This is a genomic window from Cupriavidus sp. CuC1, assembly GCF_044627735.1.
Lineage (GTDB): Bacteria > Pseudomonadota > Gammaproteobacteria > Burkholderiales > Burkholderiaceae > Cupriavidus > Cupriavidus ulmosensis.
This window is the reverse complement of the sequence record NZ_JBIUHC010000040.1, coordinates 1-55,235: the sequence shown is the minus strand read 5'-3', so window position 1 is coordinate 55,235 and position 55,235 is coordinate 1. Positions and strand designations below refer to the sequence as shown.

Annotated in this window: 55 protein-coding genes and 1 other RNA gene (1 of these 56 running past the window's edge); 21 read left to right on the top strand and 35 right to left on the bottom strand. The window is 66.4% G+C overall.

The features are described from left to right. The 3 genes from pyrC to rnpB form a co-directional block, all read left to right on the top strand. Positions 1-817, top strand: partial view of a dihydroorotase gene (pyrC, locus tag ACGLHR_RS18830; protein WP_400095818.1) — the 3' portion only. The gene continues 218 nt to the left of window position 1, outside the view; only the last 817 of its 1,035 coding nucleotides appear in the window; its start codon lies off the left edge, out of view; its stop codon occupies positions 815-817. 38 nt (positions 818-855) lie between these two features. Continuing rightward, a complete protein-coding gene (locus tag ACGLHR_RS18825; protein ID WP_400095817.1) occupies positions 856-1,755 on the top strand; it encodes a DUF3025 domain-containing protein in 900 nt (299 codons plus the stop codon). 43 nt (positions 1,756-1,798) lie between these two features. After that, positions 1,799-2,140, top strand: an RNA gene (gene rnpB / locus ACGLHR_RS18820) — RNase P RNA component class A. Between the two features lie 82 nt (positions 2,141-2,222). On the opposite strand, the gene ACGLHR_RS18815 is transcribed toward rnpB, so the two are convergent. After that, positions 2,223-2,645 (bottom strand): OsmC family protein, encoded by a 423-nt coding sequence (locus ACGLHR_RS18815; protein WP_400095816.1) that lies wholly within the window; start codon positions 2,643-2,645, stop codon positions 2,223-2,225. A 778-nt stretch (positions 2,646-3,423) separates the two neighbouring features. Here ACGLHR_RS18815 and rplM point away from each other — a divergent pair. The 6 genes from rplM to erpA all read left to right on the top strand — a co-directional run bounded on the left by rplM (position 3,424) and on the right by erpA (position 6,203). Continuing rightward, positions 3,424-3,852 carry a 50S ribosomal protein L13 gene (gene rplM / locus ACGLHR_RS18810; protein ID WP_006156415.1) on the top strand — a complete coding sequence of 143 codons (429 nt, stop codon included), beginning with the start codon at positions 3,424-3,426 and terminating at the stop codon, positions 3,850-3,852. 11 nt (positions 3,853-3,863) lie between these two features. Continuing rightward, the gene (gene rpsI, locus ACGLHR_RS18805; protein WP_006156414.1) at positions 3,864-4,256 is read left to right on the top strand and encodes a 30S ribosomal protein S9; all 393 of its coding nucleotides are present in this window, start codon (positions 3,864-3,866) and stop codon (positions 4,254-4,256) included. A gap of 217 nt (positions 4,257-4,473) precedes the next feature. After that, entirely contained in the window at positions 4,474-4,989 is a 516-nt protein-coding gene (locus tag ACGLHR_RS18800) for a hypothetical protein (protein ID WP_400095815.1), read from the top strand. Next, positions 4,962-5,276 carry a hypothetical protein gene (locus ACGLHR_RS18795; RefSeq protein WP_400095814.1) on the top strand — a complete coding sequence of 105 codons (315 nt, stop codon included), beginning with the start codon at positions 4,962-4,964 and terminating at the stop codon, positions 5,274-5,276. Before ACGLHR_RS18800 ends, ACGLHR_RS18795 begins: the two co-directional genes overlap by 28 nt. A 34-nt stretch (positions 5,277-5,310) precedes the next feature. Continuing rightward, entirely contained in the window at positions 5,311-5,724 is a 414-nt protein-coding gene (locus ACGLHR_RS18790) for a polymer-forming cytoskeletal protein (RefSeq protein ID WP_400095813.1), read from the top strand. A 110-nt stretch (positions 5,725-5,834) separates the two neighbouring features. Next, positions 5,835-6,203, top strand: coding sequence for an iron-sulfur cluster insertion protein ErpA (gene erpA / locus ACGLHR_RS18785; protein ID WP_150987988.1), 369 nt, complete (start codon positions 5,835-5,837; stop codon positions 6,201-6,203). A 66-nt stretch (positions 6,204-6,269) separates the two neighbouring features. Here erpA and ACGLHR_RS18780 read toward each other — a convergent pair whose 3' ends face one another. Further along, positions 6,270-7,067: a phytanoyl-CoA dioxygenase family protein gene (locus ACGLHR_RS18780; RefSeq protein ID WP_400095812.1), complete on the bottom strand. Its 798-nt coding sequence runs from the start codon at positions 7,065-7,067 to the stop codon at positions 6,270-6,272. 92 nt (positions 7,068-7,159) lie between these two features. Between ACGLHR_RS18780 and ACGLHR_RS18775 the strand changes: the two genes are divergently transcribed. Continuing rightward, a complete protein-coding gene (locus ACGLHR_RS18775) occupies positions 7,160-8,074 on the top strand; it encodes a LysR substrate-binding domain-containing protein (RefSeq protein ID WP_400095811.1) in 915 nt (304 codons plus the stop codon). 16 nt (positions 8,075-8,090) lie between these two features. Here the strand turns inward: ACGLHR_RS18775 and ACGLHR_RS18770 are convergent, their stop codons facing one another. Beyond that, positions 8,091-9,233 (bottom strand): anhydro-N-acetylmuramic acid kinase, encoded by a 1,143-nt coding sequence (locus ACGLHR_RS18770; protein ID WP_400095810.1) that lies wholly within the window; start codon positions 9,231-9,233, stop codon positions 8,091-8,093. A 19-nt stretch (positions 9,234-9,252) separates the two neighbouring features. Next, positions 9,253-10,632, bottom strand: a complete 1,380-nt coding sequence (locus ACGLHR_RS18765) for a M23 family metallopeptidase (protein ID WP_400095809.1) — start codon at positions 10,630-10,632, stop codon at positions 9,253-9,255. Positions 10,633-10,858: 226 nt separating this feature from the next. Between ACGLHR_RS18765 and tyrS the strand changes: the two genes are divergently transcribed. The 5 genes from tyrS to ACGLHR_RS18740 all read left to right on the top strand — a co-directional run bounded on the left by tyrS (position 10,859) and on the right by ACGLHR_RS18740 (position 14,294). Then, the gene (gene tyrS, locus ACGLHR_RS18760; protein ID WP_318236705.1) at positions 10,859-12,100 is read left to right on the top strand and encodes a tyrosine--tRNA ligase; all 1,242 of its coding nucleotides are present in this window, start codon (positions 10,859-10,861) and stop codon (positions 12,098-12,100) included. Positions 12,101-12,119: 19 nt separating this feature from the next. Then, entirely contained in the window at positions 12,120-12,620 is a 501-nt protein-coding gene (gene dtd / locus ACGLHR_RS18755; protein ID WP_400095807.1) for a D-aminoacyl-tRNA deacylase, read from the top strand. Positions 12,621-12,642: 22 nt separating this feature from the next. Then, entirely contained in the window at positions 12,643-12,810 is a 168-nt protein-coding gene (locus ACGLHR_RS18750) for a hypothetical protein (RefSeq protein ID WP_400095805.1), read from the top strand. 47 nt (positions 12,811-12,857) lie between these two features. Continuing rightward, entirely contained in the window at positions 12,858-13,517 is a 660-nt protein-coding gene (locus ACGLHR_RS18745) for a YbhB/YbcL family Raf kinase inhibitor-like protein (protein ID WP_267605519.1), read from the top strand. A gap of 102 nt (positions 13,518-13,619) precedes the next feature. Further along, entirely contained in the window at positions 13,620-14,294 is a 675-nt protein-coding gene (locus ACGLHR_RS18740; protein WP_318236702.1) for a histidine phosphatase family protein, read from the top strand. A gap of 17 nt (positions 14,295-14,311) precedes the next feature. Here the strand turns inward: ACGLHR_RS18740 and ACGLHR_RS18735 are convergent, their stop codons facing one another. The 16 genes from ACGLHR_RS18735 to ACGLHR_RS18660 form a co-directional block, all read right to left on the bottom strand. Further along, a complete protein-coding gene (locus ACGLHR_RS18735; RefSeq protein WP_400095803.1) occupies positions 14,312-15,037 on the bottom strand; it encodes a queuosine precursor transporter in 726 nt (241 codons plus the stop codon). 129 nt (positions 15,038-15,166) lie between these two features. After that, positions 15,167-15,751 carry a YSC84-related protein gene (locus tag ACGLHR_RS18730; RefSeq protein ID WP_400095801.1) on the bottom strand — a complete coding sequence of 195 codons (585 nt, stop codon included), beginning with the start codon at positions 15,749-15,751 and terminating at the stop codon, positions 15,167-15,169. Between the two features lie 175 nt (positions 15,752-15,926). Beyond that, the gene (gene ruvB / locus ACGLHR_RS18725) at positions 15,927-16,985 is read right to left on the bottom strand and encodes a Holliday junction branch migration DNA helicase RuvB (RefSeq protein WP_318236699.1); all 1,059 of its coding nucleotides are present in this window, start codon (positions 16,983-16,985) and stop codon (positions 15,927-15,929) included. Positions 16,986-17,112: 127 nt separating this feature from the next. Further along, positions 17,113-17,694 (bottom strand): Holliday junction branch migration protein RuvA, encoded by a 582-nt coding sequence (ruvA, locus tag ACGLHR_RS18720; protein ID WP_006156399.1) that lies wholly within the window; start codon positions 17,692-17,694, stop codon positions 17,113-17,115. Between the two features lie 159 nt (positions 17,695-17,853). Beyond that, the gene (locus ACGLHR_RS18715) at positions 17,854-19,041 is read right to left on the bottom strand and encodes a glycerophosphodiester phosphodiesterase (protein WP_400095799.1); all 1,188 of its coding nucleotides are present in this window, start codon (positions 19,039-19,041) and stop codon (positions 17,854-17,856) included. A gap of 77 nt (positions 19,042-19,118) precedes the next feature. Then, entirely contained in the window at positions 19,119-19,664 is a 546-nt protein-coding gene (gene ruvC / locus ACGLHR_RS18710; RefSeq protein ID WP_267605525.1) for a crossover junction endodeoxyribonuclease RuvC, read from the bottom strand. A gap of 514 nt (positions 19,665-20,178) precedes the next feature. Continuing rightward, complete coding sequence (purH, locus tag ACGLHR_RS18705; protein ID WP_400095797.1) at positions 20,179-21,753, bottom strand: bifunctional phosphoribosylaminoimidazolecarboxamide formyltransferase/IMP cyclohydrolase; 1,575 nt, start codon at positions 21,751-21,753, stop codon at positions 20,179-20,181. A 17-nt stretch (positions 21,754-21,770) separates the two neighbouring features. Beyond that, positions 21,771-22,004, bottom strand: coding sequence for a Fis family transcriptional regulator (locus tag ACGLHR_RS18700; protein WP_006156396.1), 234 nt, complete (start codon positions 22,002-22,004; stop codon positions 21,771-21,773). After that, positions 22,001-23,104 carry a tRNA dihydrouridine synthase DusB gene (gene dusB, locus ACGLHR_RS18695; RefSeq protein ID WP_400095795.1) on the bottom strand — a complete coding sequence of 368 codons (1,104 nt, stop codon included), beginning with the start codon at positions 23,102-23,104 and terminating at the stop codon, positions 22,001-22,003. Before dusB ends, ACGLHR_RS18700 begins: the two co-directional genes overlap by 4 nt. Before the next feature lie 208 nt (positions 23,105-23,312). After that, the gene (locus ACGLHR_RS18690) at positions 23,313-24,554 is read right to left on the bottom strand and encodes a UbiH/UbiF/VisC/COQ6 family ubiquinone biosynthesis hydroxylase (RefSeq protein ID WP_400095793.1); all 1,242 of its coding nucleotides are present in this window, start codon (positions 24,552-24,554) and stop codon (positions 23,313-23,315) included. Then, positions 24,535-25,062, bottom strand: a complete 528-nt coding sequence (locus ACGLHR_RS18685) for a hypothetical protein (RefSeq protein ID WP_400095791.1) — start codon at positions 25,060-25,062, stop codon at positions 24,535-24,537. The genes ACGLHR_RS18690 and ACGLHR_RS18685 overlap by 20 nt, the downstream gene beginning before the upstream one ends. Next, positions 25,059-26,441, bottom strand: coding sequence for an aminopeptidase P N-terminal domain-containing protein (locus ACGLHR_RS18680; RefSeq protein WP_400095790.1), 1,383 nt, complete (start codon positions 26,439-26,441; stop codon positions 25,059-25,061). The genes ACGLHR_RS18685 and ACGLHR_RS18680 overlap by 4 nt, the downstream gene beginning before the upstream one ends. Positions 26,442-26,522: 81 nt before the next feature. Then, complete coding sequence (gene murU / locus ACGLHR_RS18675) at positions 26,523-27,263, bottom strand: N-acetylmuramate alpha-1-phosphate uridylyltransferase MurU (protein ID WP_400095788.1); 741 nt, start codon at positions 27,261-27,263, stop codon at positions 26,523-26,525. 17 nt (positions 27,264-27,280) lie between these two features. Further along, the gene (locus ACGLHR_RS18670; RefSeq protein WP_318237878.1) at positions 27,281-27,619 is read right to left on the bottom strand and encodes an AzlD domain-containing protein; all 339 of its coding nucleotides are present in this window, start codon (positions 27,617-27,619) and stop codon (positions 27,281-27,283) included. Then, a complete protein-coding gene (locus ACGLHR_RS18665) occupies positions 27,616-28,368 on the bottom strand; it encodes an AzlC family ABC transporter permease (protein WP_400095786.1) in 753 nt (250 codons plus the stop codon). Before ACGLHR_RS18665 ends, ACGLHR_RS18670 begins: the two co-directional genes overlap by 4 nt. Positions 28,369-28,399: 31 nt before the next feature. Beyond that, positions 28,400-29,434: an aminoglycoside phosphotransferase family protein gene (locus tag ACGLHR_RS18660; protein ID WP_400095785.1), complete on the bottom strand. Its 1,035-nt coding sequence runs from the start codon at positions 29,432-29,434 to the stop codon at positions 28,400-28,402. 156 nt (positions 29,435-29,590) lie between these two features. Here ACGLHR_RS18660 and ACGLHR_RS18655 point away from each other — a divergent pair, with 156 nt between their 5' ends. From ACGLHR_RS18655 to trpS, 5 genes are all read left to right on the top strand, one after another. Further along, positions 29,591-31,996 (top strand): LPS-assembly protein LptD, encoded by a 2,406-nt coding sequence (locus ACGLHR_RS18655; RefSeq protein WP_400095783.1) that lies wholly within the window; start codon positions 29,591-29,593, stop codon positions 31,994-31,996. 9 nt (positions 31,997-32,005) lie between these two features. Beyond that, the gene (locus ACGLHR_RS18650; RefSeq protein WP_267605535.1) at positions 32,006-33,496 is read left to right on the top strand and encodes a peptidylprolyl isomerase; all 1,491 of its coding nucleotides are present in this window, start codon (positions 32,006-32,008) and stop codon (positions 33,494-33,496) included. An 18-nt stretch (positions 33,497-33,514) separates the two neighbouring features. Beyond that, positions 33,515-34,564 carry a 4-hydroxythreonine-4-phosphate dehydrogenase PdxA gene (gene pdxA / locus ACGLHR_RS18645; protein ID WP_400095782.1) on the top strand — a complete coding sequence of 350 codons (1,050 nt, stop codon included), beginning with the start codon at positions 33,515-33,517 and terminating at the stop codon, positions 34,562-34,564. 20 nt (positions 34,565-34,584) lie between these two features. Next, a complete protein-coding gene (gene rsmA, locus ACGLHR_RS18640) occupies positions 34,585-35,406 on the top strand; it encodes a 16S rRNA (adenine(1518)-N(6)/adenine(1519)-N(6))-dimethyltransferase RsmA (RefSeq protein ID WP_400095780.1) in 822 nt (273 codons plus the stop codon). Positions 35,407-35,567: 161 nt separating this feature from the next. After that, positions 35,568-36,590: a tryptophan--tRNA ligase gene (gene trpS, locus ACGLHR_RS18635; RefSeq protein WP_400095778.1), complete on the top strand. Its 1,023-nt coding sequence runs from the start codon at positions 35,568-35,570 to the stop codon at positions 36,588-36,590. A gap of 755 nt (positions 36,591-37,345) precedes the next feature. Here trpS and ACGLHR_RS18630 read toward each other — a convergent pair. The 15 genes from ACGLHR_RS18630 to ACGLHR_RS18560 form a co-directional block, all read right to left on the bottom strand. Beyond that, positions 37,346-38,200 carry a DMT family transporter gene (locus tag ACGLHR_RS18630; RefSeq protein ID WP_400095825.1) on the bottom strand — a complete coding sequence of 285 codons (855 nt, stop codon included), beginning with the start codon at positions 38,198-38,200 and terminating at the stop codon, positions 37,346-37,348. A 55-nt stretch (positions 38,201-38,255) separates the two neighbouring features. Then, on the bottom strand, positions 38,256-38,663 hold the full coding sequence (gene gloA, locus ACGLHR_RS18625) for a lactoylglutathione lyase (protein ID WP_267605537.1): 408 nt from the start codon (positions 38,661-38,663) through the stop codon (positions 38,256-38,258). A 116-nt stretch (positions 38,664-38,779) separates the two neighbouring features. Continuing rightward, on the bottom strand, positions 38,780-39,667 hold the full coding sequence (locus ACGLHR_RS18620) for a M48 family metallopeptidase (RefSeq protein WP_400095776.1): 888 nt from the start codon (positions 39,665-39,667) through the stop codon (positions 38,780-38,782). Then, positions 39,664-40,416: a lysophospholipid acyltransferase family protein gene (locus tag ACGLHR_RS18615; RefSeq protein WP_400095774.1), complete on the bottom strand. Its 753-nt coding sequence runs from the start codon at positions 40,414-40,416 to the stop codon at positions 39,664-39,666. Before ACGLHR_RS18615 ends, ACGLHR_RS18620 begins: the two co-directional genes overlap by 4 nt. Positions 40,417-40,433: 17 nt before the next feature. Then, positions 40,434-41,012, bottom strand: coding sequence for a D-glycero-beta-D-manno-heptose 1,7-bisphosphate 7-phosphatase (gmhB, locus tag ACGLHR_RS18610; protein ID WP_043343769.1), 579 nt, complete (start codon positions 41,010-41,012; stop codon positions 40,434-40,436). A 28-nt stretch (positions 41,013-41,040) separates the two neighbouring features. Continuing rightward, positions 41,041-43,173: a glycine--tRNA ligase subunit beta gene (gene glyS / locus ACGLHR_RS18605; protein ID WP_400095772.1), complete on the bottom strand. Its 2,133-nt coding sequence runs from the start codon at positions 43,171-43,173 to the stop codon at positions 41,041-41,043. Between the two features lie 36 nt (positions 43,174-43,209). Continuing rightward, positions 43,210-43,866 carry a hypothetical protein gene (locus tag ACGLHR_RS18600; RefSeq protein WP_400095771.1) on the bottom strand — a complete coding sequence of 219 codons (657 nt, stop codon included), beginning with the start codon at positions 43,864-43,866 and terminating at the stop codon, positions 43,210-43,212. Beyond that, positions 43,863-44,831 carry a glycine--tRNA ligase subunit alpha gene (gene glyQ / locus ACGLHR_RS18595; protein WP_400095769.1) on the bottom strand — a complete coding sequence of 323 codons (969 nt, stop codon included), beginning with the start codon at positions 44,829-44,831 and terminating at the stop codon, positions 43,863-43,865. Before glyQ ends, ACGLHR_RS18600 begins: the two co-directional genes overlap by 4 nt. A gap of 455 nt (positions 44,832-45,286) precedes the next feature. After that, the gene (gene lnt, locus ACGLHR_RS18590; RefSeq protein ID WP_400095768.1) at positions 45,287-46,885 is read right to left on the bottom strand and encodes an apolipoprotein N-acyltransferase; all 1,599 of its coding nucleotides are present in this window, start codon (positions 46,883-46,885) and stop codon (positions 45,287-45,289) included. After that, positions 46,882-47,754: an HlyC/CorC family transporter gene (locus tag ACGLHR_RS18585; protein ID WP_400095767.1), complete on the bottom strand. Its 873-nt coding sequence runs from the start codon at positions 47,752-47,754 to the stop codon at positions 46,882-46,884. The genes lnt and ACGLHR_RS18585 overlap by 4 nt, the downstream gene beginning before the upstream one ends. Positions 47,755-48,158: 404 nt before the next feature. Further along, positions 48,159-48,917, bottom strand: a complete 759-nt coding sequence (gene ybeY / locus ACGLHR_RS18580; RefSeq protein WP_400095766.1) for an rRNA maturation RNase YbeY — start codon at positions 48,915-48,917, stop codon at positions 48,159-48,161. A 14-nt stretch (positions 48,918-48,931) separates the two neighbouring features. Continuing rightward, the gene (locus ACGLHR_RS18575) at positions 48,932-49,927 is read right to left on the bottom strand and encodes a PhoH family protein (RefSeq protein ID WP_267605544.1); all 996 of its coding nucleotides are present in this window, start codon (positions 49,925-49,927) and stop codon (positions 48,932-48,934) included. A 40-nt stretch (positions 49,928-49,967) separates the two neighbouring features. Further along, on the bottom strand, positions 49,968-51,320 hold the full coding sequence (gene miaB, locus ACGLHR_RS18570; protein WP_318236984.1) for a tRNA (N6-isopentenyl adenosine(37)-C2)-methylthiotransferase MiaB: 1,353 nt from the start codon (positions 51,318-51,320) through the stop codon (positions 49,968-49,970). A 103-nt stretch (positions 51,321-51,423) separates the two neighbouring features. Further along, on the bottom strand, positions 51,424-51,804 hold the full coding sequence (locus ACGLHR_RS18565) for a hypothetical protein (protein ID WP_400095764.1): 381 nt from the start codon (positions 51,802-51,804) through the stop codon (positions 51,424-51,426). Between the two features lie 112 nt (positions 51,805-51,916). After that, complete coding sequence (locus ACGLHR_RS18560; RefSeq protein WP_318236986.1) at positions 51,917-53,605, bottom strand: ClcB-like voltage-gated chloride channel protein; 1,689 nt, start codon at positions 53,603-53,605, stop codon at positions 51,917-51,919. Between the two features lie 307 nt (positions 53,606-53,912). Between ACGLHR_RS18560 and ACGLHR_RS18555 the strand changes: the two genes are divergently transcribed. Next, a partial coding sequence (locus ACGLHR_RS18555; RefSeq protein ID WP_400095762.1) for a DEAD/DEAH box helicase occupies positions 53,913-55,235 on the top strand: 1,323 nt, incomplete at its 3' end.

The following is a 55,235-nucleotide window of genomic DNA, read 5'->3' as shown; positions in this document are numbered from 1 at the left end:
GATGACGCTGTACCTGACCGACAAGACCACCGCCGAGGAAATCATCGCGGCCAAGGCCAGCGGCTTCGTGCATGGGGTCAAGCTGTACCCGGCCGGCGCCACCACCAATAGCGATGCCGGCGTGACCGACCTGCGCCACTGCGCGGCAGCGCTGGAAGCCATGCAGCGCGTGGGCCTGCCGCTGCTGGTGCACGGCGAAGTGACCGATCCGGCGATCGATATCTTCGACCGCGAGGCCGTCTTCATCGACAAGGTCATGACGCCGCTGCGCCGCGACTTCCCCGGGCTCAAGGTGGTGTTCGAGCACATCACCACCAAGGACGCGGCCGAGTATGTGCGCGACGCCGACGGCCCCGTCGCCGCCACCATCACCGCGCATCACCTGCTGTACAACCGCAACGCCATCTTCACCGGCGGCATCCGCCCGCACTATTACTGCCTGCCGGTGCTCAAACGCGAGACCCACCGCGGAGCCCTGGTGGCTGCGGCCGTGTCCGGCAGCGAGCGCTTCTTCCTCGGCACCGACAGCGCGCCGCACGCGCGCGGGCTGAAGGAACATGCCTGCGGCTGCGCCGGCTGCTACACCGGGCTGCACGCCATGGAACTGTACGCCGAGGCGTTCGAAGGCGCCGGTGCCCTGGACAAGCTGGAGGCCTTTGCCAGCTTCAACGGCCCGGCCTTCTACAGCCTGCCGCGCAATAGCGGCACGCTCACCCTGGTCCGCGAGGAATGGGAACTGCCGGCCGAACTGCCGTATGGCGATACCACGCTGGTGCCGCTGCGCGGTGGCGAGACGCTGCACTGGAAGGCCCGCTAAGCCGCGCTGGCGAAGTGGACGCGGCAGTGGAAGCGGCAGTGAAAGCAAAAGGTCATGTCCGGCCGGTGCCGGCGTCACAGGATGCCGACGCCGTAGCCAGGCTGGCGCTGGTCGCCGCGGTGGCGCAGATCGACTGGGCACAGCCGTGGTTCCGGCCGTTCGCCACCATCGGCACGGCGCTGGATAGTGCGCTGAAGGTCGGCGCCGACCTGCGCGCCGTCCTCAGCACAATGGCCACGCAACGTGCGCTGCGCAATGCCCGCGGCGTGCCGCTGCGTTTCGTTGCGCAAGCCGAACTGCCCGCCGGCACGGCCTACGAGGCACATATCTACGCCACCGGCGCCGTGCCGACGCGCGACAACCTGCACGATTTCTTCAATGCGCTCATCTGGCTGCATTTTCCCCGTTCCAAGCGGGTGCTGAACCGGCTGCAGGCCCACACCATCGCGGCGGCAGGCGTGCACGGCCGCCGTGGCAGCCTGCGCGACGCCGCCACCTTGTTCGACGAGAACGCCATCCTGTTCCTGAGCGCCGACAGTGGCCTGGAGTCCGTGCTGCGCGGCTTCGGCTGGGAGCATCTGTTCGTGGCGCGGCGGGATGTCTGGGACGGTAGCGAGCACGCCGGCAGCCGTGACGGCACAGCCCGCTGCAGCGTGGTGCCCTTCGGCCACGCCCTGCTGGAAAAGCTGGTGCGGCCCTACAAAGCGCTGACCGCGCATGCGTGGCCGCTGGCCGTCCCGCCGGCCGCCGGCGCTGCGCTGCCTGGCTCGCTCGACGATTCCGTGTGCGCCTCGCTCGACGCGGCCGAGTTGCACAGCGGCCGCTTTGCGCCATTGCCGGTGCTGGGCATCCCCGGCTGGTGCGAAGCCAATCGCGATCCGGCCTACTACGCGGATGCCACGGTGTTTCGCCGCGGGCGCCGCGCGCAGGCTGCATGAGGGTGGCCGTTTCGTGGTCAAACGGTGTTAGACTGCGGGCCGCAAAGCAGGCCAGACAATCGCTGCTTGCACCCTCGCGGTGCAAGGGGAGGAAAGTCCGGACTCCACAGGGCAGGGTGTTGGCTAATAGCCATCCACGGCAACGTGCGGAATAGGGCCACAGAGACGAGTCTTGCCATCGGGTTCGCCTGATGGGAAGGGTGAAACGCGGTAACCTCCACCTGGAGCAATCCCAAATAGGCAGGCATTGAGGCGGCCCGCTGAGCCTGCGGGTAGGGAGCTTGAGCCGGTCGGTAACGACCGGCCTAGAGGAATGATTGTCACGTGCCGGCAACCGCAAGGAAGCCGGCGCGCACAGAATCCGGCTTATCGGCCTGCTTTGCTTCCGATTCTTTAGTGTGGCGCGCACCCATCCCCAATGGGAGCGCCACAGCCGGCCCCCCTGGGGCTGGCCAGGCGCCAGGCGCCTACACCTCTACAATTTCCACCGTGTGCGTGATTTCCGCCGTCTTGGCCAGCATGATCGAGGCCGAGCAATACTTGTCGTGCGACAGGTGGATGGCGCGCTCGACAGCCCCGGGGTTCAGGTTGCGGCCGCTCACCGTGAAGTGGAAGTTGATCTTGGTGAACACCTTCGGGTCTTCGCTGGCGCGCTCCGCTTGCAGCTTGACGCTGCAGCCGCGCACATCCTGCCGGCTCTTCTTCAGGATCAGCACCACGTCATAGGCGGTGCAGCCGCCGGTACCCAGCAGGACCATTTCCATCGGACGCGGGGCCAGGTTGTGGCCACCGCCCTCGGGCGCACCGTCCATCGCCACGATATGGCCACTGCCCGTCTCGGCCACGAAGCTCATGCCGTCGGCGCCCATCCAAGTTACTTTGCATTCCATTTTGTTCGATCCTGCGTTCTGGTGAGTGCGTATTCGATCATGAACACGCGATTTCGAAGCTTGCTTTTTGAGTATAGGCCACTTGCTGGTAAGCGCCGTAACTCGGCTATTTTCCCGAAAACTGAAGCTTTCTTCTAAGATGACAGTACTGTGACAGTGCTGTCATCTTCTAAGACATTGATTTTATTGGGTAAAAAATTTCCATGTGCGGCTTCATGATTTTTTACAATGCGGAATACGATTTCGCACTGCAAATTTCCTTGCGCTGGGAGGGCGCCCGTGTATAATTTGAATCATTGAACGACGGCGCACAAGGCGGCGCAGAGTGCGAAAGCGAATCGGATGGTTACAGCCACATTCGCCGGCCCGCACCGCGACCGAGCCCCGTCGATCTCCCGGTGTCTCCTCCACCCTCCTCCTTTGGTGGATTCAAACCCAAGCTCAATAGCTTGGGTTTTTTTTATTCTGCGCCTGTGCCGGCCAGATGCGCGGCCAGATGCGCTTCCTGCGGCGAAGTGCCTCATGGCCTGCTTTCTTGCCGGTCGCTGCCGTTCCGGATAGCGAGCAGCACACTGCGTGGCACCATCTTGGCGTTCTTCCCTAACTTTCCTTGTGCTCAGGCCTCAGTCCGCAGTATACTCGTGGGCTTTTCCGTCATGCCCGCGGGAAGGAATTCAGGGAGAGCCTGCACATACAAGCAGGAAGGTCAGATCCTAAGGGTCGGCCGACGACGTAAAGTCAATGTTTCGGGCAGGTTCTACAAGTCTCAGGAAAAATCATGAAGACCTTTTCCGCAAAGCCTGCAGAGGTTAAGCGCGACTGGTACGTGATTGACGCGACGGACAAAGTCCTCGGCCGTGTTGCCAGCGAAGTGGCACGCCGACTGCGCGGCAAGCACAAGCCGGAATTTACTCCGCACGTCGACACGGGTGATTACATCATCATCGTCAACGCAGGCAAACTGCGTGTCACGGGTACCAAAGAAACCGACAAGAAGTACTATCGTCACTCGGGTTACCCGGGCGGCATTTACGAAACGACGTTCGGTAAGATGCAGCAACGTTTCCCGGGCCGCGCCCTGGAAAAAGCTGTGAAGGGCATGTTGCCGAAGGGCCCGCTGGGCTATGCGATGATCAAGAAGCTGAAGGTTTACGCCGAAGCCGAGCATCCGCATGAAGCGCAGCAGCCGAAAGCGCTGGAAATCTAAGGGGGCCATCCATGATCGGAAATTGGAATTACGGTACTGGCCGCCGCAAGAGCGCAGTGGCTCGGGTCTTCATCAAGTCGGGCAAGGGCGATATCATCGTCAATGGCAAGCCCATCAATGAGTATTTCGCTCGCGAAACCTCGCTGATGATCGTGCGCCAGCCGCTCGAACTGACTGCCAACGCACAGACCTTCGACATCAAGGTCAACGTGACTGGCGGCGGTGAAACGGGTCAAGCCGGCGCAGTGCGCCACGGCATCACCCGTGCACTGATCGACTACGATGCCACCCTGAAGCCGTCGCTGTCCAAGGCCGGTTTCGTCACGCGCGATGCGCGTGAAGTGGAACGTAAGAAGGTCGGTTTCCACAAGGCGCGTCGTCGGAAGCAATTCTCGAAGCGTTGATGTGTGTTCGGCAGGTCCGGTTCACCGGATCTGGCCGCGCCAGAAAAAAACCGCACGGTTCGCCGTGCGGTTTTTTTTCGCCCCCGGCGCTCGTGAAGACATGTGCAATAGCGCGCAACGGCTGGCTTTAACCACGTTTTACAAATACTTTGCATCTCCCCGGCTACAATCCCTGCTCCTGCCGCCCGGAGAACCCGACCATGATGCATAGGATGCGATGGCCAGCCGACCCGCACCGCGCCAGCCTGTCGGTGCCGCCCGCCCGCCGCGCATGAAGTATCGCTTGTTGCGCCCGCGCCGGGGCTCGCTGTCCGGGAGCCTGGCGGTGCGTTCGCACCTGCCGTGGCCACTGCGCGTGCTGGGCGCCGCGTTGATGCTCGTCGTCGTGCTCGTCGTGGCGGTGGTCGCCGCGGGTTGGGCGTACGACGCTGGCCGGCGGCTCACCGGCGCGCCGCATATGACGGCGCAGGGCAAGGCGCTGCACGAGCAGGTTGCGGCGATGACGGCTCAGCGCGAGCGCTTGCAGGCGGTGGCCAACACCGCCGAGGCGCAGTTGCAGATGGCGCGCAGCGCCCAGGAGGCGCTGGCCGGGCAGTTGAAGACGGCAGAAGGCGAGGTCGCCCAACTCAAGGAAGACCTGGCTTTTTTGAGAGCCTGCTTCCGGCCAGCGGCAATACCTCCGGCATCCATGTGCGGAGTTTTCGCGTGGGTCTTGATGAAGCCGACCCACTGAAGATGCACTATCGATTGCTGATAATGCAGGGTGGATCCAAGGCTTTTTCATCCTTGCCTGAGTTCCGCGGTGAGTTACAGTTGGTCGTTTCACTGCTGCGGGATGGCAAGCCAGTCACATTGAGCCTGCCCGCAAACGGCGCCGGCCCGTTGCCTGGCCTGCGGGTCACGCACTACCAGCGGATTGAAAGCGCCTTTGCGCTGCCTGCGGGCGCCGCGGTGCGGGCGGTCACGGTACGAATTTTGCAAAACGGTCAGTTGCGCGCGACCCAGACGGCCATGCCGTAAGGCTGCGCTGGGCTAGCAACGAAAAAAGGGACCTATGTTGTTTTCCAAGAAAAAAAGCCTGTCGATCGATACCCTGATCGGCCAGCACAGTGTGATCCAGGGCGACCTGACGTTTTCGGGCGGCCTGCGCCTGGACGGCCGGGTACGCGGCAACGTGATAGCGGCTGCCGACCAGGCAAGCATGCTGGTCATCAGCGAAAAGGGCGTGGTCGAGGGCGAGGTCCGGGTCGGACACCTGATCCTCAATGGCACGGTCACCGGGCCGGTGCACGCGACCGAGCTGCTGGAGCTGCAACCGCACGCCCGCGTGCAGGGCGAGGTGCACTACGCCGCGCTGGAAATGCACCAGGGCGCATTGGTGGAAGGCCGCCTGGTGCCGCTCGGCAGTGCGGAGCCCAAGGCGCTGCCCAACCTGGTCCTGGCATCCGGTACGCAGGAATCCGCCTGATACGGCACCTCTGGCCTGGTTGCACCAACAGAACCCCTTGAATTCACGGGGTTTCGGCACGATCTTCCCAGAGCGCTTAAAATACAGGCGTATCTACATAGGAGAACCCCATGAACGCAGTCGCAGAGGCACCCGTTACCGAGGACATGCCGGCCCCGTTCGTCTTTACTGACAGCGCTGCCGACAAGGTCAAGCAGTTGATCGAGGAAGAGGGCAATGCCGAGCTGAAACTGCGCGTGTTCGTGCAGGGCGGCGGCTGTTCCGGCTTCCAGTATGGCTTCACCTTCGATGAAGAGGTGAACGAGGACGACACCACGCTGGACAAGAATGGCGTCACGTTGTTGATTGACTCGATGAGCTACCAGTATCTGGTGGGTGCCGAGATTGATTACAAGGAAGACATCAACGGCGCACAGTTCGTGATCAAGAACCCCAACGCAAGCACCACCTGCGGTTGCGGCTCTTCGTTCTCGGTGTAAGGCTCGCAAGAGCGCCACGGATTCCGGCGGCAATAAAAAAAGCGCACTTCGGTGCGCTTTTTTTATTTATTTCTCCCGGCGCCAGACCACCGGGAACCAGTCTTCGCGCATCCGCTCGCCGCTGGCCAGCCCGATCCCGGGGAAGGGCGGCGAGGTACGGCCCGGCCGCTCCAGGTAGCGCACGTCGTCGCCCAGGAAACGTGCCGAGAAGGCGCGGCGCCGTCCCGCGCCGGTATTGCCCGCGGCGCCATGCACCGTGCGGAAGTCGAACACCACGGCATCGCCCGGCTCCAGCGCCGGCATCAGGATGGCGTGGTTGCCGTCGTCCACGTCCGGCATCTCCATGAACTGGTCGCTGCCGGCGTAGAAATTCTCATTGCTGGCCCAGCGCTTGGGCCGTACCAGCTTGGGCCAGCGGTGCGAGCCCAGCACCACGCGCAAGGTATTGGCGGTGGTGACCGGGTCCAGCGGGATCCAGTAGCTCGCGGTCTGCAGGCCATCCACACAGTAGTAGGGCAGGTCCTGGTGCCACGGCGTAGGCTTTGCCGTGTCCGGTTCCTTGACCAGGATGTGCTCGTGGAACACCTGGACGGCCTCGGCCTGCATGATGTGGCCGGCGACGGCGGCGGCCGACGAGCGCCGGATGAAATCGGCGAACGGCTGGATGCGCTCCCAGTTGCAGTAATCCTCGAAAAAACGGCCGCGTTCGCCGTTGCCAACGTTCTCGATGGCAAAGGGGCCGGGCTGGGCGAGATTCTGCTCGAATCCTTCGCGCAGCGGCGTCACCCAATCGGCGAAGGCGCCACGCAATACCAGGGCGCCGTCGCGCTGGAAGGTCTCGATATCGGCTGTGGTGATGTGCATGAGGGTCCCGTGGATGGCTGGCCTGGGACGAGTATCGGGGTAGGGCGGCAATAGGAAAAGAATATATTTCCTATGCTGTAGTATAGGAAATCATGATTGGATTCTCCTTCCGCCAGCTCGAGTATTTTGTCGCGGCCGCCGAGCACGGCAGCATCAGCGCGGCTGCCCGCGCGCGCCACGTATCGCAGCCTTCGGTGTCGCAGGCCGTGGCGCAGCTCGAGGAAACGCTGGGCGAGGCCTTGTTTCGCCGCCAGGTCAGCCGCGGGCTGGAACTGACGCCGGCGGGCCAGCGCCTGCTGGGCCGCGCCCGCGACATCCTGGCACTGGCGGCCGGCCTGGCAAGCGAAGGTGCGGACCAGGCGCAGGCGCGTGGCCTTAGCGGGCAACTGTCGCTGACGTGCTTTCAGGATCTTGGCGCCTACTACGCGCCGCGGCTGCTGGCCGGTTTCCGGCGCCTGCATCCGCATGTTGCCGTGACGCTGTTCGAGGCCGACCTGGCCACGGTGCATCGCACGCTCACTGCCGGCAAGGCGGAACTGGCGCTGACCTACGATCTCGGCTTCGACCAGCGCATTGCGCGCTGGATACTTGCCCGGCTCGCGCCTTACGCGCTGCTGCCTGCCGGCCATGCGCTGGCCGCCCAGCAAAGCGTAAGCCTGAAAGACCTGGCGGGCGAACGGCTGATCCTGGAGGACATTGCGCAAACACGTGAGTACTTCCTCTCACTGTTCTGGGCGCACGGCTTGCGCCCGCAGTTGCACCAGTACACGCAGACCTTCGAGATGCAGCGCGGCCTGGTGGCGCACGGCTATGGCGTGGCGCTGTCATGCACGCGCCCGGCGGGCGACCACAGCTACGACGGCCAGCCCATCGTCTGCCTGCCGCTGCGCGAGGCCGTGACGCCGCAGCGCGTGGTGCTGGCGCGTTCGCCGGCCATGCGGCCTTCGCCCATTGCCGAGGCATTTATCCAGTGGGTTTGCGAGGCAGGCCACGCCGGGCCGGCATGAGGGTCGGGAGGTTTTGCTACCGAGGGTAGAGCGCGCCCAATACGCGCGGGCCGGCCGCGCCGGTGACGGTGGGCACATTGCCCGGCGCCCTGCGCAGCATCTGGCGCGCCAGCCAGGCAAAGGCGATGCCTTCCACCTGCGATACCGGAACGCCCAGGTCGTCCGAGCTTTGCACCGTGACGCCGGGCAGCGCATGCGCCAGCAGCGCCATCACCAGGCCGTTGCGGGCGCCGCCGCCGCACACGATCAGCCGCGCCGCGTCGGGCGCATGCAGGCGGATATCGCGGGCAATGGCCTCGGCGGTCAGCGCGGCCAGCGTGGCCTGCACGTCGGCGGCATCGAGTGCCTTGCCGAGCTGGGAAAGATGATTTTCCAGCCAGGCGGGATGGAACAGGTCGCGGCCAGTGCTCTTGGGCGGGGCCACGCTGAAATAGGGCTCGGCCAGCAGGCGTGCCAGCAGCGCCTGGTCGATCTTGCCGCTGGCGCCCCAGGCGCCGTCGGCGTCGTAGGCCAGGCCGTGATGCCGGTCGATCCAGTAGTCGAGCAGCACGTTGCCCGGGCCGCAGTCGAATCCGGTAACCGGCCGCGCCGCGCCACCTGCGCTGGCGGCGGGCAGCACGCTGATATTGGAGATCCCGCCGATATTGCACGCCACCCGCGTCTCGGCGGCGTCTGCGAACAGCGCCTGGTGCAGCGCCGGCACCAAGGGCGCGCCCTGGCCGCCGGCCGCCACGTCGCGGCTGCGGAAATCCGCCACCACGTCGATGCCCGTCAACTCTGCCAGCAGCGCGGGTTGCTGGCTCTGGCGGGTATAGCCGGTGCCATCGTACAAGCCGGGCCGATGGCGCACGGTCTGGCCGTGCGCGCCGATCGCCGCGATGGCGCCCGGCGCCTGGCCGGCATCGCGCAGCAGGGCAGCCACGCAAGCCGCATAGACGCGCGCCAGCCCATTGGCCGCCAGTGCCTCGTGGTGGATTTCATCATTGCCGGGCTGCTGCAGCGCTGCGAACGCGTCGCGCAGCTCGGCCGGGAAGGGCTGGAAGGCCGCCGCCAGCACCGCGGGCCGTGGCCCGGAGAAATCGACCAGCACGCCGTCCGCGCCGTCCATGCTGGTGCCGGACATGATGCCGATGAAGCAGTCTGAGGACGATGTTTGCATGCTGGCCGGGCGGGCTCGATCAATTGCTGGCCGAAGCCACGTTGTAGGTACGCAGCGCGTTGATGCGGCTGAGCATCTCGCTGGTATAGCTCAGGAACTGCTGGCGCGCCGGCCCCGACAGCGCGGGCGTGTCGAGCGCGGCGATGGCCAGCGGGTTCAGCGGCACATCGTTGACGCGGAACTCGTAGTGCAGGTGCGGGCCGGTGGCCCAGCCGGTCTGGCCGACGAAGCCAATGACCTCGCCTTGCGACACATGCTGCCCGCGCTTCATCGTGGCAAAGCCGGACAGGTGCGCGTAGTAAGTGGAGTAGCCGCTATGGTGCTTGAGGATGACGATGTTGCCGTAGCCGTTCTGCTGGCCGACAAACTCGACTTCACCGTCGCCGGTGGCCATCACCTTGGTGCCCGTCGGTGCGGCAAAGTCCACACCTTTGTGCTGCGCCCAGTGGTGGTGCAGCGGATGGTCACGCCCGCCGAAGCCCGACGACACGCGCGAAAACTCCACCGGCGAGCGCAGGAACGGCCGCTTCATGCTGCGCCCGTCGAAGGTGTAGTACGCGCCCTGCTTGCTGCCTTCCGGTGCATACCAGAGTGCCTGGTGCAACTGGTTGTGGTTGATCAGCTCGACCGCGACCACGCGGCCGTTGCGCACGAACGCGCCGTCGCGATAGCCCGCTTCGTAGACGATGCGGAAGCGGTCGCCGCTGGTGATGTCGTGGTGGAAGTCGATCACGCCGGAGAAGATCGAGAGCATCTGCTGGACGATCTCGTCGGGCACGTTGGCCGCGTCCATGGCCTTGAAGAAACCGCCGTTGGCGATGGCGCCGGACAGCATCTCGTAGTGCAGCTCGTTCTTCACCGACTGCACGCGGGCCTTGTAGACCGGATCGGCAGGGTCGCCCGCGCGTTCGATCACCAGCTCGCGGGAGGCGTTTGCATCACCACCGAGGTTGGCTTGCAGCGACACCAGCAGGTTGTTCTCGTCGACCTCGGCCTGCACCGTCTGGCCGGGATTGAGGTCGAACAGGCCGCGCGCGGTGGTGTTGCGGCGGATAAAGGCCTGCGCATCGGGGTCGTCCACGCCAAGCCGCTTGAGCAGGCTGCCAATGGTGTCGCCACGCTGCATGCGCTCTTCGCGCACAAAGGTAGCGTCGGTTTCGGTAAGCTGTTCGAGTTGTGTGCGTAAATCGGGCAGGCGTATCGCCTCCCGGACACGCGGAGCCTGGGGATCGTCGAAGGCGCTACGGGGGGCCACGCCCATGGCGGCGGCCATGCCCAGCGTGAACACCGTACCCACCGCCGCTGTCAACTGCTTGCGCCGACGGGCGTGCAGGGCATTGGTAGGATCGACTAGAACCACCAGCTCACGCGCGAAAACTTCGCGGAGTCTGGACCACATCACGTAAAATTCACTCTTTGTTTCGGGCTGCGCTGCCGCGACGATTTGCCTCGTCTGCCTTCCTCCCCCGAGGTGCGGCGCCTGCCATATTGGTTTGCCGCCTAGAATGGCGGTTGGCCCACGGGAGCATTCCCGTTTGCACAAGAAGCGCGGATTATACCAAAGCCGGCCGCAAGCCGTTTTTGTGTCCCCGTCTGAATTCTCATGTTTTTCAAAGACTTACGTCATGACTGAAGTTTCCTCCGGCGCTGCCACCTCCTACCCCCTCACGCCCACCGTGATGCACGCCCTGGAGGTGTCCAAGCGCGGTTGCGACGAACTGCTGGTCGAATCCGAATGGCTGGCCAAGCTCGCGCGCAGCGAGGCCACCGGCGTGCCGCTGCGCATCAAGTTGGGGCTGGACCCGACCGCGCCCGATATCCATATCGGCCACACGGTGGTGCTCAACAAGATGCGTCAGTTGCAAGACCTGGGCCACCAGGTCATCTTCCTGATCGGCGACTTCACCTCCACCATCGGCGATCCGTCCGGGCGCAACGCCACCCGTCCTCCGCTCACGCGCGAGCAGATCGAGGCCAACGCCCAGACCTACTACAGCCAGGCCAGCCTGGTGCTGGATCCGGCCAGGACCGAGATCCGCTACAACAGCGAGTGGTGCGATCCGCTGGGTGCGCGCGGCATGATCCAGCTGGCGGCCAAGTACACCGTGGCGCGGATGATGGAGCGCGATGACTTCACCAAACGGTTCCGCACTGGGATTCCGATTTCGGTGCATGAGTTCCTTTACCCGCTCATGCAGGGCTACGATTCGGTCGCGCTCAAGGCCGACCTGGAGCTGGGCGGCACCGACCAGAAGTTCAACCTGCTGGTGGGCCGCGAGCTGCAGAAGGAATACGGCCAGGAGCAGCAGTGCATCCTGACCATGCCGCTGCTGGTGGGCCTGGACGGCGTGGAGAAGATGTCCAAGTCCAAGGGCAACTACATCGGCGTGACCGAAGCCCCGAGCGAGATGTTCGGCAAGCTGATGAGTATCTCGGACGACCTGATGTGGAAGTACTTCGAGCTGCTGTCGTTCCGCCCCATGAGTGAGATCGATCTGATGAAGCAGGAGATCTCGCTGGGCCGCAATCCGCGCGACTGCAAGGTGATGCTCGGCCAGGAGATCGTCACGCGCTTCCACAGCGCTGCCGATGCCGAGCGCGCGCTCGAGGACTTCAACCACCGCGCGCGCGGCGGCGTGCCCGACGAAATCCCCGAGGTCAGCCTTTCCGGCGCGCCGCTGGGCATCGGCCAGTTGCTCAAGCAGGCCAACCTGGTGCCCTCCACGTCGGAAGCCAACCGCAATATCGAGCAGGGCGGCGTCAAGATCGACGGCACCATCGTCAGCGACAAGGGGCTGAAGGTCGAGGCTGGCAGCTACGTCGTGCAAGTGGGCAAGCGCCGCTTCGCACGCGTGACGCTGGCCTGAGGCCGGGCAGGGACGGTTCATGATCGCGTTGATCCAGCGGGTCGCACAGGCCCGCGTCACTGTCGACGGCCGCACTACCGGGGAGATCGGCGCCGGCCTGCTGGCACTGGTCTGCGCCGAGCGTGGCGACACCGAAGCGCAGGCCGAGCGGCTACTCGCCAAGCTGCTGGCTTACCGCGTGTTCTCCGATGAGGCCGGCAAGATGAACCTGCCCGTGCAGGACATCGATGGCCGCGGCACGCGCGGCGGCCTGCTGGTGGTGTCGCAGTTCACGCTGGCCGCCGATACCAACAGCGGCACGCGGCCCAGTTTCACCCCGGCCGCGGCGCCGGCCGATGGCGAGCGCCTGTACAACCATTTCGTGACGCGCGCGCGCGCCGCGCATGGCGAGGTGCAGACCGGCGAGTTCGGCGCCATGATGCAGGTCAGCCTGGTCAACGACGGTCCGGTCACCTTCTGGCTGCGTGTGCCGCCGGCCGCGCCGGCCACCAACTCGCAGCCAGCGCAGGCCAGCGGCTGATGCGGCGACGGCCTGACCGGACATGACCCAGACAGTTACCCTCTACATCGCCACCAGCCTCGACGGCATGATCGCTTCGCCGGACGGCAGCGTGGACTGGCAACTGGCGGCGCACCGCGCCTTCGACGACGGCCTGCTGCAGCTCAGCTACCGCCGCCGCACCTCACCGCCGGGACCGGCCTCGGCCTGATCCCGCATGCCGCGCAGCGCGCGGCGCAACCCAGCAAGGAGAGAAACATGAAACTCTGGAGCAAGGCATTTAGCGACAACGGGCCGATTCCCGTCGAGTTCGCTTTCGGTGCGATCGACCCCGCCACCCACGTGACGCTGTCGAGCAACCGCAATCCCGACCTGCACTGGGATGAGGCGCCGGCCGAGACGCGTTCCTTTGTGCTGACCTGCCACGATCCGGACGTGCCCAGCCGTGGCGACGACGTCAACCAGGAAGGGCGCGAAGTGCCCGCCTCGTTGCCGCGCGTGGACTTCTTTCACTGGGTGCTGGTGGATATTCCGATGGGGCTGCGCACTATCTCGGCGGGCACCCACAGTGATGGCGTGATCGCGCGCGGCAAGCCGGGCCCCGAGGCCACCGGCGGCACCGCCGCGGCGGGCGGGCTGCGCCACGGCCTGAACGACTACACCGGCTGGTTTGCCGGCGACCCGGACATGAAGGGCGACTACTACGGCTACGACGGCCCTTGCCCGCCGTGGAACGACAGCCTGGTGCACCGCTACGTGTTCACCGTCTACGCGCTCGACCTGGACCGCCTGCCGCTCGAGGGCACCTTCACGGGCGCCCAGGTGCGCGAAGCCATCCAGGGCCACGTACTGGCGCAGGCCGCCTTCACCGGCACCTATACCCTCAATCCGAAACTCGCCGGCCAGCCGGCGAAGTAAGCATGGGCCGCGCGGCGCGCAAGCGCTGCCCGCCAGGGACGCTACGACCGCGTAGCGTCGCCTAAATCGCCTAAAGCGCCTGAGTCGCGTAGAGGAAACGGCATGTCGCAATTGCCCGGGCCGCATTCGCTGGCCTTCACCCACCTGATCCTGATCCGTCACGGTGAGACCGCATGGAACCGCGAACGGCGCCTGCAAGGCCAGCTCGACATCCCGCTCAACGCCACCGGCGCGGCGCAGGCGGATGCCCTGGCCCAGGCGCTGGCGGTCGAGCCGATCGATGCGGTCTACGCCAGCGACCTGTCGCGCGCGATGCAGACGGCGGCGCCGCTGGCCGAGGCGCTTGGCCTTGCGGTGCAGCCCGATCCCCGCTTGCGCGAGCGCTGCTATGGCTCGCTCGAAGGCATGACCTACGCGGAAGTGGCTGAGCAGCTGCCCGAGGATTTCGCCAGGTGGCAAGCTCGGGTTCCCGACTACGCGCCCGATGGCGGTGAGTCCTTGCTGGCGTTTCACGAGCGCGCGGTGGAAGCCGCGCTGGCGCTCGGGCGCCGCCATCCCGGCGAGCGCATTGCCCTGGTGGCGCACGGCGGCGTGCTGGACTGCCTGTACCGCGAAGCCAACGACATGACGCTGGAGGCGCCGCGCCGGCACGAGCTGCTCAATGCCAGCATCAACCGGTTGCGCTGCGACAGCGTACGGCTCACGGTCATGCAGTGGGCGGATGTGGGCCACCTGGAAGCGCTCACCCTCGACGAAGTCGACCGCAGGGTGCCCTGAGCCGCGCTGGCCGCGCGCTACACCCGCAGGCGGAAGGGCGTGAAATCGGTATTGCGGTCGTAGAAGTCTTCGCGCTCGGCGCGCTTGAGGAAGTTCACCACCTTGTAGGTGACCGGCGTCATCACCACTTCCCATGTGGTCTTGAGGATGTACTGGGCAATGGCGACCTGGATCACCTTCTCCAGCGGCCAGATGCCGTAGAAGGCGATCACGTAGAACAGCGAGGAATCGACCAGCTCGCCGGCCAGCGTCGAGCCGATGGTGCGGGTCCACAGCCAGCGGCCATTGGTCCACAGCTTCATTTTGGCCAGCACGTAGCTGTTGGTGAAGCTGCCGCAGCAGAACGCGATCAGCGAGCCCATCGCGATGCGCCAGGTATTGCCGAAGACGTCTTCCAGGCTCTTCTGGTAATCGCTCATGAAGGGCGCCACCGGCATCTTCAGCACCACCAGGCTCATGAAGGTGGCGAACGCCAGCGCGGCGAATCCGGCCCAGACCACGCGGCGATCCCGCCCGTAGCCGTAGACCTCGGTCAGCACATCCCCAAAAATGTAGGAGATCGGGAAGAACAGCACGCCCGCGCCGAAGGTCACCGCGCCGATCACCGGCAGCGTGACCTGGGCCGCCTTGGCCGCGCCGATCAGGTTGGAGCACAGCAGGACCGTGACGAAAGCCACCATCACAAGATCGTAGTAACGATAGACGCGCCCGCTGTGGGCGGGCGTGGCGCTTGACATGGTCATCGGGGTGTTCCAGGGGCGATTTTGCGCGATTATGCCAGCCGCGCCACCACCTTGCCCCGCCACACTGTAGACGAGCGGGCACCCTGGCCGGGTCGCCCCGGGCCAGGGCTGCCTGCGTGGGGGCTGCGGCTAGATGTTCAGCTTGCTGATCTTGGAGCCGTCCAGCGACACGTCGAACATCAGCCCGACATTGGTCTGCAGGAAGGCGATCACCGGCTGCTGGCCGGTGATCGTATCGAGTTTGCCGTTGGCACCGACCTTGGCGAGCGCCACGCCGGCATCCGCGCCGACCGTCCAGCCGCTGCTGTTGACGAACTTGTTGTAGGCATCGGGCGTCATGAACATCAGCACCACCGACTTGGACTGGCCGCCGGCAGTCAGGCCGACCGAGGCAGAGGTCGTGCGGTAGTAGCCCATCGGGGCACCGTTTGAGCGCAGCACGCCCTCGCCGTATTCGCCGCCAACTACCAGCCCAGCAGACAGCACACGCGGGAAAATCAGGATGCCCTGGGCTCGCGACGCCAGCTCGCGCGAGCCGTCGGCTGTCGTGAACAGCCGGTTGAGCGCGCCGTCGGCACCGGCATCGATTTCTTTCTTCTTGGCCGCCGCGTCGGTTGGCGCATAGGTGCCGGTCGTGGTGCAGCCAGCCGCGAACGCGGTGGCCACTACCAGGCTCGAGCCCGCCAGCCGGGTGACAAAGTGGCGTCGATTCATGTGCTCTCTCCTGTCTGGGATCCGTTAGCCGGCCGTCGGGCATCTGCCGTCTGTCGTCGCCTTGCCTTGGCGGTCGGGGCTAAGTCATTGTGGACAAGGAGGTTGCCCGCAGCAATGCATGACAAAAGAATTGTCTGGGGGCCTCGAAACTATTTAATGCGGATTTCGATGCCGCTCAGGCAGGCGCCGGATCGCCGCTGTCCCCGGGGGCGGCCAGCCCGAAGTGCCGGTAGGCGGCAGCGGTGGCCATGCGGCCCCGTGGTGTGCGCTGCAGGTAGCCCTGCTGGATTAGGAAAGGCTCGAGCACGTCCTCGATGGTGTCGCGCTCCTCGCCGATGGCAGCGGCCAGGTTATCCACGCCCACCGGGCCGCCGCTGAACTTGAGCAGGATCGCTTCCAGCAGCTTGCGGTCCATCAGGTCGAAGCCGACCGCGTCCACGTCGAGCATGGCGAGTGCGGCGTCGGCAATCGCGCGGGTGATGTTGCCGTCTCCTTTGACCTCCGCAAAGTCGCGCACGCGGCGCAGCAGCCGGTTGGCGATCCGCGGCGTGCCGCGCGCGCGGCGTGCGATTTCCAGCGCGCCCATCGGGTCGATGCGGGCACCCAGCAACTGGGCGGAGCGCGTGACGATGCGCGAGAGCTCCTCGGCGGTGTAGAACTCCAGCCGCGCCACGATGCCGAAGCGATCGCGCAGCGGGTTGGTCAGCATGCCCGCGCGGGTGGTGGCGCCGACCAGCGTGAAGGGCTGCAGGTCCAGCTTGACCGAGCGCGCGGCCGGGCCTTCGCCGATCATGATGTCGATCTGGTAGTCCTCGAGCGCCGGGTACAGGATTTCCTCGACGACCGGGGAAAGCCGGTGTATTTCGTCGATGAACAGGACGTCGTTGGCTTCCAGGTTGGTCAGCAGCGCGGCCAGGTCGCCCGGGCGCTCCAGCACCGGGCCCGAGGTCTGGCGCAGGTTGACGCCCATCTCGCGGGCGATGATGTGCGCCAGCGTGGTCTTGCCCAGCCCAGGTGGCCCGAACAGCAGCACGTGATCGAGCGCTTCGCGGCGGTTGCGCGCGGCGTGCATGAAGATGTCGAGCTGGCCGCGCACTTTTTCCTGGCCGACATATTCGTCGAGCAGCTTGGGACGCAGCGCGCGCTCGAAGGCCTCTTCGTTGGGGGAGACGGCGGTGGGGGCGATCACGCGATCGGGGCCCCGCTCGGTGGCTAGCTTGTCGGTTTCGATCATGTTACGGATGCGGGCAAAGTGGTTGGATTGTAGCCCTTCCGGGCGTGGCGCCGGCCGCGCGGGCCCTGTGCCGCCAGCGCGGGCTCAGCGTCGGGAGCGTCCTTGGCCCGCCCTCGATCCGGTCGGGTCAACCCTTGGATAGCGACTTCAGCGCCATCTTGATGCCGTCCGACACGCCAGTGCCGGCCGGCACCGGCTTGATCGCCAGTGCCGCCTCCTTCTCCGAGTAGCCGAGTGCCAGCAGCGCGTTGAGGATGTCGACGGCGTTGTCGTGCACCGGGGTGCTGCCGGGCGCAGCCCCAAGCTCGGCGCCCAGCTTGCCCTTGAGCTCTAGCAGCAGGCGCTCGGCGGTCTTCTTGCCGATGCCCGGCACGCGCGTCAGGCGCCCGGCTTCCTGCAGCGTGATGGCCTGCGCCAGTTCGCTGACCGACATGCCGGAGAGCACCGCCAGCGCCATGCGCGCGCCGATGCCGGTGATCTTGATCAACTCGCGGAAGGTGTTGCGCTCGGTGGCGCTGCCGAAGCCGTACAGCAGGTGCGCATCCTCTCGCACGATCTGCTGGGTCAGCAGGGTGACGGGATGGCCGACGGCGGGCAGGTTGTAGAAGGTGCTCATCGGCACGTCGATCTCATAGCCGACGCCGTGGCAATCGACCAGCAGGTGCGGGGGATTCTTCTCGATGAGGGTGCCGGCGATGCGTCCGATCATGGTGTGGTGTCTGCAGCGAATTACGGCGCGTGCGCCGGGATGGGAAGGGAGTGCGGCGGCGGGCACCGCAGGGGAAGGCCCGCCATCGCGAAGGCCGCCAGTGTAGCCCAGCGTGCGGCGTACCGGCGCTGCCGGGCCACATTGGCCGATGGCTATCGGCTATCGGCCCAGCGTGTCCACCGCCTGGCGTCCCAGCGCGGGATCGTCGGTGAAGAAGCCGTCGATGCCGGCGGCGAGGAATGCTTGCACCTCGCGCACCATGCCGCCGGGGCTGCGCGTGGCATCATCGCCGCCGGTGCGCAGGTTGCGCGGCAGGAAGGTGTTCTCAGGGCGGAAGGTATAGGGATGGACCAGCAAGCCGGCCGCGTGCGCGTTGCGCACCAGCGCGGTCGGCGTGCCGAGGTTGCCGTTGGCGTCGCGGGGCACCACGTTGGACTTCTCCGGGCCGATGCCGTTGGCGTAGCTGGCGACTTCGCGCAGGCCGATCGGGGTCATCATGTTGGCGAAGGTGCGGGTGTCGCCGGCCAGGCGCCAGTCGGCAGGCCGGTTCTTCGCGCCACCCATCAATTGGATGAGCTTCACATTGGGCATGCCCGGGGCCAGGCGCTGGCGCATCTCGCGCAGGTTGCCGGTCTCGAAGGACTGCACGAATACGGGCGCGCTGCGCGTATACGCATGGGCTTGCAGCGTGGCCACCAGCTTCTCCTCCAGCGGCAGCCCGATGCCGCGGAAATAGCTCGGGTGCTTGGTTTCCGGATACAGGCCGATCACGCGCCCGCTGCGTTGCGATGCCTTGGCCACCAGCTCGATGATCTCGTCGAAGGTGGGGATCTCGAACTTGTCGTTGTACTGGGTATTGGCCTTGCGCACCTGCGGGATGCGCTCGCGCGCGCGCAACGTCTTGAGCTCTGCCAGCGTGAAGTCTTCGGTGAACCAGCCGTCCAGGCGCTCGCCGTCGATCACCTTGATGCGCTTGCGGCTGGCGAACTGGGGCAGCTCCGCCACATTGGTCGTGGTGCCGATCTCGTTCTCGTGCCGGGCTACCAGCACGCCGTCGCGCGTCATCACCAGGTCGGGCTCCACCACGTCGGCACCGTCGTCGATGGCGCGCTGGTAGGACGCCAGCGTGTGCTCAGGGCGCAGCGCGCTGGCGCCGCGATGCCCGATCACCAGCGCCTTGGGCGCGGCTGGCGCCGGGCTGGGGGCCGGGGCTGCCGGGGCGGTGGCCACGGGCGGCTGCGCGGCGCAGCCGGCGAGGACCGCGGCGGCCAGCGCGGACAGCAGCGCTGGCAGGCGAGCGGAGCGGGGCGAATTCAAGGCGCGGAACGCGCGAAGCGAGCGGAGCATGCGGCATCCTTTGGCGGGCGATCGCTCGATTGTAAGAGACTTGAAGGTGCAGGCGGCTGCTTAGCCGCTTGGCTCACTTAGCCGATCAGGCGCCCACGCCGTACGCGCATGCCCTTGCGCACCAGGTCCGGGGCCAGCCCGGTCAGGGCGGTGAGCGTGTTGCTGCCATTGGCATGGCAGATTGCCATGCCCAGCGCATCCGCCGCGTCGGAGCTGGGCCGCCCCGTCAGGCTCAGCAGGCGCATCACCATTTCCTGCACCTGTTCCTTGTTGGCGCGGCCGTAGCCGACTACCGCCACCTTCAATTGCAGTGCTGTGTACTCGAACACCGGCAGGCCATGCGCCACCAGCCCGCAGATCGCCGCGCCGCGGGCCTGGCCCAGCAGCAGCGTGGATTGCGGGTTGACGTTGACGAATACTTTCTCGATCGCGGCGCAATCGGGCGCGTAGGTGCGGGTGACTTCGCTGATGCCGTCGAAGAGGGTTTTCAGCCTTGCCGGCAGGCCGCTGTCGCCGTCGCTCTTGATGGTGCCGGAGGCGATGTAGGTTAGCTTGTTGCCGTGCTTTTCGAGCACGCCGAAGCCGGTGGTGCGGAGGCCGGGGTCGATGCCGAGGATACGCATGAGGGTCGGGCTCGGCTTTTAATGGGTGATGGGGGATTGTAACGTTGGGAGGGTAGGGGCGGCTGTAACTGCAACTGCAACTGCAACTGCTTAAAGTCAACTGCAGTTTCACCACCCCTGCGGGGCGGCGACCTACTTTTTTGTCTTGCCAAAAAAGTAGGCAAAAAAGGCGCGCCGGATGGGGCGACACCCCCTCGGGATTCGACGAAAAGAGCGGCCGGGACCCAAACTCGCATCGCCTTAAGGCGATACTCAGACATGGGTCCCTCTTTTCCGCTCTTTTCGCCGAATCCCGAGGCGCCCCATACGGCCTTGGCACACCTTCACGGCTCGCTTCGCATCGCGCTGGGGTGATTCCCGCCTGGGGGCGCGAATCACGGCCGAACCGAATCGATGCTTCAACTCTCCTGCCGGTTTGCTCCCCTCTCCCGCGCAGCGGGAGAGGGGCCGGGGGAGAGGGCGGGCGCTTGCGATGCCGCGATGCGTTCAAGTGCCCAGCCTGGACCTCAATGCGTCAATGGCGGAAGTGACGAACGCCGGTCAACACCATCGCGATATTGCGCTCGTCTGCTGCGGCGATCACTTCGTCGTCGCGCATCGAGCCGCCCGGCTGGATGACGCAGGTGGCACCTGCATCCACCACCACGTCCAGGCCGTCACGGAACGGGAAGAAGGCGTCCGAGGCCACGGCCGAACCTGCCAGCGTGAGGCCGGCGTTTTGCGCCTTGATGCTGGCGATGCGGGCCGAGTCCACGCGGCTCATCTGGCCGGCGCCGACGCCGAGCGTCATGCCGCCGCCGCAGAACACGATGGCGTTCGACTTGACGAACTTGGCCACGCGCCAGGCGAACATCAGGTCGTCCATTTCCTTGGGCGTGGGCTGGCGCTTGGTCACCACGCGCAGTTCGTCCTGCTGGACGTTCCTGGCGTCGGGGCTTTGCACCAGCAGGCCGCCGCCGACGCGCTTGAAGTCATACGGGTTGAGGCCGTTGCCCAGCGGGATTTCCAGCAGGCGCACGTTCTGCTTGGCAGCAAACACGGCGCGCGCGCCGGCGCTGAAGGACGGGGCGATCAGCACTTCGACGAACTGCTTGGCCACGGCTTGCGCGGCGGCTTCGTCCAGCTCGACGTTGAAGGCGATGATGCCGCCGAAGGCCGAGGTCGAGTCGGTCTTGAGGGCTTTTTCGTAGGCTTCCAGCGCATTGGCGCCGACTGCCACGCCGCACGGGTTGGCGTGCTTGATGATCACGCAGGCCGCGCCGGTGGCGGCGCCGAAGGTCTTGACGCATTCCCATGCCGCATCGGCGTCGGCGATGTTGTTGTACGACAGTTCCTTGCCTTGCAGCTGCGTGTAGTTGGCCAGCGCGCCGTCGGAGGCCTTCAGGTCGCGGTAGAAGGCGGCCGACTGGTGCGGGTTCTCGCCGTAGCGCATCTCCTGCACCTTCTCGAAGGCCACGTTCAGCGTCTGCGGGTAGGCGCTGCGGGTCTGGTGCGACTTGTCCGCGCCGAGGCTGGTCAGGTAGTTGGTGATGGCGCCGTCGTACTGCGCGGTGTGGGCGAACACCTTGGTGGCCAGGCGGAAGTTGGTGTCGTAGCCGACGCTGTTGGCGTTGGCGCGCATTTCTTCCAGCACCGGCGCGTAGTCGGCCGGGTCTACGATGACAGTGACGTCGCGGTGGTTCTTGGCGGCCGAGCGCAGCATGGTGGGGCCGCCGATGTCGATGTTCTCGATGGCATCCGGCAGCGAGCAGTCATCCTTGGCCACGGTTTGCTGGAACGGGTACAGGTTCACGACCAGCAGGTCGATGGTGGGGATGTTGTGCTCGGCCAGCGCTGCCATGTGCTCGGGCAGGTCACGGCGGGCCAGGATGCCGCCGTGCACCTTCGGGTGCAGGGTCTTGACGCGGCCGTCGAGCATTTCGGGGAAACCGGTGTAGTCGGCCACCTCCGTGACTGGCAGGCCGGCTTCGGCGAGCAGCTTGGCGGTGCCGCCGGTGGAGAGCAGCGCGATGCCGAGCGCGTTGAGCTCGCGGGCAAATTCGACGATGCCGGTCTTGTCGGATACGGAGAGGAGGGCTTGCTTGATCATGGCTATGGGGAGACGCTTCAAAGTAAACCGTGCTGCTGCAACTTCTTGCGCAGCGTATTGCGATTGATGCCCAGGTAGGCGGCCGCGAGCGACTGGTTGCGCTCGGCGCGCGCCATCACTGCTTCAAGCAGCGGCCGTTCCACGGCTTCGAGCACCATGTTGTACATATTCGACGGCTCTTCACCGTCCAGGTCGCGAAAGTAGGCACCCAGGCTGTCCCGGATGCACTGGTCGATAGCGTTGCGGCTCATGCGGCAAGCAACTCCCCGTTATTGTTGTTGTTCGACTGGTTGCGTTTCTCGTTGTCGGCGTCGATCGCATCATCCGTGCCGTTGGCGCCTTCTTCCACATAGACCAGGCGCTCCGACAGCTGCGCCTGCTCATCGAAGAATTCGTTGACCGCGGCGAGCTGTGCCGTGGTGCTGTCCAGCGTGTTCATGCGGTGGCGGAACAGGTTGGCGCCGGCCAGGCCGCGCGTGTACCAGGCAATGTGCTTGCGCGCGGTGCGCACGCCGGTGAACTCGCCGTAGAAGTCGTAGTGGTCTTCCAGGTGCGCGTTCATGATGGCGCGGATCTCGGCCACTTCCGGCGACGGCAGCAGCTCGCCGGTGGCGAGGTAGTGCTCGATCTCGCGGAACAGCCAGGGCCGGCCCTGCGCCGCGCGGCCGATCATGATGGCGTCGGCGCCGGTCACGGCCAGCACATGCCTGGCTTTTTGCGGCGTGGTGACGTCGCCATTGGCGACCACGGGGATGGACAACGCTGCCTTGACCGCGGCAATGGTCTCGTACTCGGCTTCGCCCTTGTACAGGTCGGCGCGCGTGCGCCCGTGCACGGTGAGCATGCTGATGCCGGCGTCTTCCACCATGCGCGCGATGCGAAGCGCATTGCGGTTCTGGCGGTCCCAGCCGGTACGGATCTTGAGCGTGACGGGCACGCTCGGATCGACCTCGGCCACGGCGGCGACCACCGCCTGGACGATGCGCACCACCAGCGGCTCGTTTTGCAGCAGCGCCGAGCCGGCGGCCACATTGCACACCTTCTTGGCCGGGCAGCCCATGTTGATGTCGATGATCTGCGCGCCGCGCTCGACGTTATGGCGCGCGGCTTCCGCCATCATGGCCGGCTCGGCGCCGGCGATCTGCACCGCGATGGGCTCGACTTCGCCGGTGTGGTTGGCGCGCCGCATGGTTTTTTCGCTCTTCCACAACTGCGCGTTGGAGGCCACCATTTCGGACACCGCGTAGCCCGCCCCCAGCCGTTTGCACAGCTGGCGGAATGGCCGGTCCGTCACACCGGCCATAGGCGCGACGAACAGGTTGTTGCGGAGTTGGTGCGGTCCGATTTGCACGATAGCGACTGTAGCGGCTGACGAGGGGCCGCAAGGCGGCCCGCAACTAGACAAAAATGAAAATGGCATGCCCTGCCGAAACAGCGCTCGGCGTCATTCAGTGGGCATGTGTGAGGGCAGGATTTTACCGCCAAACGGCCCCGGTTGCTCAAGATTTGAGCAAATATTGCGCCGGGCCGCATTGCAAACAATGTTGTCGGCGCCGCCTTTAGCGGCGCATGCCGTACATCATCTGGCGCGCCAGCGTGTCCTTGAGCGGTCCCAGGCAAGCGAGCGCCGCCAAGGAAGCCCCACGCGCGTGGGCAGCGAGCGGGTAGGAAACGCCAAACACGCGGGGGAGCAGGTCGGTCACGCCGATGGTGACGGCCCGATCCAGCTTTTGTTGCGCCGCAAACGCCTGCAAGGCTTGCAGGCTGCAGTCGGCGCGCAGCGCGAGCGCCAGGGCAAAGGCATCGCGCAGGCCGAGGTTGAGGCCCTGGCCGGCTACCGGATGTAGCGTCTGCGCCGCATTGCCGACCGCCACCACGCGGCCCTGCACGGTGACGGGCGCCGCGTTCAGCCCGAGCGGGAAGGCATGGCGCTTGCCAATGCCGGTGAAGCGGCCCATGCGCGGGCCGAATGCTTGTTCCAGTTCAGCGAGGAACTCGCCTTCGGGCAGCGCGAGCCGGCGCGCCGCCTGTTCTGGCGGGCAGCACCAGACCAGGGCGTAGCCGGGCGTGCCGTGCTCTTCATGCGGCAGCAGCGCCAGCGGCCCTTCCTCGGTAAAGCGCTCCCAGGCCCAGCCAGGCTGCGGGCGCGAGCAGGCCACGTGGGCCACGATCGCGGTCTGCCCGTAGTCGCGCCGGTATTTCTGCGCCTGCACGCCACGCTGCGCGCGGGTGGACTGCTGGTGGAACAGGCCGCCTTCGGCCTGCACCGCCAGGCGCGCGCCAAGGGCGGCGGGCTGCCGGTCATGCCCATGGCCGGAGAGGTGCACCAGGCCGGCCGTATCGGGACCGGATTGCTCCAGGTGATCGATGCGTGTCTCATAGACCCGTGCCAGGCGCTCGCCAGCGGCGGCGGGGCTGGCCTGGATGGCCTGGGCCAGCGCGCGCTCAAGTGCCTCGCACAGCTCGCCGTAGCGCACCACATAGCCCAGCGCGGCCACGTCGTAGTCGTCGCTGTGTAGCCTGACGTGGCCGAACCGCCCGCGTTGCGAGACATGGATATGCTCGATCGGCGTGACGGCGCGGGGCCACGCGCCGATCTGCTCGAGCAGCTGGCGGCTGCCGTAGGACAGCGCGATGGCGCGCGGATCGCGGGACGCGCGCGCAGGCGTGGCGGCGTCGATCAAGGTCAGGCGCCACGGGCTCCTGCGCAGCAACAGGCAGGCCAGCGCGAGGCCTACCGGCCCCGCGCCGACGATGGCGATATCCGTGTCCGCAGAGACTTCAGTGCTTGCCGGGCTCATGCGCGCTGCCTGGCTGGGCGAACGGGTTGCTGTCGTTGCTCGCATTGCCCATGGTGTCCATGGCGTCCATGGCGTCCGATTCCGCCGGCTGCGCGCCGCGCTTCCAGCAATTGGCGTCGGTGCGGTGCTTGCCCGCCGCCGCGTCGCTCAGGGCGTTGTCCAGTTTCTGCTGGTTGAAGCCGGGAAATGCCTGCAGGCGTTCCAACAGCGCCGCGTGATTGGCCGCATCGAGCGGCACCACGCAGCCCCGGGGCGTGCCGTTGGACTTGGGGTCTCCCACCAGGATCAGCCATGCTTTGCCGGCCCACGGCTCGCGGTTCGAGACCCGCACCACCACGCGCTCGATCACATCCCATTCGAGTTCTTCGCGCTGGCCATCGGGGCGATGCACGACGAGGCGGTCGTCGTAGAGGTTGACCACGAACGGTTGCCCGGGATCGACGGAGCGCGCGCGGCTGGCCTGTGCGCGATTGCCCGCCGGAAGTATCTTGCGTAGCCAGCTGATCATCGTGCACCTCCCGCGTCGCGCATCAGCGCCTCGATTTCGTCGGCCTTGACCGGGACGCCTCGCGTCATCAGTTCGCAGCCGCCATCGGTGACAACCGCATCGTCCTCGATGCGGATGCCGATATGCCAGAAGCGCTCCGGCACGTCCGGTGCCGGGCGCACGTAGATGCCGGGCTCCACCGTCAGCACCATGCCGGGCTCGAGCGGGCGCCAGGCGCGCTCGCCCTCGGCCGGCGCGGCACCGGGCACGCGGTATTCGCCCACGTCATGCACGTCCATGCCTAGCCAGTGGCCGGTGCGGTGCATGTAGAACTGGCGGTAGCTGCCGCTGGCGAGCACGTCGTCCAGGCTGCCGCAGCGGTTCGCGTCGAGCAGGCCGGTATCGAGCATGCCCTGCGCCAGCACGCGGGTCGCCGCGTCGTGCGGCACGTTGTAGGGCACGCCGGGGTGGGTCTCGGCGATGGCGGCTTCCTGTGCGGCCACCACCAGGTCATACAACTCGCGCTGGGCCGGCGAGAAGCGGCTGGAGACGGGGAAAGTGCGGGTGATGTCGGACGCATAGCCGTCGAGCTCGCAGCCGGCGTCGATCAGGCACAGGTCGCCGTTGCGCAGCTCGGCGGGGCCGGCGCGGTAATGCAGCACGCAGGCATTGGGGCCGGTGGCGACGATCGAGTTATAGGCGACGCTCTGCGCGCCGTGGCGGCGGAATTCGTAGAGCAGCTCGGCTTCCAGGTGGTACTCGCGCAGCCCCTCGCGCGACGCGCGCATGGCGCGCACATGGGCCTGGGCCGAGATCTCGGCGGCGCGGCGCATGGTGACAATCTCGCCGGCGTCCTTGAACAAGCGCATCTCGTCGAGGATGGTGCGGATGTCGATCGCCGTCGATGGCGCGGTCACGCCGGCACGGCCTTGCATGCGCACCGTTTCCAGCCAGCGCCGCACCTGCATGTCGGTGCGGGTGTTGGCGGCCAGCGGGTAGGCCACCACGGCGTGGTTGGCCAGCAGCGACGGCAGCAGGGCGTCGATCTCCTCGACCGAATGCGCTTCATCGAAGCCGAAGGCTGCCTGCGCGCCTTCCGGGCCATAGCGGAAGCCATCCCAGATCTCGCGTTCTTCGTGCTTGGGGCGGCAGAACAGGATGCTGCGCTCGGCGCCGGACGCCTGCGCCACCAGGACCAGCACAGCCTCCGGCTCGGTGAAGCCAGTCAGGTAGTAGAAATAGCTGTCGTGGCGATAGGGATAGTCGCTATCGCGGTTGCGCATGGCTTCCGGCGCGGTGGGCAGGATGGCCACGCCGCCGCCGGCGGCGCGCAATTGCAGCAGCACGCGGGCGCGCCGGTCGCGACAGGCGAGAAGGAGGGCGGAGTCGGGTGCGGACATGTGTTGGGCCACGTGGATGGGGAATAAGGCGATTCTAACGCCGCCGGATTGCCGGTGCGGGCCTGGACGTGCTGGATCCGCTCAGGGCAGGGGTGCGCACGCGGTGCCGGCCCGGGCTAGCACTGCGGCATCGAGTGCCGCCAGCTGGGCCGGCGTGCCGATGTTCTCCCAGGCGCCGTCGAAGCGCTCGCCGCTGGCTAGCCCGGCTGCCACCGCGGCGCGGTAGTAGGGCGTCATGGCAACTTTCTGGCCGGGCTCGATAGCAGTAAACAGCCGGGTGTCGTACAGGCCGATATTGCCGAAGGTCAGGCTCGGTGCCGTTGCCGTGGGCGCGGGCAGCAGCAGGCCATCTGCCCCGAGTGCAAAATCGCCGCGCGGATGGAATGGCGGATTGGGCACCATCACCAGGTGCATGCGCGGCTCGGGCGCACCGGCCATGGCGCGCGCCCGGGGCAGCAGGGCGCGGAAGTCGTAGTCGGTGAAGATGTCGCCGGATACCGCCAGGAATATCTCTCCGCGCTCGGGCGCGGCAGACAACAGCGGCAGCGCCTGGGCAATGCCGCCGGCGGTTTCCAGCGCGCTGGGCTCGGCCGAGTACGCCAGGCACACGCCGAAGCGGTTGCCATCACCGAGCGCCTGTTCGATTTGCTCGCCAAGCCAGGCGTGGTTGATCACGATGTCCTTGAAGCCGGCACGCGCCAGCGCCTCGATCTTCCAGACGATCAGCGGTTTTCCGCCCACCTGCAGCAGCGGCTTGGGGCAGGCATCGGTCAGCGGGCGCATGCGCTCGCCGCGCCCGGCTGCAAAAATCATGGCTTTCAATGCAGGGTCTCCGGCGCTTATTTCAGCGCGTGGTTCAGCAGGTATGTCATTGCGATCAGGGTGCCCATGCCGCCGGCGATGGTCCAGCCGATGCTGCGCGTCCTGGCGGCGATGACGATGGCCACCAGGCCGGCAATCAGGCGCGCGTTGCCAGGGCCGATGTCGAGCTGGCCATCGCGCATCAGCAGGTCGGGGGCGATCAACGCCGAGAGCATGGCGGCCGGCACGAACTGCAGCGCGGTGCGGAACCACGACGGCAGCCGCACCCGGCCTTCCACGGCAATGAAGGACAGGCGGATCAGGAAGGTGGCGAGGCCGGCGCCGATGAATACCAGCAGCAGGGTCAGCTGGCTCATGCGGCAGGCTCCGTCGCGGCCGGCTTGCGCTGCCCGCGGTCCTTGCCCAGCAGCAGCATGCCCACGGCAATCCCGCCCAGCGCCGCGGCCATCAGGCCGAGCTTGTGCGGCATGCCGTAGCAGGCCACCGCCAGCGCCGTGGCCACCAGCGCCGCCGCGGCGTGCGAGCGGTGCTTGATGCCGGGCACGATGATGGCGATGAAGGTGAGCGGCAGGAAGAAGTCGAGCGGCCAGTCGCGCGGGATCTGGGCGCCCACCAGCACGCCCGCCAGCGTCGAGACCTGCCAGCTGGCCCACAGCGCGAAGCCGGCGCCAAAGAAGAACCAGTGGCGGTAGCGCTTGTGCTCGTTGTCGTCGCCAAGGCGCCGCGTCATGGCGGCGAAGGCCTCGTCGGTCAGCAGGTAGGCGATCAGCGCCTTCCAGCGGCCCGGCAGGTGCGCCAGCGCCGGGGCCATGGTGGCCGAGTACAGCGCATGGCGCAGGTTGACCATGGCGACCGTCACGGCAATCAGCACCGCCGGCGTGCCCGCCGCCCACAGCTGCGTCAGGATCATCTGCGAGGCGCCACCGAACACGATCGCGCTCATGGCGCAGGCCAGCCACGCGGGCATGCCGGCGTTGACCGCCAGCACGCCATAGATCAGGCCGAACGGAGCCACGCCCAGCAGCATGGGCGCCAGCGCGCGCACGCCGGCCCACCACTCGCCGCCGCGGGTGAGCTTGCCCGGGGGGTGGCCGCCGGAGATCATGGCTGTGCACCCGGCATGGCTTGCGCTGGCATCAGAAGGTGTAGCTGACCGGGCGTTCGACGCCATCGAGGGCGTCGAACAGACGTACCAGCCTGCGCAGCTCGATGTAGCGGCCCGCCACCTGGCGAGCGTACTTGAGCACCAGCGGCAGGTTGGCCAGGTAGCCATCCTTGCCGTCGCGATGGTAAAGGCGGGCAAAGATGCCGAGCACCTTGAGGTGGCGCTGCAGGCCCATCCACTCGAAATCCCGGTAGAAGTCGCCAAAATCGGGCGCCACCGGCAGCCCGGCCTTGCGCGCGCGTTCCCAGTAGCGGATCAGCCAGTCGAGTTGCTCCTGCTCGTCCCATTCAATATAGGCATCGCGCCAGAGCGACACCGCGTCATAGGTGATGGGGCCGATCACCGCGTCCTGGAAATCGAGGATGCCGGGATTGGCCTCGCCCTCAAGCACCATCAGGTTGCGCGAGTGATAGTCGCGATGCACGTACACCTGCGGCTGGGCCAGGTTGTTGGCCAGCAGCGTCTGCATCACTTCGGCCAGTCCGGATTCCTGGTCGGGCGTGAGTGTCACACCCAGGTGCCGGGTCACGTACCACTGCGGGAACAGGTCGACTTCACGCTGCAGCAGCGCGCGGTCGTAGGCGGGCAAGGTGCCGGGGCGGGTCGCGAGCTGGATCTTCACGAGCGCGGCGCAGGCATCGCCATAGAGGCCGCGCGCGCTGGCAGCGTCCAGCCGGGACAGATACGTGGTGTTGCCCAGGTCGCTGAGCAGCAGGAAGCCTTGTTCGAGATCCTGCGCCAGTACCTTGGGCACGTTCACGCCGGCGGCGCCGAACAGTTCCGCCACATGGATGAACGGGCGGCAGTCCTCCTGCGCGGGCGGCGCATCCATCACGATCACGCTCGGATGGTCGGGGTGGCTGGTGCTGGCCCGGAAGTACCGCCGGAAGCTGGCGTCGGCCGATGCCGGGGCGCAGGACTCGGGGTTAACGGACCAGGCCGGACCGAGTCCGGACACCCAGACTTTGAGCTGGTCAAGACGCGGGTCGAGAGGATGTGCTGCCATGCCGGAAAGGGAGAATAGGATGCCCCGTATAATACCCGACCAGACCCGGGCCCCGGGGCGGCTCCCAGGCGGGCCTCCCCCAGCCCGACAGCCTGCTTCGGCGGTGGCTGGCGGTTGCTGGGCCGCCGCCGCCGCTCTGACTCATGACCCGCTCGCATGACCGAACAACGACGATCACCGAACCAGAAGGCTAGCAAGACACCGGCACGACTCCCCGGCAGCGCGTTGCGCCCGCTCGTGCTGGCCATGGCCGGCTGGTCGGTGGGTGCGCACGCGCAGGCCGTGAGCTCCGCCATTCCCGACCTGCCGGTGGCCGAGCCGACCGTCGAGGCGATGCCCGAGGCCCCGCCGGTAGCCGGCGAGCTGGTGCCGCGCTTGGCCGAGCCGGGCACGGCCAGGACCACGCCGGCCGAACCCGACGACAATCCGCCCACCTTTGTCTCGGGCGACCGCATGACCGGCTATAACCAGCGCGGCGTGGAACTCGAGGGCAACGCCGAGCTGCGCCGCGCTGGCGGCGTGGTCAAGGGCGACAAGCTCACCTACGACCAGGACAGCGACGAGGCTTTTGTCCACGGCAATGCCCGCATCGCCCGCGACGGCTCGCTCTCGGTCGGGCCGGAAGCCCGGCTGCGGGTCGAGGCCAACGAAGGCTACATGCTGTCGCCGGACTACTATTTCCAGCAGACCGGCGGCTCGGGCAAGGCCGAGCGCATCGATTTCATCGACAAGAACCTGAGCACGATCAAGCGCGCCACCTATACGACCTGTTCGCCGGACAACGCGGACTGGTATTTCAGCGCGCGCGAGCTCGATATCGACAGCGACCGCCAGGTGGGCACCGCCTATGGCGGCGTGCTGCGCTTTTTCGATGTGCCGATCATGGCGGCACCGGTGTTCAGCTTCCCGCTCAACAACGAGCGCCGCAGCGGCGTGCTGCCGCCGCTGTTCGGCTACAGCTCGCGCTCGGGCATGGACCTCACGGTTCCGTACTACTTCAATATCGCGCCCAACCGCGACCTGACGATCTTCCCGCGCGTGCTGAGCTCGCGCGGGGTGCAGCTAGGCACCGACTACCGCTATATCGGCAACGGCTATTCCGGGCGCATCCGCGGCGAATTCCTGCCGGACGACCAGAAGACCAAGACCAATCGCTGGGCATACTCGATCCAGCATGCCCAGAACATTGCCCCGGGCCTGAATGCGTACGTCAACCTGAACAAGGTGTCGGACACCCAGTATCCGGACGACCTGACGCGTTCGGTGACGCAGGCCACGCTGCGCCAGTACACGCAGGAAGGCGGCATCACGTACAACTGGCAGGATTTTGCCCTGCTGGCGCGGGTTCAGAAGTTCCAGACGCTGGCACCGAGCCAGCCCTCGTATGAACGCGTGCCACAGCTCAATGGCAAGTACACGCGCTACGACCTGGGCGGCTTCGATGTGCAGGTGGAGGCCGACTACACGCGCTTCCGCATTCCATTAGGCACGACCGGCACACAGCAGCCGCAGGGCGAACGGGTCTTCATCCAGCCCTCGATCAGCTATCCGATCATCCGGCCAGGCTGGTTCGTCACGCCCAAGGTGACGTTCAATGCCACGCAGTACCAGATGGAGTCTTCCACCAACACCGCGGGCGCGGCCAATACGCTGAACCGGGCCCTGCCGACCATGAGCGTGGATTCGGGCATGACGTTCGAGCGCGACGCGCCGACCATAAGCCGGCTTTTTGGCGTGAATTACGTGCAGACTCTGGAGCCGCGCCTGTTCTATGTCTACACGCCGTTCCGCGACCAGAGCCAGTTCCCGCTGTTCGATACGGTACAGTCGGACTTCGGCTACGGGCAGATATTCAGCGAGAACCCGTTCACCGGCTACGACCGTATCGCCGACAACAATAAAGTGACGGCCGGCGTGACCACTCGCCTGATCGAAGCGGCCAGCGGTATCGAGCGCTTCCGTGGCACGATTGCGCAGCGCTTCGACCTCACTGGCCAACGGGTGCAGCTCAACGGTACCGACCCGGCCAAGTCGGGCTATTCCGACCTGCTGGCGGCGACGACCATCCAGATGTTCAAGGGTTACTACCTGGATGCCGGGATACAGTACAACCCGGACAGCGCACGAGTGATCTACTCGAACATTGCCTTCTCTTGGCGGCCGGAGCAGCGAAAGACGCTGAATATCGGCTATCGCTACCGGCGCCCGACTTCGGTGACGGACAATACCGCCATCGACCAGTTCGAGGTTTCGAGCCAGTGGCCGCTGTCCCAGCGCACCTATGGCATCGGCCGGGTCGCGTTCGACCTGAGCGCGAGCCAGTTGGTTGACGCGCTGGCCGGCTTCGAATACGCAGCGGATTGCTGGGTTGGCCGTGTGGTTTACCAGCGCTTCCGCAATACCTCGCAGGGCTACACCGGGCGCATCTTCTTCCAGGTGGAGTTCCGCGGGTTGTCCAAGATCGGTTCCAATCCGCTGGATGTGCTGCGGCTGAACGTGCCGGGTTATGAGCCCGTCCTCGCCAAGCCTGTTATCCCATCCCAGTTCGACCACTATGAATGACGGACCATGATGAAACGTCAAGAATTCAACGCGCTCTCCTCGATGTCTTCCCGCCTGACCGGCTGGCAAAGCTTGCTGCTGACCGCACTGCTGGCCGCCTTCGCGCTGCCCGCTTCGGCGCAGCTCAAGGCGCCCGGGCAGAAGGCCACCGGCATCTTCATGCCCCAGGCCGGCGACAGCGCTGCCGCTTCCCCCAGCCAGCCGCGCCTGGGGGTGACGCAGCCGGGCACGAGTGCCCAGCGCTCGCAACTGGTGGACGAGGTGGTGGCGATCGTCAACAACAGCGTGATCACACGGCGTGAGCTGCTGGATCGCGCCGACGAGATCGAATCGCAGCTGCGCCAGGCCAACCGGCCGGTGCCGGCGCGCGCCGACCTGTTGGGCGAAGTGCTCGAGCGGCTGGTGATGGAGCGCGTGCAGACGCAGGCCGCGCAGGATGCCGGCATCAAGGTGACGGACCAGGAAGTGGACCGCGCCGTCGAGTCGGTCGCGCAGCAAAACCACATCAATGCGACCGACCTGCGCAGCCAGGTCGAGCGCAGCGGCATGACCTGGACCAAGTACCGCGACGAGCTGCGCAAGCAGGTCCAGGTGATCCGCCTGCGCGAGCGCGAAGTCGACTCCAAGATCCAGGTCTATGACGGCGAGATCGACAACTATCTCGCCGCCCGTGGCGGCCAGGGCGCCGCCGCCAGCGGCCCCACTGAATACAACGTGGCCCAGATCCTGGTGCGCGTGCCGGAGGATGCCTCCGAAGCACAGAAGGCCACTTTGCGCGCCAAGGCCGAAGGCCTGCTCAAGCAGGCCCAGGGCGGCGCGGATTTCGCCCAGCTGGCGCAGGGCTCCGACGGCCCCGAGGCCGCCCAGGGCGGCTCGCTCGGCTTCCGCGAAATCGGCCGGCTGCCGGCGCTGTTTGCCAATGCCGTGCTTGACCTGCAGCCCGGTGGCGTGGCGCCCCAGGTCATCGAGAGCGCCAACGGTTTCCACGTGCTCAAGCTGGTGGCCAAGCGCACCGCGCCGCCGGCATCGTCGAACCCTGAGGCCAGCAATCACATCACGCAGACCCAGGTGCGCCATATCCTGATCCGCACCGGCCCCAACATGCCGGAAGCCGAGGCGCGCCGCCAGCTTTCCACGCTGCGCGATCGCATCACCCACGGCGGCGATTTCGCCGACGCGGCCAAGCGCTTCTCCCAGGATGGCTCGGCGCAGAACGGCGGCGATCTCGGCTGGGTATCGCCGGGCGAACTGGTGCCGGAGTTCGAGCAGGCCATGAGCCGCCTGCGCCCGGGCGAGGTGTCCGAGCCCATCGTCACGCAGTTCGGCGTGCACCTGATCCAGGTGCTCAACCGCCGCGAGACCGAGGTCACGCCGGAGAAGCAGCGCGACTTTGCCCGCGCGGAACTCCGCGAGCAGAAGGTGCGCGCGGCGTATGAAGACTGGCAGCGCCAGTTGCGCCAGGCCGCCTACGTGGAATACCGCGTCAACCGCCAGCGCTAACCAGAACCCATCGCCACCATGTCCGAGACGCTCGCGCTAGCCGTCACCACCGGGGAGCCCGCCGGCATTGGCCCCGACATCACCGTTGGTGCCTTGCTGCAACTCGCCGGCGAGCATCCGCAGGTGCGTTTCCACGTGCTGGGCGACGCGGGCCTGCTGGCGGCACGCGCCGCCGCGCTGGGTGTCGCGCAAGCCTGGGCGCACCGGCTGGCGGATGGCAGCGTGGTGTGCGACGATATCCCTCTGGCCGTGCCTTGCGATGCTGGCCGGCTGGATGCGCGCAACGGTGCCTATGTGCTCGCCTTGCTCGATGCCGCCATCGATGGCTGCATGGCGGGCACCAACGGCACGCGGCGCTTTGCCGGCATGGTGACAGCGCCCGTGCAGAAGAGCACCATCAACGATGCCGGCGTGCCCTTCACCGGGCACACCGAATACCTGGCCGAGCGCGCCCGCGTGCCGCGCGTGGTGATGATGCTGGCCGGCCCGCAGCCCGCGCATGCCAACGCCATGCTGCGCGTGGCGCTGGCCACCACCCACCTGCCATTGCGCGCGGTGCCCGATGCGCTGACCGTGTCCATGCTGGAAGAAACGCTGGCCATCGTCGACCACGACCTGCGCCGGCATTTCGGCATCGCCCGGCCGCGCATCCTGGTGACCGGCCTGAACCCGCATGCCGGCGAAAGCGGCCACATGGGCCATGAGGAGATCGATGTGATCATTCCCGCGCTGGCCCATGCCGTGGACGCGGGCATCGATGCCCGCGGCCCGTATCCGGCCGACACGCTGTTCCAGCCCCGCCATCTCGATGGGGCGGACTGCGTGCTGGCGATGTACCACGACCAGGGCCTGGCCCCGCTCAAGTACGGCACCTTTGGCCACGGCGTGAACATCACGCTGGGGCTGCCCTTTATCCGCACCTCGGTCGACCATGGCACCGCGCTCGACCTGGCCGCAAGTGGCCAGGCCGAGCACGGCAGCATGATCGAGGCGATCCGCAACGCCATCGCCATGGCCGGCCACGCCAACGGCCGGCCGCGCGTCGCGCCGCTGACGGCAACACGCTGACGCCCGAGCGAGACCAAACTATGCGTTCCAACGTACACCAGGGCCATGTGGCCCGCAAACGATTCGGGCAGAACTTCCTGGTCGATGACGGCATCATCCACGGCATCGTCAGTGCTATCGACCCGCAGCACGGCGACACCCTGGTCGAGATCGGCCCCGGCCTCGGCGCGCTGACCCAGCCGCTGCTGGAGCGCCTGCCGCAGATGCAGGTGGTCGAGCTTGACCGCGACCTGGTGGAGCGCCTGCGCCGCCGCTACGGCGAGCGGCTGGTGATCCACGCCGGCGACGCGCTGGCCTTCGATTTCGGCAAGCTGTGCGAAGCCGGCAAGCCGCTGCGCATCGTCGGCAACCTGCCCTACAACATCTCCAGCCCGCTGCTGTTCCACCTGGCCGAGTTTGCCGACCAGGTGCGCGACCAGCACTTCATGCTGCAAAAGGAAGTGGTCGAGCGCATGGTGGCCGAGCCCGGCAGCAAGGCCTTCGGGCGGCTGTCGATCATGCTGCAGGTGCGCTATCACATGGAGCATGTGCTCGACGTGCCGCCGGCCTCGTTCAACCCGCCGCCCAAGGTCGACTCCGCCGTGGTGCGCATGATCCCCTGGCCGCGGCAGCCCGATGGCCAGTTGCGCTCGCCGTATCCCGCGTGCGACCTGACGGTGCTGGGCGACGTGGTGGCCGCGGCGTTCTCGCAGCGGCGCAAGGTCCTGCGCAATACGCTGTCGATGCTGCGCGACCAGGTCGATTTTGAAGCGCTTGGCTTCGACCTGGCGCGCCGTGCCGAGGAAGTCCCCGTGGCCGAGTACGTCGGCCTGGCGCGCCAGCTTGAAACCCCGGCCACATGATGCGCGCGGCCGGCTCCCGTTCCCATTGCCATTGGTGGCGCTGCTGAACGCAGCGGCACGTCGTCATCCCCTGATCCCGACTCCAGCCGCCGCAGCCCGGTTGGCAGCAAACTGCCTGCGCTGACCGGCCCCGCGGCGCTTCTCTTACCGAAGGAAATGCCATGACTAGCGAAACGCAGGCGCCCCAGCGCAAGGTCATCCTCACCGGCGACCGCCCCACCGGCCAGCTTCACCTTGGCCATTACGTTGGCTCGCTCAAGAGCCGCGTGGCGCTGCAGGACACCCACAAGCAATACCTGTTGCTGGCCGACACCCAGGCCATGACCGACAACGCGCACGATCCGGACAAGGTGCGGCGCAACGTGCTGGAGGTGGCGCTGGACTACCTCGCGGTCGGCATCGACCCGGCCAAGACCACCATCACGGTGCAGTCGCACCTGCCCGCGCTGGCCGAACTGACCCTGATGTACCTGAACTTCGTCACGGTGGCCCGGCTCGAACGCAACCCGACCATCAAGGATGAGATCCAGGCGCGCGGCTTCGGCCGCGATATCCCGGCGGGCTTCCTGTGCTACCCGGCATCGCAAGCTGCCGACATCACCGGCTTCAAGGCCACCGTGGTGCCGGTCGGCGAGGACCAGGCGCCCCTGATCGAGCAGACCAACGAGATTGCGCGCCGCATCAACCACCAGGTTGGCCGCGAAGTACTGCCGGAAGCCGCCGCGCTGATCCCGCGCTTTGGCCGGCTGCCCGGCGTCGACGGCAAGGCCAAGATGAGCAAGTCGCAAGGCAACGCGATCTCGCTGGCGGCCTCGCCCGAGCAGGTCAAGGAAGCGGTCATGCGCATGTACACCGACGCCAACCACCTCAAGGTGTCCGATCCGGGCCAGGTCGAAGGCAATGTGGTGTTCACCTACCTCGACGCGTTCGACGAGGCTGTCGATGAAGTGGCCGAGTTGAAGGAACACTATCGGCGTGGCGGCTTGGGCGATATGGTGCTCAAGCGCAGGCTGGATGGGGTGCTGCAGGCGCTGCTGGCGCCGATTCGCGAGCGGCGCGAGGAGCTGGCGAAGGATCCGGCGTCGGTGTTCGATATCTTGAAGCAGGGGACGGAGCGGGCTCGCGTGGTGACTCAGGCTACGCTGGATGAAGTGCGTGAGGCGCTGGGAACGTTCCGGTTCTGAGTTTTTTTGGGGGGCGAGGGGTTGCAACTGCTTAACCGCAACTGCCACTGCTTAACGTCAAAGTCAAAGGCAGTTTCACCTCCCCTGCGGGGAGGCAACCTACTTTCTTGTCTCGCCAAGAAAGTAGGCAAAGAAGGCGACCCGGATGGGGCGAAAGACTCCTCGTCGTCAGGCCAAAAGAGCGGCCGGAGGCCAAACTCGCATCGCCTTAAGGCGATACTCAAACATGGCCTCCTCTTTTCCGCTCTTTTGGCCTGCCGACGAGGCGCCCCATAACGGGAGATGAAAACCTACACGGCTCGCTTCGCATCGCGGGCGGGTGATTGCCGCCTGGGGGCGGAAATCACGGCTACACCGAATGGTGATTTGAGGACATCGCTCTCCCACTGGTTCGGCCGTGTTTCCCGCCAGTCAGGCGGGAAACACCCACGCGCGATGCGCAGCGAGCCGTCAAGGTGTGCCAAGGCCGTATGGGGCGCCTCGGGATTCGACGAAAAGAGCGGAAAAGAGGGACCCATGTTTGAGTATCGCCTTAAGGCGATGCGAGTTTGGGTCCCGGCCGCTCTTTTCGTGAAATCCCGAGGGGGTGTCGCCCCATCCGGCGCGCCTTTTTTGCCTACTTTTTTGGCAAGACAAAAAAGTAGGTCGCCTCCCCGAAGGGGAGGTGAAACTGCAGTTGCTTTTGAAGTTAAGCGGTTGAAATTGAAGCTGATTTTGCAGTTGCAGTTGCAACCACACCCCACCTCTACCTCCCTTCACTCCCGCCGATTCACCAACACAATCCCCCCCAACACCAGCACCGCAGCAATCGCAAACCGCATGCCAACAGCGTCATGCATCAGCACCACGCCAAACGCCACCCCGAACAGCGGCGTCAAAAACGAAAACACCGACAAGCGTGACGCCAGGTACTGACGCAGCAGCCAGAACCACGTCAGATAGCTGGCGAACGCAATCAGCACCGACTGGTAGAACAGGCTGGCTACCACCATGCCATCGACGCGCGCATGCACATGCTGGCCGGCTGCAAGCGCCATGGCCAGCAGCATCACCGCCGACACCGCAAGTTGATAGAGCAGCGTCTTGCTGGGCGCTGCCGAAGCCAGCCGGCTGGCGCGCACCACCATCGTGGTGGCGGCCCACAGGAAGCCGGCAAGGATCCCCAGCGCATCGCCCAGCAATGTGCTGCCGCCATGCGCGGCCGGCGCGGTGATGCCATCGGCAAAGGCCAGCGCCATCCCGCAGAAGGCCAGCCCGACGCCCAGCCATTGCCCGCGCCGCAGACGTTCGCCGGCGACGCTCAGATGCAGGCCGAGGGCGGTAAAGATGGGAGCGGTGTAGAGGAACACCGCCATGCGTGAAGCGGTGGTGTGGCCGAGCCCGACGAAGATGCAGAAGAACTCGGCGCCGAACAGCAAGCCAGCCAGCAGCCCGGCGCCCAGCGTGCCGTCGTGTTGCCACAGCGGCGTGCGGCGCCAGGCGGCAAAGCCGAACACCAGCAGCGCCGCCACGGCAGAGCGCACGCCGGCCTGCAGCACCGCGCCCATCAGCGGCGCGGTCGCCTTGATGACCACTTGCTGCAGTCCCCAGGCCAGGCATAGCACCACCATCAGCGTGACGGCCGTGCCGTCGAGCGGGCGCCGGCTTGGCGACAGTGCGCTCACCTCAAGGACGGCCGGCGTCGCGCGTGGAATTGCGCTCGATCAGCTCGATCTTGTAGCCGTCCGGGTCTTCAACGAAGGCGATCACGGTGGTGCCGCCCTTGACCGGGCCGGCTTCGCGCACGACGTTGCCGCCGGCGGCGCGGATACGCTCGCAGGTGGCTGCCGCGTTATCGGTTTCCAGCGCGATATGGCCGTAGGCGGTGCCCATCTCGTACTTTTCCACGCCGTAGTTATAGGTCAGCTCGAGCACGGCGGTTTCGGATTCCGGGCCGTAGCCGACGAAGGCGAGGCGGTATTTGTATTCGGTGTTGTCGCTCTCGCGCAGCAGTTGCATGCCGAGGATGCGGGTGTAGAAGTCGATCGAGCGTTGCAGGTCGCCGACGCGGAGCATGGTGTGAAGGAGTCGCATTTTGGGAGAGGCCTGATTTTGTTTTGGGATAGGCCGGATATTTTAAACGGGATGGAAGCAATGGGTTTGCCTTGGCACAGGCGTGCCATTTTCCCGTTTTAAATCAAGGGCCCAGCCTAGAACGTGGGCAGCAACTCGGGCGGGTGGGCCCGCAATTGCGCGCGGGCATCCCGGAACTCCGGAAAGATCGACGCCACCGTATCCCAGAACCTCGGGCTGTGGTTCATCTCCTTGAGATGCGCCAGCTCATGGGCGGCCACGTAGTCGATCATCGACAGCGGAAAATGCATCAATCGCCAGTTCAGGCGGATCTTGCCGTCGGCGGTGCAACTGCCCCAGCGCGTGGCGGCGGAGGTCAGCGCGAACGCGCTATGCCGCACGCCGAGCTTTTCCGCGTAGATATCGAGCCGCTGCGCCAGCAGGCGCCGTGCCTGGTGCTGCAGCCAGCCTTGCACGCGGTCCTTGATCTGCTGCTCGTCCGCGTGCGCGGGCAGCGCGAGATGCAGGATGCGCGTGTCGGCATCGAACAGCAGCACGCCGGCGGGAGACTCCAGCTGCAGCGTGATGGGCTTGCCCAGGAAGGGCAGGCTGGCGCCTTCGCGCCATTGCACGGTGGGCAGCACGCGGCGGGCTTCGCGGTGCTGCCATTCGCCCAGCTTGTTGAAGATCCAGCGCTGCTTTTCCAGAATGGCCGACTCGATGTCGGCCAGCGTGACCCAGCGCGGCGCCGTGATGGACAGGCCGCGGTCGTCCACGGTGAAACCGATGGTACGGCGCGACGAGCGCTTGAGCGTGTAATGCACGGCGCGCTCGCCTACCAGCAGCCGCCGTGCATTGGGCTGCGGCTGGGGCCAGGGCTGCGCAGTCGGAGAGATGGGCTGCACCACCGGCGCCAATCCGCCTGGCACCATGCCGGGCGCCCTGTCCTCGCCCGCAAGGGCGTCGGACAGCGGCAGCTCCATCTGGGAACCGGGGGAGTCGGGGGACGGGCGCAGCAATTTCATGCGGGCGTTTTGCTCCGGTAGCTCTCGGCGTCGATTCTACGCATATCTTGTTCGATCCACGCCTCAACCTCCTGGTTGACCTGATCCGCCGTCTTGTTCGCCGACGAAATCGGCGCGCCGACGGAGACCGTGATCAGGCCCGGATACTTGAGAAACGAGTTGCGCGGCCACAGGCGGCCGGAGTTGACGGCCATCGGGATCACCCATGCGCCGGTCTCTACCGCAAGGCGGGCGCCGCCGCTCTTGTAGCGCGTTTTCTCCAGGCCGGAGCGCGTGCGCGTGCCTTCCGGGAACATGATGATCCAGGCGCCTTCGGCCAGCCGCTCGCGGCCCTGGCGCACGGCCGAGGCGAAGGCGCGGGTGCCTTCCTTGCGGTTGATGTGCACCATCTTGAGCATGCCCAGCGCCCAGCCGAAGAAGGGCACCATCAACAGTTCGCGCTTGAACACGAAGCACATCGGTTTGGGCATGGTGGCCAGGTAGGCCACGGTTTCCCACGCCGACTGGTGCTTGGACAGCACCACCACCGGCTTGTCGAGCATGGCATCGAAATGCTCGCTGCCTTCATAGCGGTAGCGGATGCCGCAGATCAGCGCGGCCGCGCCGGTCACCAGCCGCGGCCAGCCACGCACGAAGCGGTAGCGGCGCTCGGCGTTCATGAACGGAAAGACGATGAAGCACGCACAGGCATAGGGCGGCGTCAGTACCAGGAGGAACAACGCGAACAGCAAGGAGCGGAGAAAAATCATCGGTGCGGGAGTTGGGTTCAGGAGCCGGCCTGGCGCGGGGCGCCATCGCCGGTGAGCAGCCAGCGTGCAAAGGCGCGCAGGTCGTCGTGGATCAGCGTGCCGGGCGGCAGGCCGCCCTTTTTCTCGGTCTTGGGGCCTTTGCCGGTCAGCACCAGGTGCGGGGCGCAGCCCACCGCCAGCCCCGCTTCGAGGTCGCGCAGGGAGTCGCCTACCAGCGGCACGCCCTTGAGCTCGACGCCGAAGCGCTCCGCCAGTTGCTCGAGCATGCCGGGCTTGGGCTTGCGGCAATCGCAGCCGTCCGCCGCCGTATGCGGGCAGAAGAAGACCGCGTCAACGCGCCCGCCGAGATTGGCCAGCGCCTTGTGCATCTTCTCGTGCATGGCGTTGAGCGCGCTCATCTCGAACAGGCCGCGGCCGATGCCGGACTGGTTGCTGACGATCACCACGCGATAGCCGGCCTGGTTGAGCGCGGCGATCGCTTCCAGGCTGCCATCGATGGGGATCCATTCATCCGGCGTCTTGATGAACTGGTCGCTGTCGAGGTTGACGACCCCGTCGCGATCGAGCACGACAAGCTTGGGCGGTGTCTGCGGCATGATGGCTTCCCGGTGGGTGCTTGGCCGCTTACGCGGCCAGCTTGGAGATGTCGGCCACGCGATTGGCCAGCACGTGCAGCGAGGCCAGCAACGCGAGCCGGTTGGCGCGCAGCTGCGGATCTTCGGCCATCACCATGACATCGTTGAAGAACTGGTCGACCGCCTCGCGCAGCTGTGCCAGGTCGCGCAGCGCGGTGGCGAAGTCGCCGTTGGCGAAGGCGGCATCCACTTGCGGACGCACACTTTCCACCGCCTTGTGCAGCGCGCTTTCAGCGGCTTCCTGCAGCAGGGCCGGCTGCACCGTGCCGATCGGGTCCGTGTTCTTGCGCAGGATGTTGGTGATGCGCTTGTTGGCGGCGGCCAGCGCCTCGGCCTGGGGCAGGGCGGCAAAGGTGCGCACGGCTTCCAGGCGGGCCAGGATGTCGTCCAGGCGCTGCGGGCGCAGGCTCACCACGGCTTCCACTTCATGGGTGGTGTAGCCCTTGTCCTTCAGGTAGCCGCGCAGGCGGTCGTACAGGAAATCGGCAATCGCGGCTTGCGCGGGCTTGACCGCGGCAATGCCGGTGAAGGCCTGCTGGGTGAGTTCCAAGAGCGCGTCGATCGACAGTGGCAGCGGGGTCTCGACCAGCATGCGCAGGATGCCGAGCGCGTGGCGGCGCAGCGCAAACGGGTCCTTCTCGCCGGTAGGCGACAGGCCGATGCCCCAGATGCCGACCAGCGTTTCCAGTTTGTCGGCCAGCGCCACGGCCAGGCTCACCGGGCCATCCGGCAGGGCGTCGCCGGCAAAGCGCGGGCGGTAGTGCTCGGAGCACGCCAGTGCCACGCTTTCCGCCTCATCGTCGTGACGCGCGTAGTACGTGCCCATGGTGCCTTGCAGTTCCGGGAACTCGCCCACCATGTCGGTCAGCAGGTCGGCCTTGGCGAGCTCGGCGCCACGCATGGCAGCCGCCTTTTCCACGGCGATGCCGGCCGCGCCGAGCGCGTCGGCGATGTGGCCGGCGATCTGCTGCAGGCGCTGCACGCGGTCCAGCTGCGTGCCGATCTTGTTGTGATAGACCACGTTGGCCAGTTGCGGCACGCGCGAGGCGAGGGTCTTCTTGCGATCCTGGTCGAAGAAGAACTTGGCATCGGCCAGGCGCGGGCGCACCACGCGCTCGTTGCCGCTGATGATGGACTCCGGCGTATCGGTGGCCAGGTTGGAGACCACCAGGAAGCGGTTGCGCAGGTGGCCGGCGGCATCGGTCAGCGCGAAGTATTTCTGGTTGGTCTGCATGGTCAGGATCAGGCATTCCTGCGGCACTTCGAGGAAGACTTCCTCGAAGTGGCACGGATAGACCACCGGCCATTCCACCAGCGAGTTGACTTCGTCGAGCAGGGCATCGGGCATCACGACCTGGTCGGCGCCCGCCTGCTCCAGCAGCGCGGTACGGATGCGTTCGCGGCGATCTGCGTAGCTGGCCAGCACGCGGCCTTGCGATTCCAGCACGGCGGCGTATTCGCCTGGGTGTGCGATCTCGATCTCGCCGCTCGACAGGAAGCGGTGGCCGCGCGTGGTCCGGCCCGCCTGCAGCCCCAGCACGCTGACCGGCACCACCTCGGTGCCAAGCAGTGCAATCAAACCGTGCGCGGGGCGCACGAATTGCACCGTGCTGCCGTCCGGGCGCTGGTAGCTCATCACCTTGGGGATGGGCAGCCTGGCGATGGTGTCGTCCAGTGCTGCCTGCAGCCCGGCGCCCAGTTCGGCGCCGCGCGCGGTGTAGCAGTAGAAGAAGGCATCGGCCTTGCCGTCGGAGGCGCGCTCCAGGGTTTGCCAGTCGATCGCCTCGACGCCCACCGATTTAGCCAGTGCGGCCAGCTTCTTGGCCAGCGGGGCGGTGGGCTGGCCGCTGGCGTCCAGCGCCACCGTCAGGGGCAGCACTTTTTCGCGCTGCTCGCGGTCGGGCGCGCTGCGGCGCACCTTGGTGACCAGCGCGGCCAGCCGGCGCGGCGTGGCGAACGCGGTCACTGCCGCGCCGTCACCTACCAGGCCACGCTCGGAGAGGCCAGCGAAGAGGCCCTGCGCGAAGGCGTCGCCCAGGCGTGCCAGCGCCTTGGGCGGCAGCTCTTCAGTGAACAGTTCGATCAGCAGCGTATCGTTCGAATCGGTCAGGAGTTGCGACATGAATCGTTTCCAACAAGTTGTGGCACGCGCTGCGCTTTAGCAGCGCGGTGCAATAGTAGGTTCTACGCCGGATAACAGCCACAGGCCGTTTTGCTGGCGGAATTGCAGCGTGGTTGCTACGCACTGCGTGTCTGCGTTGGTGCCATTGGTGCCGTTGCTTGCGCTGCTGCCACGGCCGCCAGCGGCGGGACGGGGCGCGAAGAAGCGGGCATCGAGGCGGCGCAGCCGCTTGTCGTAGCGGATCTCGTCGATGCGGCCGCTCACCCAGAAATCGATCTTGGGCGGCAGCTGCGCGGCCGAGTAATACGTCTTGATCTGCCTGCGCACCCGCCCGTTGACGGTCACGGTCTCGACCCACGAGAGTGGGTAGCGGATCGCGCTTTCATAGGCGCGCAGCGGCACGCGGTGCCAGCCCAGGTCCTTGGAGCCCGACAGATCGCACGAGAACGTGCGCACCAGCTGCGTCCATTGGTCCAGCGAGTTGTTCGGGCCGAAAGCACCATGCCAGTGCCGGTCGATCGCCTGCTGCAAGGCCTGCGGATTGGCCTCGCACACATTGGACAGGTCGGCCGGCAGGTATAGCACCTGAGGGCTCGGCATGGACGCGGTGGCCTGGGCGGCGCCATGCGCCCCCAGGGCCAGCAGCGCCAGGGCAGCGCCTCGGCATAGCGCGCTGCGCGCCGTGCTGGTCATGCGGTGGCCTCGCGCTCGCACATCGGGAAGCCGAGCGACTCGCGCGAGTCGTAGTAGGCCTGGGCCACCAGCCGCGACAGGTTGCGGATGCGGCCGATGTAGGCCGCGCGCTCGGTGACCGAGATCGCGCCGCGCGCGTCCAGCAGGTTGAAGGTGTGGGCGGCCTTGAGCAGTTGCTCGTAGGCGGGCAGCGGCAGGCGCTTGGCGGCGTCCGCCGGTGCGGCCTCCCCGGCTTGGGCGGCATCCGGCTTGGCCTCGGCCGCGCCCATCAGGCGCTTGGCCTCCGCCTCGTGTTCCGCGAAGTGGCGGAACAGGATCTCGGTGTTGCTCTGCTCGAAGTTGTAGGTGGATTGCTCCACTTCGTTCTGGTGATAGACGTCGCCGTAGGTCAGGCGGCGAGTCTTGCCGTTTTCTTCCCACTCGGTCCACACCAGGTCATAGATGTTCTCGACCTTCTGCAGGTACATCGCCAGGCGCTCGATGCCGTAGGTGATCTCGCCGGTGATGGGCTTGCAGTCGATGCCGCCGACTTGCTGGAAGTAGGTGAACTGCGTGACTTCCATGCCGTTGAGCCAGACTTCCCAGCCCAGGCCCCAGGCGCCTAGCGTGGGGTTCTCCCAGTCGTCCTCGACAAAGCGGATGTCGTTCTGCTTGAGGTCCAGGCCCAGCGCTTCCAGCGAGCCGAGGTACAGCTCCAGGATGTTCTCGGGTGCGGGCTTGAGCACCACCTGGTACTGGTAGTAGTGCTGCAGGCGGTTGGGGTTCTCGCCATAGCGCCCGTCCTTGGGGCGGCGCGACGGCTGCACATAGGCGGCTCGCCACGGTTCCGGGCCGATCGCGCGCAGGAAGGTATGCACGTGCGAGGTGCCGGCGCCGACCTCCAGATCGATAGGTTGCAAGAGTGCACAACCCTGCCGGTCCCAGTAGGCCTGCAGGGTGAGGATCATTTGTTGGAAGGTCAGCATAGGCGAAGACTAGTAAGGGCCTGCACGCAGGCCAGCAAGCAAGGGCGGACGGCGAGGCGGCAAAGTTGCCGCAGCGCCTCACGAAGATCGTGCCAAACCCCGAATTCTATCGGTTTTTTTGCCGCCGCCAGCCATCGGCACGGCCCTTGCATGGGTCAGTGCGTCCAATCCCGCCCGCGGGGCTGGCATGTGGTGTCGGCGTTTTGCAACGAATCGGGTAAACACCGAAGGGAGCTAAAGGCTTGCCGGATACTGGTCGTTAGCGTTTTTGTATACAGTATTAGGCAGAGCTGTGCATAACAGCCGCAACCGTTTGAATCAATCCAGTTACGGGGACACCGGTCATGTCGCTACTTTCTCGCAAGCCCTATCTCGTTGCCATCGTCGTGATGATTGCCGTCGCCTTGCTATCGGTAGCAGCGGGGGCGTCTGCCTGACGACTGGCCCGGCCGCCGTCAGCCCTGCTGGCGGCGGCGCCAGGCCGCCAGTGCCAACACCAGCAGGCATGCCGCCAGCGCCGGCATATTGCCCCACCGCACGTAGGGGGTGAATCCCTGCGTGCCCTGCACATTGGCGGTGAGCGTGCCGATGGTGAAGGTCGGCAGTTGTCCCGCCACCACGCCGTCCGGCGTCACCACGGCCGTCATGCCGGTATTGGTCGAACGCAGCATCGGCCTGCGCGTTTCCAGCGCGCGCATGCGCGAGATCTGCAGGTGCTGGTCCAGCGCGATGGTGTCGCCGAACCACGCCAGGTTGGTCACGTTGGCCAGGATATTGGCCGGCACCTTCTGGCTGCGCAGGGTCTCGGCGATTTCCTCGCCGAACAGATCCTCGTAGCAGATGTTGGGCGCCACCATGATGCCGCGCACCGGCAGCGGCGTCTGGTCCAGCCCGCCGCGGCGGAAATCCCCTAGCGGCATCTTCATCATGTCCACGAACCAATGGAAGCCGAAGGGAATGAACTCGCCGAACGGCACCAGGTGGTGCTTGTTGTAGCGGTACAGCCGTTCGGTCAATGGGCCCAGGCCAAAGACACTGTTGGTGAAATCGACCGGCGAGTCCGCGCCGGCTGCACCGAACAGCACGGTGGTGCCGCTTGCCACGGTGAAGTCGCGAACCGCGATGGCGATGTCCACCGGCAGGTCCTGCAGGATCACCGGGAATGCGGTCTCGGGCGTCACCACCAGATCGGCAGGGGCGGCCGTGATCAGGTCGCGGTACAGCTCGAGCGAGCGCTGCACGCCGGCCGGCTCGAACTTGATGTCCTGCGCCACGTTGCCTTGCAGCAGCCGCACCGAAATGGGCTTGCCGGCAGGCGTGGTCCAGGCGATCGGCACCAGCGCGGCGCCGGCCAGCGGCAGCGCCACGGCCGCCGCCAGGGCGAGCATGCCGGCACGCATGCCGCGCGGGTTGGCGCCGCCACGGCCAAAGCCGCGTACGGCGGCCACCAGCAACGCAGCCACCGTCGCGGCCAGCGCGCCAATGCCATAGACGCCCACCAGCGGCGCAAAGCCGGCCAGCGGGCCATCAGTATGGGCGTATCCGCTCGCTAGCCACGGAAAGCCGGTGAAGACCACGCCGCGCAGCCATTCCGACAGCCCCCAGGCCGCGCCAAAGGCGAGCGGCGCGAGCAGCGTCAGTGAGGTTGTCCGCGTACGGCGGGCAGTCAGCCAGTGCCAGGTGGCTGCGGCCAGCGCCGGATAGAGGGAGAGGAAGGCGGCGAACAGCAGCACGGCAAGCAATGCCATCCACGCTGGCATCTCGCCATAGACGTGCATGCTGATATAGAGCCACCAGATGCCGGAGAGGAACCAGCCGAGGCCGAAGGCGTAGCCGGTAGCGGCCGCGCCACGGGTGCGCGGCGCATCAGCGACCAGTGCCACCAGCCCCGCCAGCGACAGCAGTTGCAGCCACCACCATGTGTGCGGCGCGTAGGCCTGCGTATGGGCCACGCCCAGCACGGCAGCCAGAACCAAGCGGGGCAGGCTCACGCCGCGCGCGTCGTCGCGTCCGGCGCTGGCGGCGCCGGACCATGCCTGGAGCATGCGCCTCATGCGCCGTCCATGTCGGGGGCGGTGAGAGGAGTCTCGCGGCGCACCAGCAGCAGGTGTGCCTGCCGGGCGTCGGCGCGCAGGACTTCGAAGCGCATCGGCGGCAGCACCACTACTTCGCCGCGATGCGGCACATGGCCCAGGTGGTTGCTCAGCAAGCCGCCCACGGTATCGACGTCGTGATCCGAGAATTGCGTGCCGAAGGTTTCGTTGAACTGCTCGATCTCGGTCAGTCCATGCACGCGCCAGCTGCCATCGGGCAGTTGCAAGATGTTGTCATGGTCTTCGTCGAGATCGAACTCGTCCTCGATGTCGCCCACGATCTGCTCCAGCACGTCCTCGATGGTGACCAGGCCGGCGATGCCGCCGTACTCGTCCACCACCATGGCGATGTGGTTGCGGTTGATGCGGAAGTCGCGCAACAGGATATTGAGGCGCTTGGACTCGGGAATGAACACCGCCGGGCGCAACGTCTCGCGCAGGTCGAACTCCTCGTCTGTGTAATACCGCAGGAGGTCCTTGGCGAGCAGGATGCCGATGATGTTGTCGCGGCTGCCCTCATAGACCGGAAAGCGCGAGTGCGCTGTCTGCCGCATGAAGGGAATGAAGCTCTCCGGCGCGTCGGCGATATTGACGGTGTCCATCTGGCCACGGGGGACCATGATGTCGCGCGCGGTAAGTTCGGATACCTGGAACACGCCTTCGATCATGGAAAGCGAGTCGGCGTCGATCAGGTTGCGCGCATGCGCATCCTGGAGCACCTCAAGCAATTCGGCACGGGAGTCGGGCTCGGGAGAGATGAAATCCGAGAGCCGTTCGAGCAGGGATCGGGGACGGTCGGCTGACTTCGAACTGGGATAAGGGTCGTTCATGGCGCGACGAGCGCGGGGTGGATATCGGTTGAAGGATACACTAAAAGGGTTTGGGGGCTGTGACTTGGGGGTGACGGGGGAGGTTTGGCGGTGTTTGAAACTGCAACTGCAACTGCAACTGCAGTTTCACCTCCCCTTCGGGGAGGTGACCTACTTTTTTGTCTTGCCAAAAAAGTAGGCAAAAAAGGCGCGCCGGATGGGGCGACTACCCCTCGGGATTCGACGAAAAGAGCGGCCGGGACCCAAACTCGCATCGCCTTAAGGCGATACTCAGACATGGGTCCCTCTTTTCCGCTCTTTTCGTCGAATCCCGAGGCGCCCCATACGGCCTAGGTAAACCTTGACGGCTCGCTTCGCATCGCGCTGGGGTGATTCCCGCCTTCGGGCGGGAATCACGGCTACACCTAGTCTTTGATTTTGATTTTGACGTTGCCGTCTGCCTGGTACGGATCTGCGAAGCCCAGGGCTTGCAGGGTTTCCGTTTCGATGGCTTCCATTTCTTCGGCCTCAGCATCTTCCTCGTGCTCGTAGCCTTGCGCGTGCAGCACGCCGTGCACGATCAGGTGCGCATAGTGCGCTTCTAGCGACTTTTTCTGCTCGCGGGCTTCCTGCTCTACAACCGGGCAGCACAGCACGATATCGCCGCTGACCGGGTCCGACTCGTGCTCGGCATAGGCGAAGGTCAGGACATTGGTCGCGTAATCCTTGCCGCGGTAGCTGCGGTTCAGGCTGCGGCCTTCTTCTTCGCCGACAAAGCGGATGGTCAGCGTGGCATCGGCGTACAGCGCCGACTTGGCCCAGGTTTGCACCTTGCGCTGGGTCGGCAGGCCGCGGTGGGCCTTGAGGCCGTCGCCATATTGCAGCGCCAGTTCCAGCGATGGCGGCGTGGCGGGGGTGCCGGTGGTGGTGACCACGGGCGTGGCGGTCACGGCGACCGAGAGGGCGTCGTGGTTGTCCGGGCGCACCAGCAGGCCGGCCTGCTGGCGGTCGTCGGTGTGCTCGGCCAGCAGCGCGACCACGCCGTCGGCAGCTTGCGACAGGTCCACGGTGACGCTGCGGCCGTCAGGCAGTTGCACGCGCAGGGCGTGTGCCTGGGTCTTGCGCGCGCGGCCTTCGGCGTCGAACAGGATCAGGCTGGCGGAGGAAGAGGATTTTGCGTTCACGATTTGGCGTTTGCTTAAGCGTCTCGATGTTGAGCGTGATATTCGTCATAGGCATCGACGATGCGCGCCACCAGCGGATGGCGTACGACGTCGGTGCTGGTAAAGCGGGTCATGGCCACGCCGCGCACTTCGCGCAGCACGTGCTGGGCTTCCACCAGCCCGCTCTTCTGCCCGCGCGGCAGGTCGATCTGGGTGGTGTCGCCGGTGATGACCGCCTTGGAGCCAAAGCCGATCCGGGTCAGGAACATCTTCATCTGCTCGGGCGTGGTGTTCTGCGCCTCGTCCAGGATGATGAAGGCGTGGTTCAGCGTGCGCCCGCGCATATAGGCCAGCGGCGCGACCTCGATCATCTGGCGCTCGAACATCTTTTGCGTGCGGTCGAAGCCGAGCAGGTCGTAGAGGGCGTCGTACAGCGGCCGCAGGTAGGGGTCGATCTTCTGCGCCAGGTCGCCGGGCAAGAAGCCCAGGCGCTCGCCGGCTTCCACCGCGGGGCGCGTCAGCACGATGCGCTTGACCGAGTCGCGTTCGAGCGCGTCCACGGCGCAGGCCACCGCCAGGTAGGTCTTGCCGGTGCCGGCCGGGCCGATGCCGAGCGTCAGGTCGTGCGCCAGCACGTTGCGCAGGTAGTCGCGCTGCATGGGCGTGCGCCCGTGCAGGCCCGCGCGGCGCGTGTGCAGCACGGGGGATTCGTCATCGTCGCCCCCGGTATCCGCGCTCGCGCCGTCGGGCACATAGCCGCCGTGCGCGGCGACCTGGCGCGCCTCGACCAGGCCGAGCTGCACGTCATCGATCGACAGGGCGGTGCGGGCGTTGTTGTAGAAGCGCTCGAGTGCCGCCGCCGCGTCGCGGGCATAGGCGCCGCGCACGGTCATGCGATGGCCGCGGCGCTGGATGGTGACGTCGAGCGCCTGCTCGATCTGGCGCAGGTTCTCGTCAAGCGGCCCGCACAGGTTCTGCAGGCGGGCGTTGTCGTCCTTGGGGGCGACGAATTCGGCTGAGGGAATTTTCATCTGGGTACGAGTGGCGGCATCAGGCGGCATCAGGCTTGGATTACTGGCGCACTACGATTTCGCCGCGCAGCGAATGCGGAAAGGCTTCGGTAATGGCCACGTCCACCATTTCGCCGACCATGCGGTCGCGGCTGGCCTGGGGCACGCCCGGCAGCGCGAAGTTCACCACGCGGTTGTTTTCGGTGCGGCCGTGCAACTCGGTCGGGTCCTTGCGTGCCGGGCCTTCCACCAGGATGCGCTGCACCGAGCCGACCATGCCGGCGCTGATGCGCTGCACGTTCTCCTCGATGGTGGCCTGCAGGCGCTGCAGGCGGCGCAGCTTGACCTCGGCCGGCGTGTCGTCGGCCAGGTTGGCCGCCGGCGTGCCGGGGCGCGGGCTGAAGATGAACGAGAACGAGGTGTCGTAGCCGATCTCCTCGATCATGGCCATCAGCTTTTCAAAGTCCGCCTCGGTCTCGCCGGGAAAGCCGATGATGAAGTCGGATGACAGCGACATGTCCGGACGCAGTGCGCGCAACTTGCGAATGATGCTCTTGTACTCCAGCACGCTGTAACCGCGCTTCATCGCCATCAGGATGCGGTCGGAGGCGTGCTGCACCGGCAGGTGCAGGTGGTTGACCAGCTTCGGGCAGCGCTCGTACATCTCGATCAGCCGCGGCGTGAACTCCTTCGGGTGGCTGGTGGTGTAGCGGATGCGCTCGATGCCGGGGATCTCGGCCACGTATTCGATCAGCAGCGCGAAGTCGGCGATTTCGCTGGTACCGCCCATGGCGCCGCGATAGGCGTTGACGTTCTGCCCCAGCAATGTGACTTCGCGCACGCCTTGCTCGGCCAGGCCGGCGACTTCCGCCAGCACATCTTCGAACGGGCGCGAGACTTCCTCGCCGCGGGTGTAGGGCACCACGCAGTAGCTGCAGTACTTGGAGCAGCCTTCCATGATCGAGACAAAGGCGCTCGGGCCTTCCACTCGTGCCGGCGGCAGGTGGTCGAACTTCTCGATCTCGGGAAAGGAGATGTCCACCTGCGAGTGGCCGGTCTGCTGGCGGCGGTTGATCATGTCGGGCAGTCGGTGCAGTGTCTGCGGGCCGAAGACCACGTCGACATAGGGCGCGCGCTTGACGATGGCGGCGCCTTCCTGGCTCGCCACGCAGCCGCCCACGCCGATCACCAGGTCCGGCTTGACGGCCTTGAGCGCCTTCAGGCGGCCCAGTTCCGAGAACACCTTCTCTTGCGCTTTCTCGCGCACGGAGCAGGTGTTGAAGAGGATGACGTCCGCTTCTTCCAGCGTGTCTGTCTTCTCCATGCCCTGGGTGGCATGGAGCACATCGACCATCTTGTCCGAGTCGTACTCGTTCATCTGACAGCCGTAGGTTTTGACGAAGACTTTTTTCATGGTGCCGATCTCAGTGGTTGACCTGGGGGCATCAGGGTTTTATGGGGACTAAAGAGCATCCGGGCCTCGGCGCGTCGCCGCGCCCCGGAATACGGCTATGGCACTATTGCGCTGCTTTCTGTTCCTGCTCGCTCAGCACCCAGGCCGTCAGCAACTGGCCGTAGAGGTCGAGCTTGAACCGCACCGGCAGCTTCTGGCCGGCGACCGCCCCAATGGGCAGCAACTGGTTATCCGTGCCGAACAGCCGCAGGCCCGGCGCCACGCCAACGGTCTTGCCGTCCAGCGTGGCCGACTGTGGCGCGCTGGGCGACTGCGCGGCGAGCACCAGCTTGGCCTTGGCCGCGTCGGCGGGGATCACGCGCAACGCCTGCTGCGCATGCGCCGTTGCCGGCAGCAGTGCGGCCGACAAAGCAAGCGATGCGGCTAGCAGGGTTGCCCGCACCAAGTCAAAAAGGGCAGGGCGCGGGGCACGGTTGGCTGGCATGGAGGCTCCGGCGGGAAACGGTTCGGAAAACGAAAGCGATGCGGGTCTTCTTCCCGGCGGCGCGGGCCGGGCAACCTAATATTCTACCCGGTCGCCCGCCTTGCGCGCGGCGTTAGAACAGCCCGGATGCTTCCTGCAGCACACGCTGCTTGGAGACCGTGCCCATCAGCTCGCGCCCGGCCGTGTCGCGGATCAGCGGGATCCGGTTGAGCGCGTGATGGGTGAACAGCCGCATTGCGTCGGGCAGGCGGGACTCCGGCGTCAGGGTTGGGAAATCGCGCTCGCACAGCGCGAGCAGTCCCGCGTGCGGCTGCTCGCGCAGCGCGCGCTGCACCGCATGGATCGACAGCGCGCCCAGCAGGCGGCCATCCGGCCCAACCATATACAAATAGCGCGTGCCGGTCTCGGCGAACTTGTCGCTGGCCTGCTCCAGCGTGGCCTCGGGGCCGATGATGGTGTCGGTGGCGTCGCACAGCCCGGCCAGCGTCAGCGCGCGGGCCCGGTCGGCCGCGGCCGAGGCCTGCGTGCGCTCGGCCACCACGCTATACAAGGACAAGGTCTGGCAGCGCGATGCGGTGTAGTAGGCCGCCGCCGCGCCGATCATGCCCGGCAGCAGCAGCGCCGGGGCCAGTGTCATCTCGAACACCATCAGCACCGACATCAGCGGCGCCTGGCTGGTAGCGGCCAGGAAGGCGGCCATGCCCACCAGCGGCAGCAGCGGCGCGCCGCTGCCGCCCGGCACGGCGGGTGCCAGCAGTTGCCCGAGCGCGGCGCCGACGAACAGCGAGGGGGTGAACACGCCGCCCACCGCGCCCGAGCCCATGCTGAGCACGGTGGCCACCAGCTTGGCCAGCAGCACGGCCACCAGCGGCACGCTCAGCGGATGCGCCTGCAGGATCGACTGGATGGTGTAGAAGCCATTTCCCACCACCTCGGGCACCCAGATCGCCAGCACGCCCACCAGGGCGCCGCCCAGCGCCAGGCGCGGCACGAAGCCGCCCGGCACTCGGGCAAAGGCGCGCTTGGCCAGGCTGGAGGCGCGCATGAAGAGGGCGCCGGACACGCCAGCCAGCACGCCCAGCAGCACGGCCGACAGCAGCATCGGCGGCTGCAACAGGTCGGACGGCACACTGAGGCCTGGATAGAGTGGCTGCAGGCCACCATGCAGCTGGCTGACCACGGTGCCCGCCACGGAAGCCAGGAACAGCGGCATCAGGCGCTGCACCGCCACCGCGCCAAAGACCACCTCGGCCACGAAGACCGCCGCCGACAGTGGCGTGTGATACACCGAGGCCAGCCCGGCGGCCGCCGCGCAAGCCGTGAGCATGCGCCGCAGGTTGGTGTCGCCATCCGGCCCGCTGCCGGCGCGCGCGGACGGAAACACCGATCCGCACAGGGCCGCGAGCTGGATCATCGCGCCTTCCTTACCCACCGAGCTGCCCGTGACGATGGAGCAGAATGAAGACAGCGCGCGCAGCAAGGTAATGCGCACCGGCAGTCGCCCGGTGCCGCTGGCAACCGCCTCCATATAGTCGGAGACGCCAGGCCGCGCGGCGTTGAGCTTGGCTGCCGCCGTCAGCAGCAAGCCCGCGATCACGCCGCCAAGCGTCGGGATCGCCACCCGCCAGATCAGTGCGAGGCCCGCGAATACCGTGACGATATCGGCGTGCGTGCCAAACATCACATAACCGCTGGCGTCCAGCGCTTCCTTGAACAGGGTGGTGACGATGGCCGCGGCAATCCCTACCGGGATGGCAGTAAAGAGGGTGACTTCCTGGTCTTCGATGAACCTGAACCGCATCGTGTCGGCATCCGGGGGCTGGGATGGGCTGGGCCGGGCTGGCGCGCGCCCGCGCGGTGCGTGGGCTCGGCCAGGCAGGGGCCAGCTGAGGGATGGCCGCCATGATAGCGCAGCGGCGCCCGCGTCCCTTGGGGCGCCGCGTGCGCGTGAAAGCGCCGGGCTGGTACACTAGCGGTCTTTCCTCCTAAAGAAGCGGGGGCAGTCGCCTCGCTTCGCCGGTCGGTATTTCCGGTTTTCGGTTTTCTCACTCACGTCGCCCCCGCGATTGGCGCACCACATGCGCAAAGGGCGGCCGAAGCGTCAATTCATGTCTTTTTCCGAACTTGGCTTGTCCGACAAGCTTATGCGTGCCGTGGCCGAACAGGGCTATACCACGCCGACTCCGATTCAAGCGCAGGCGATTCCCGCCATCCTGAAAGGGGGCGACCTGCTTGCCGGCGCGCAGACCGGCACCGGCAAGACGGCCGGCTTCACGCTGCCGCTGCTGCAACTGCTGTCCGAATCCTCGGCCGGCCGCGAACCCGCACGTGGACAACGCTTGCCGGTACGGGCACTGGTCCTGACCCCGACCCGCGAGCTGGCGGCGCAGGTGGAAGAAAGCGTCCGTAACTACGGCAAGTACCTCAAGCTGCGCTCCATGGTGATGTTCGGCGGCGTGGGCATCAACCCGCAGATCGAACAGCTCAAGCGCGGTGTCGATATCGTGGTGGCCACGCCCGGCCGCCTGCTCGATCATCTGTCCCAGCGCACCATCGACCTGTCGCACGTGGAAATGCTGGTGCTGGACGAAGCCGACCGCATGCTCGACATGGGCTTCATCCACGACATCCGCAAGATCCTCAACGTCTTGCCGCCGAAGCGCCAGAACCTGCTGTTCTCGGCCACCTTCTCCGACGAGATCCGTGGCCTGGCCGACCGCCTGCTTGACAACCCCGCCTCCATCGAAGTGGCGCGCCGCAACACCACGGCCGAAACCGTGGCGCAGCGCGTCTACCCGGTGGACCGCGAGCGCAAGCGCGAACTGCTGGCCCACCTGGTGCGCGAGAACGACTGGCACCAGGTGCTGGTGTTCACCCGCACCAAGCACGGCGCCAACCGCCTGGCCGAGCAGCTCGACAAGGACGGCCTGTCGGCGCTGGCCATTCACGGCAACAAGAGCCAGTCGGCCCGCACGCGCGCGCTGACCGAGTTCAAGGCCGGCACGCTGCGCTTGCTGGTGGCTACCGATATCGCCGCGCGCGGCATCGACATCGACCAGCTGCCCCACGTGGTCAACTACGACCTGCCCAACGTGCCCGAAGACTACGTGCACCGTATCGGCCGTACCGGCCGCGCCGGCGCCGAGGGCGAGGCGATCTCACTGGTCTGCGTGGATGAAATCTCGCTGATGCGCGATATCGAGCGGCTGATCAAGCGCCAGATCGAGCAAACCATCTTGCCGGGCTTCGAGGTGGATCCGAGCATTCCGGCCGAGCCAATCCAGAAGGGCCGGCAGGCACGTGGGCAGGGCCAGGGCAATGGTGGTGGTGGCCGTGGCCGCGGCCAGGCACCTGCCGGCGGCCAGCCGCGCGGCCGGGCACCGGCAGCGGATGCCGGCGAGCGCCAGCGTGTCGAGCGCATCGAAATCCAG

Excerpts from the sequence above, each read along its gene's own strand:
- ruvA (WP_006156399.1), bottom strand. The coding sequence starts at position 17,694 with ATGATCGGACGCATCGCCGGCACCCTCATCGAGAAGAATCCCCCGCAC.
- ACGLHR_RS18715 (WP_400095799.1), bottom strand. The coding sequence starts at position 19,041 with ATGCTCCGCTCGCTTCGCGCGTTCCGCGCCTTGAATTCGCCCCGCTCC.
- ACGLHR_RS18680 (WP_400095790.1), bottom strand. The coding sequence starts at position 26,441 with ATGTCCGCACCCGACTCCGCCCTCCTTCTCGCCTGTCGCGACCGGCGC.
- ACGLHR_RS18690 (WP_400095793.1), bottom strand. The coding sequence starts at position 24,554 with ATGAGCCCGGCAAGCACTGAAGTCTCTGCGGACACGGATATCGCCATC.
- ACGLHR_RS18630 (WP_400095825.1), bottom strand. The coding sequence starts at position 38,200 with ATGGTGGTGCTATGCCTGGCCTGGGGACTGCAGCAAGTGGTCATCAAG.
- ACGLHR_RS18815 (WP_400095816.1), bottom strand. The coding sequence starts at position 2,645 with ATGGAATGCAAAGTAACTTGGATGGGCGCCGACGGCATGAGCTTCGTG.
- glyQ (WP_400095769.1), bottom strand. The coding sequence starts at position 44,831 with ATGCTGACCTTCCAACAAATGATCCTCACCCTGCAGGCCTACTGGGAC.
- rsmA (WP_400095780.1), top strand. The coding sequence starts at position 34,585 with ATGCGTTCCAACGTACACCAGGGCCATGTGGCCCGCAAACGATTCGGG.
- rpsI (WP_006156414.1), top strand. The coding sequence starts at position 3,864 with ATGATCGGAAATTGGAATTACGGTACTGGCCGCCGCAAGAGCGCAGTG.
- ACGLHR_RS18660 (WP_400095785.1), bottom strand. The coding sequence starts at position 29,434 with ATGGCAGCACATCCTCTCGACCCGCGTCTTGACCAGCTCAAAGTCTGG.
- trpS (WP_400095778.1), top strand. The coding sequence starts at position 35,568 with ATGACTAGCGAAACGCAGGCGCCCCAGCGCAAGGTCATCCTCACCGGC.
- ACGLHR_RS18685 (WP_400095791.1), bottom strand. The coding sequence starts at position 25,062 with ATGATCAGCTGGCTACGCAAGATACTTCCGGCGGGCAATCGCGCACAG.
- purH (WP_400095797.1), bottom strand. The coding sequence starts at position 21,753 with ATGATCAAGCAAGCCCTCCTCTCCGTATCCGACAAGACCGGCATCGTC.
- ACGLHR_RS18670 (WP_318237878.1), bottom strand. The coding sequence starts at position 27,619 with ATGAGCCAGCTGACCCTGCTGCTGGTATTCATCGGCGCCGGCCTCGCC.
- ACGLHR_RS18745 (WP_267605519.1), top strand. The coding sequence starts at position 12,858 with ATGAAACTCTGGAGCAAGGCATTTAGCGACAACGGGCCGATTCCCGTC.
- ACGLHR_RS18575 (WP_267605544.1), bottom strand. The coding sequence starts at position 49,927 with ATGAAAATTCCCTCAGCCGAATTCGTCGCCCCCAAGGACGACAACGCC.
- ACGLHR_RS18560 (WP_318236986.1), bottom strand. The coding sequence starts at position 53,605 with ATGCGGTTCAGGTTCATCGAAGACCAGGAAGTCACCCTCTTTACTGCC.
- gloA (WP_267605537.1), bottom strand. The coding sequence starts at position 38,663 with ATGCGACTCCTTCACACCATGCTCCGCGTCGGCGACCTGCAACGCTCG.
- ACGLHR_RS18735 (WP_400095803.1), bottom strand. The coding sequence starts at position 15,037 with ATGACCATGTCAAGCGCCACGCCCGCCCACAGCGGGCGCGTCTATCGT.
- glyS (WP_400095772.1), bottom strand. The coding sequence starts at position 43,173 with ATGTCGCAACTCCTGACCGATTCGAACGATACGCTGCTGATCGAACTG.
- ACGLHR_RS18740 (WP_318236702.1), top strand. The coding sequence starts at position 13,620 with ATGTCGCAATTGCCCGGGCCGCATTCGCTGGCCTTCACCCACCTGATC.
- erpA (WP_150987988.1), top strand. The coding sequence starts at position 5,835 with ATGAACGCAGTCGCAGAGGCACCCGTTACCGAGGACATGCCGGCCCCG.
- ruvC (WP_267605525.1), bottom strand. The coding sequence starts at position 19,664 with ATGCGTATCCTCGGCATCGACCCCGGCCTCCGCACCACCGGCTTCGGC.
- ACGLHR_RS18790 (WP_400095813.1), top strand. The coding sequence starts at position 5,311 with ATGTTGTTTTCCAAGAAAAAAAGCCTGTCGATCGATACCCTGATCGGC.
- ACGLHR_RS18615 (WP_400095774.1), bottom strand. The coding sequence starts at position 40,416 with ATGATTTTTCTCCGCTCCTTGCTGTTCGCGTTGTTCCTCCTGGTACTG.
- ACGLHR_RS18765 (WP_400095809.1), bottom strand. The coding sequence starts at position 10,632 with ATGTGGTCCAGACTCCGCGAAGTTTTCGCGCGTGAGCTGGTGGTTCTA.
- ACGLHR_RS18750 (WP_400095805.1), top strand. The coding sequence starts at position 12,643 with ATGACCCAGACAGTTACCCTCTACATCGCCACCAGCCTCGACGGCATG.
- dtd (WP_400095807.1), top strand. The coding sequence starts at position 12,120 with ATGATCGCGTTGATCCAGCGGGTCGCACAGGCCCGCGTCACTGTCGAC.
- ACGLHR_RS18600 (WP_400095771.1), bottom strand. The coding sequence starts at position 43,866 with ATGACCAGCACGGCGCGCAGCGCGCTATGCCGAGGCGCTGCCCTGGCG.
- ACGLHR_RS18800 (WP_400095815.1), top strand. The coding sequence starts at position 4,474 with ATGGCCAGCCGACCCGCACCGCGCCAGCCTGTCGGTGCCGCCCGCCCG.
- gmhB (WP_043343769.1), bottom strand. The coding sequence starts at position 41,012 with ATGCCGCAGACACCGCCCAAGCTTGTCGTGCTCGATCGCGACGGGGTC.
- ruvB (WP_318236699.1), bottom strand. The coding sequence starts at position 16,985 with ATGATCGAAACCGACAAGCTAGCCACCGAGCGGGGCCCCGATCGCGTG.
- ACGLHR_RS18700 (WP_006156396.1), bottom strand. The coding sequence starts at position 22,004 with ATGAGCCGCAACGCTATCGACCAGTGCATCCGGGACAGCCTGGGTGCC.
- ACGLHR_RS18770 (WP_400095810.1), bottom strand. The coding sequence starts at position 9,233 with ATGCAAACATCGTCCTCAGACTGCTTCATCGGCATCATGTCCGGCACC.
- lnt (WP_400095768.1), bottom strand. The coding sequence starts at position 46,885 with ATGAGGCGCATGCTCCAGGCATGGTCCGGCGCCGCCAGCGCCGGACGC.
- ACGLHR_RS18620 (WP_400095776.1), bottom strand. The coding sequence starts at position 39,667 with ATGAAATTGCTGCGCCCGTCCCCCGACTCCCCCGGTTCCCAGATGGAG.
- pdxA (WP_400095782.1), top strand. The coding sequence starts at position 33,515 with ATGTCCGAGACGCTCGCGCTAGCCGTCACCACCGGGGAGCCCGCCGGC.
- ACGLHR_RS18655 (WP_400095783.1), top strand. The coding sequence starts at position 29,591 with ATGACCGAACAACGACGATCACCGAACCAGAAGGCTAGCAAGACACCG.
- miaB (WP_318236984.1), bottom strand. The coding sequence starts at position 51,320 with ATGAAAAAAGTCTTCGTCAAAACCTACGGCTGTCAGATGAACGAGTAC.
- ACGLHR_RS18780 (WP_400095812.1), bottom strand. The coding sequence starts at position 7,067 with ATGCACATCACCACAGCCGATATCGAGACCTTCCAGCGCGACGGCGCC.
- rplM (WP_006156415.1), top strand. The coding sequence starts at position 3,424 with ATGAAGACCTTTTCCGCAAAGCCTGCAGAGGTTAAGCGCGACTGGTAC.
- ACGLHR_RS18650 (WP_267605535.1), top strand. The coding sequence starts at position 32,006 with ATGAAACGTCAAGAATTCAACGCGCTCTCCTCGATGTCTTCCCGCCTG.
- ACGLHR_RS18565 (WP_400095764.1), bottom strand. The coding sequence starts at position 51,804 with ATGCCAGCCAACCGTGCCCCGCGCCCTGCCCTTTTTGACTTGGTGCGG.
- ACGLHR_RS18585 (WP_400095767.1), bottom strand. The coding sequence starts at position 47,754 with ATGAACGACCCTTATCCCAGTTCGAAGTCAGCCGACCGTCCCCGATCC.
- ACGLHR_RS18665 (WP_400095786.1), bottom strand. The coding sequence starts at position 28,368 with ATGATCTCCGGCGGCCACCCCCCGGGCAAGCTCACCCGCGGCGGCGAG.
- ACGLHR_RS18775 (WP_400095811.1), top strand. The coding sequence starts at position 7,160 with ATGATTGGATTCTCCTTCCGCCAGCTCGAGTATTTTGTCGCGGCCGCC.
- ACGLHR_RS18730 (WP_400095801.1), bottom strand. The coding sequence starts at position 15,751 with ATGAATCGACGCCACTTTGTCACCCGGCTGGCGGGCTCGAGCCTGGTA.
- tyrS (WP_318236705.1), top strand. The coding sequence starts at position 10,859 with ATGACTGAAGTTTCCTCCGGCGCTGCCACCTCCTACCCCCTCACGCCC.